Source organism: Bradyrhizobium sp. Bra78, from assembly GCF_024519855.1.
GTDB lineage: Bacteria > Pseudomonadota > Alphaproteobacteria > Rhizobiales > Xanthobacteraceae > Bradyrhizobium > Bradyrhizobium japonicum_G.
The window spans coordinates 216,395-274,065 of the sequence record NZ_JALJRE010000002.1; the positions used below are offsets into that span (position 1 = coordinate 216,395).

Annotated in this window: 48 protein-coding genes and 3 pseudogenes (1 of these 51 cut by a window edge); 24 read left to right on the forward strand and 27 right to left on the reverse strand. The window is 59.8% G+C overall.

Annotated elements, in window-relative coordinates:
- The first annotated feature begins 86 nt into the window (after window positions 1-86).
- The gene (locus OC450_RS34380; RefSeq protein ID WP_410050494.1) at window positions 87-593 is read left to right on the forward strand and encodes a toll/interleukin-1 receptor domain-containing protein; all 507 of its coding nucleotides are present in this window, start codon (window positions 87-89) and stop codon (window positions 591-593) included.
- Between the two features lie 84 nt (window positions 594-677).
- Here the strand turns inward: OC450_RS34380 and OC450_RS05030 are convergent.
- The 3 genes and pseudogenes from OC450_RS05030 to OC450_RS05040 form a co-directional block, all read right to left on the reverse strand.
- Window positions 678-1,067, reverse strand: a pseudogene (locus tag OC450_RS05030) (TIR domain-containing protein); the annotation flags it as partial.
- 21 nt (window positions 1,068-1,088) lie between these two features.
- On the reverse strand, window positions 1,089-1,580 hold the full coding sequence (locus tag OC450_RS05035; RefSeq protein ID WP_262047304.1) for a hypothetical protein: 492 nt from the start codon (window positions 1,578-1,580) through the stop codon (window positions 1,089-1,091).
- Complete coding sequence (locus OC450_RS05040; protein WP_262047305.1) at window positions 1,577-1,861, reverse strand: hypothetical protein; 285 nt, start codon at window positions 1,859-1,861, stop codon at window positions 1,577-1,579. Before OC450_RS05040 ends, OC450_RS05035 begins: the two co-directional genes overlap by 4 nt.
- Window positions 1,862-1,969: 108 nt before the next feature.
- On the opposite strand from OC450_RS05040, the gene OC450_RS05045 reads away from it, so the two are divergent.
- Together OC450_RS05045 and OC450_RS05050 are read left to right on the forward strand one after the other, a co-directional pair.
- On the forward strand, window positions 1,970-2,770 hold the full coding sequence (locus OC450_RS05045; protein WP_262047306.1) for a TIR domain-containing protein: 801 nt from the start codon (window positions 1,970-1,972) through the stop codon (window positions 2,768-2,770).
- A gap of 102 nt (window positions 2,771-2,872) precedes the next feature.
- Window positions 2,873-5,818, forward strand: coding sequence for a toll/interleukin-1 receptor domain-containing protein (locus OC450_RS05050; protein WP_262047307.1), 2,946 nt, complete (start codon window positions 2,873-2,875; stop codon window positions 5,816-5,818).
- Window positions 5,819-6,063: 245 nt separating this feature from the next.
- Here the strand turns inward: OC450_RS05050 and OC450_RS05055 are convergent, their stop codons facing one another.
- From OC450_RS05055 to OC450_RS05145, 20 genes are all read right to left on the reverse strand, one after another.
- Window positions 6,064-6,798 carry a hypothetical protein gene (locus OC450_RS05055; RefSeq protein WP_262047308.1) on the reverse strand — a complete coding sequence of 245 codons (735 nt, stop codon included), beginning with the start codon at window positions 6,796-6,798 and terminating at the stop codon, window positions 6,064-6,066.
- A gap of 43 nt (window positions 6,799-6,841) precedes the next feature.
- Window positions 6,842-8,902 carry a toll/interleukin-1 receptor domain-containing protein gene (locus OC450_RS05060; protein ID WP_262047309.1) on the reverse strand — a complete coding sequence of 687 codons (2,061 nt, stop codon included), beginning with the start codon at window positions 8,900-8,902 and terminating at the stop codon, window positions 6,842-6,844.
- Window positions 8,903-9,368: 466 nt separating this feature from the next.
- Window positions 9,369-10,316, reverse strand: a complete 948-nt coding sequence (locus tag OC450_RS05065; RefSeq protein ID WP_262047310.1) for a hypothetical protein — start codon at window positions 10,314-10,316, stop codon at window positions 9,369-9,371.
- A gap of 4 nt (window positions 10,317-10,320) precedes the next feature.
- Entirely contained in the window at window positions 10,321-12,423 is a 2,103-nt protein-coding gene (locus tag OC450_RS05070) for a hypothetical protein (RefSeq protein ID WP_262047311.1), read from the reverse strand.
- Window positions 12,424-12,548: 125 nt separating this feature from the next.
- A complete protein-coding gene (locus tag OC450_RS34385; RefSeq protein ID WP_410050495.1) occupies window positions 12,549-13,082 on the reverse strand; it encodes a toll/interleukin-1 receptor domain-containing protein in 534 nt (177 codons plus the stop codon).
- 289 nt (window positions 13,083-13,371) lie between these two features.
- Complete coding sequence (locus OC450_RS05075) at window positions 13,372-15,834, reverse strand: patatin-like phospholipase family protein (protein WP_262047312.1); 2,463 nt, start codon at window positions 15,832-15,834, stop codon at window positions 13,372-13,374.
- Between the two features lie 208 nt (window positions 15,835-16,042).
- Window positions 16,043-18,202 (reverse strand): TIR domain-containing protein, encoded by a 2,160-nt coding sequence (locus OC450_RS05080; RefSeq protein WP_262047313.1) that lies wholly within the window; start codon window positions 18,200-18,202, stop codon window positions 16,043-16,045.
- 136 nt (window positions 18,203-18,338) lie between these two features.
- Window positions 18,339-19,874, reverse strand: a complete 1,536-nt coding sequence (locus OC450_RS05085; RefSeq protein WP_262047314.1) for a toll/interleukin-1 receptor domain-containing protein — start codon at window positions 19,872-19,874, stop codon at window positions 18,339-18,341.
- Window positions 19,875-20,270: 396 nt separating this feature from the next.
- Window positions 20,271-21,173 carry a toll/interleukin-1 receptor domain-containing protein gene (locus OC450_RS05090; protein WP_262047315.1) on the reverse strand — a complete coding sequence of 301 codons (903 nt, stop codon included), beginning with the start codon at window positions 21,171-21,173 and terminating at the stop codon, window positions 20,271-20,273.
- A 348-nt stretch (window positions 21,174-21,521) separates the two neighbouring features.
- Window positions 21,522-23,696: a toll/interleukin-1 receptor domain-containing protein gene (locus OC450_RS05095; RefSeq protein WP_262047316.1), complete on the reverse strand. Its 2,175-nt coding sequence runs from the start codon at window positions 23,694-23,696 to the stop codon at window positions 21,522-21,524.
- Between the two features lie 135 nt (window positions 23,697-23,831).
- Complete coding sequence (locus tag OC450_RS05100; RefSeq protein WP_410050496.1) at window positions 23,832-24,131, reverse strand: DMT family transporter; 300 nt, start codon at window positions 24,129-24,131, stop codon at window positions 23,832-23,834.
- A 394-nt stretch (window positions 24,132-24,525) separates the two neighbouring features.
- Entirely contained in the window at window positions 24,526-25,740 is a 1,215-nt protein-coding gene (locus OC450_RS05105) for a toll/interleukin-1 receptor domain-containing protein (RefSeq protein WP_262047317.1), read from the reverse strand.
- A gap of 50 nt (window positions 25,741-25,790) precedes the next feature.
- Entirely contained in the window at window positions 25,791-26,900 is a 1,110-nt protein-coding gene (locus OC450_RS05110) for a nucleotide kinase domain-containing protein (protein ID WP_262047318.1), read from the reverse strand.
- Complete coding sequence (locus OC450_RS05115) at window positions 26,897-27,856, reverse strand: TylF/MycF family methyltransferase (protein WP_262047319.1); 960 nt, start codon at window positions 27,854-27,856, stop codon at window positions 26,897-26,899. Before OC450_RS05115 ends, OC450_RS05110 begins: the two co-directional genes overlap by 4 nt.
- Complete coding sequence (locus tag OC450_RS05120; RefSeq protein ID WP_262047320.1) at window positions 27,853-29,454, reverse strand: thymidylate synthase; 1,602 nt, start codon at window positions 29,452-29,454, stop codon at window positions 27,853-27,855. The genes OC450_RS05115 and OC450_RS05120 overlap by 4 nt, the downstream gene beginning before the upstream one ends.
- A gap of 129 nt (window positions 29,455-29,583) precedes the next feature.
- Entirely contained in the window at window positions 29,584-30,231 is a 648-nt protein-coding gene (locus OC450_RS05125; RefSeq protein WP_262047321.1) for a hypothetical protein, read from the reverse strand.
- 6 nt (window positions 30,232-30,237) lie between these two features.
- Window positions 30,238-30,729 (reverse strand): TIR domain-containing protein, encoded by a 492-nt coding sequence (locus OC450_RS05130; protein WP_262047322.1) that lies wholly within the window; start codon window positions 30,727-30,729, stop codon window positions 30,238-30,240.
- 228 nt (window positions 30,730-30,957) lie between these two features.
- Window positions 30,958-31,683 (reverse strand): SOS response-associated peptidase, encoded by a 726-nt coding sequence (locus OC450_RS05135; RefSeq protein ID WP_262047323.1) that lies wholly within the window; start codon window positions 31,681-31,683, stop codon window positions 30,958-30,960.
- 3 nt (window positions 31,684-31,686) lie between these two features.
- Entirely contained in the window at window positions 31,687-32,136 is a 450-nt protein-coding gene (locus tag OC450_RS05140; RefSeq protein ID WP_262047556.1) for a hypothetical protein, read from the reverse strand.
- Window positions 32,137-32,180: 44 nt separating this feature from the next.
- A complete protein-coding gene (locus OC450_RS05145) occupies window positions 32,181-32,576 on the reverse strand; it encodes a hypothetical protein (protein ID WP_262047324.1) in 396 nt (131 codons plus the stop codon).
- A gap of 145 nt (window positions 32,577-32,721) precedes the next feature.
- Here OC450_RS05145 and OC450_RS05150 point away from each other — a divergent pair, with 145 nt between their 5' ends.
- A complete protein-coding gene (locus OC450_RS05150) occupies window positions 32,722-33,654 on the forward strand; it encodes a Ku protein (protein ID WP_262047325.1) in 933 nt (310 codons plus the stop codon).
- A gap of 169 nt (window positions 33,655-33,823) precedes the next feature.
- Window positions 33,824-34,438, forward strand: coding sequence for a cell envelope biogenesis protein TolA (locus tag OC450_RS05155; RefSeq protein WP_262047326.1), 615 nt, complete (start codon window positions 33,824-33,826; stop codon window positions 34,436-34,438).
- Between the two features lie 27 nt (window positions 34,439-34,465).
- Here OC450_RS05155 and OC450_RS05160 read toward each other — a convergent pair whose 3' ends face one another.
- Together OC450_RS05160 and OC450_RS05165 are read right to left on the reverse strand one after the other, a co-directional pair.
- Window positions 34,466-34,729 (reverse strand): hypothetical protein, encoded by a 264-nt coding sequence (locus OC450_RS05160; protein ID WP_262047557.1) that lies wholly within the window; start codon window positions 34,727-34,729, stop codon window positions 34,466-34,468.
- A gap of 719 nt (window positions 34,730-35,448) precedes the next feature.
- Entirely contained in the window at window positions 35,449-35,601 is a 153-nt protein-coding gene (locus tag OC450_RS05165; protein WP_262047327.1) for a hypothetical protein, read from the reverse strand.
- 226 nt (window positions 35,602-35,827) lie between these two features.
- Here OC450_RS05165 and OC450_RS05170 point away from each other — a divergent pair, with 226 nt between their 5' ends.
- The 6 genes from OC450_RS05170 (at window position 35,828) to OC450_RS05195 (ending at window position 46,594) form a co-directional block, all read left to right on the forward strand.
- Complete coding sequence (locus OC450_RS05170; protein ID WP_262047328.1) at window positions 35,828-36,778, forward strand: ArdC family protein; 951 nt, start codon at window positions 35,828-35,830, stop codon at window positions 36,776-36,778.
- A gap of 134 nt (window positions 36,779-36,912) precedes the next feature.
- A complete protein-coding gene (locus OC450_RS05175; RefSeq protein ID WP_262047329.1) occupies window positions 36,913-39,030 on the forward strand; it encodes a ParB/RepB/Spo0J family partition protein in 2,118 nt (705 codons plus the stop codon).
- Window positions 39,031-39,210: 180 nt separating this feature from the next.
- The gene (locus OC450_RS05180) at window positions 39,211-43,530 is read left to right on the forward strand and encodes a strawberry notch family protein (protein ID WP_262047330.1); all 4,320 of its coding nucleotides are present in this window, start codon (window positions 39,211-39,213) and stop codon (window positions 43,528-43,530) included.
- On the forward strand, window positions 43,530-44,591 hold the full coding sequence (locus OC450_RS05185; protein WP_262047331.1) for a toprim domain-containing protein: 1,062 nt from the start codon (window positions 43,530-43,532) through the stop codon (window positions 44,589-44,591). The genes OC450_RS05180 and OC450_RS05185 overlap by 1 nt, the downstream gene beginning before the upstream one ends.
- Window positions 44,592-44,921: 330 nt before the next feature.
- A complete protein-coding gene (locus OC450_RS05190; protein WP_262047332.1) occupies window positions 44,922-45,851 on the forward strand; it encodes a DUF2493 domain-containing protein in 930 nt (309 codons plus the stop codon).
- Window positions 45,852-46,060: 209 nt separating this feature from the next.
- Window positions 46,061-46,594 carry a hypothetical protein gene (locus OC450_RS05195; protein WP_262047333.1) on the forward strand — a complete coding sequence of 178 codons (534 nt, stop codon included), beginning with the start codon at window positions 46,061-46,063 and terminating at the stop codon, window positions 46,592-46,594.
- A gap of 25 nt (window positions 46,595-46,619) precedes the next feature.
- On the opposite strand, the pseudogene OC450_RS05200 reads toward OC450_RS05195, so the two are convergent.
- Window positions 46,620-46,706: pseudogene (locus tag OC450_RS05200) on the reverse strand (DUF736 family protein); the annotation flags it as partial.
- 433 nt (window positions 46,707-47,139) lie between these two features.
- Here OC450_RS05200 and OC450_RS05205 point away from each other — a divergent pair.
- The gene (locus tag OC450_RS05205; RefSeq protein ID WP_071910666.1) at window positions 47,140-47,463 is read left to right on the forward strand and encodes a DUF736 domain-containing protein; all 324 of its coding nucleotides are present in this window, start codon (window positions 47,140-47,142) and stop codon (window positions 47,461-47,463) included.
- Window positions 47,464-47,577: 114 nt separating this feature from the next.
- Here OC450_RS05205 and OC450_RS05210 read toward each other — a convergent pair whose 3' ends face one another.
- Window positions 47,578-47,829 (reverse strand): helix-turn-helix domain-containing protein, encoded by a 252-nt coding sequence (locus tag OC450_RS05210; protein ID WP_262047334.1) that lies wholly within the window; start codon window positions 47,827-47,829, stop codon window positions 47,578-47,580.
- A 145-nt stretch (window positions 47,830-47,974) separates the two neighbouring features.
- On the opposite strand from OC450_RS05210, the gene OC450_RS05215 reads away from it, so the two are divergent.
- From OC450_RS05215 to OC450_RS05270, 12 genes and pseudogenes are all read left to right on the forward strand, one after another.
- On the forward strand, window positions 47,975-48,253 hold the full coding sequence (locus OC450_RS05215; protein WP_262047558.1) for a DUF2285 domain-containing protein: 279 nt from the start codon (window positions 47,975-47,977) through the stop codon (window positions 48,251-48,253).
- Window positions 48,254-48,415: 162 nt separating this feature from the next.
- Window positions 48,416-48,610, forward strand: a complete 195-nt coding sequence (locus OC450_RS05220; RefSeq protein WP_262047335.1) for a transcriptional regulator domain-containing protein — start codon at window positions 48,416-48,418, stop codon at window positions 48,608-48,610.
- 58 nt (window positions 48,611-48,668) lie between these two features.
- Window positions 48,669-49,190, forward strand: coding sequence for a DUF2285 domain-containing protein (locus OC450_RS05225; protein WP_262047336.1), 522 nt, complete (start codon window positions 48,669-48,671; stop codon window positions 49,188-49,190).
- A gap of 132 nt (window positions 49,191-49,322) precedes the next feature.
- Window positions 49,323-49,607: a helix-turn-helix transcriptional regulator gene (locus tag OC450_RS05230; RefSeq protein ID WP_262047337.1), complete on the forward strand. Its 285-nt coding sequence runs from the start codon at window positions 49,323-49,325 to the stop codon at window positions 49,605-49,607.
- A 21-nt stretch (window positions 49,608-49,628) separates the two neighbouring features.
- Window positions 49,629-50,510: a replication initiator protein A gene (locus tag OC450_RS05235; protein WP_262047559.1), complete on the forward strand. Its 882-nt coding sequence runs from the start codon at window positions 49,629-49,631 to the stop codon at window positions 50,508-50,510.
- Window positions 50,511-50,799: 289 nt separating this feature from the next.
- A complete protein-coding gene (locus tag OC450_RS05240; RefSeq protein ID WP_262047338.1) occupies window positions 50,800-51,264 on the forward strand; it encodes a DUF2840 domain-containing protein in 465 nt (154 codons plus the stop codon).
- Complete coding sequence (locus OC450_RS05245) at window positions 51,261-51,773, forward strand: S26 family signal peptidase (protein ID WP_262047339.1); 513 nt, start codon at window positions 51,261-51,263, stop codon at window positions 51,771-51,773. Before OC450_RS05240 ends, OC450_RS05245 begins: the two co-directional genes overlap by 4 nt.
- Window positions 51,774-51,775: 2 nt before the next feature.
- Entirely contained in the window at window positions 51,776-52,606 is an 831-nt protein-coding gene (locus OC450_RS05250) for a lytic transglycosylase domain-containing protein (protein WP_262047340.1), read from the forward strand.
- A gap of 385 nt (window positions 52,607-52,991) precedes the next feature.
- The gene (locus OC450_RS05255; RefSeq protein ID WP_262047341.1) at window positions 52,992-54,755 is read left to right on the forward strand and encodes a relaxase/mobilization nuclease domain-containing protein; all 1,764 of its coding nucleotides are present in this window, start codon (window positions 52,992-52,994) and stop codon (window positions 54,753-54,755) included.
- A 44-nt stretch (window positions 54,756-54,799) separates the two neighbouring features.
- Window positions 54,800-56,791, forward strand: a complete 1,992-nt coding sequence (locus OC450_RS05260) for a conjugal transfer protein TraG (protein WP_262047342.1) — start codon at window positions 54,800-54,802, stop codon at window positions 56,789-56,791.
- A 4-nt stretch (window positions 56,792-56,795) separates the two neighbouring features.
- Entirely contained in the window at window positions 56,796-57,221 is a 426-nt protein-coding gene (locus OC450_RS05265) for a CopG family transcriptional regulator (protein ID WP_262047343.1), read from the forward strand.
- 202 nt (window positions 57,222-57,423) lie between these two features.
- A pseudogene (locus OC450_RS05270) lies at window positions 57,424-57,671 on the forward strand (ATPase, T2SS/T4P/T4SS family); its annotated part runs 288 nt beyond the window's last position; the annotation flags it as partial.

Consider the following 57,671-nt stretch of genomic DNA (forward strand, 5'->3'; position numbering starts at 1 on the left):
CGCTGCCGCTCCGTATCTTCGCGAGATTACCTTTGTTTTCCTCTATGGAGCATCATAGCTCCATTTAAGTCTTGCAAGGTCGATCGATGCCGATTCCACTACGAACGCTGCGTGCCGCGGCGACGTCACCTTCGACACGTGTCGCAAAGTCTCTCAATGAAGCGCGCGCCCGCAGCCTGCGAACGGCCTTTCTGTGTCACAGCAGCAAAGACAATGCACATGCCAAGGGTTTGGTTACCTTGTTGCAGCGGGCCAACTGGGATGTTTATGTCGACTATGAAGACACGGCTTTGCCCGAAAAGCCAGATAGGACGACTGCCGATAGGATCCAGGAGAAGATCAGATCAACCGACTTTTTCCTGTTTCTCGCGACGGCAAACTCCGTGATCTCGCGATGGTGTCCTTGGGAAATCGGCTTTGCTGATGGTGCCAAGCCCAGGACATCGATTTGGATTGTAAGCACGGAAGAGGATGGGCACGTCTACGGGAACGAATATCTGGATCTGTATCGGCGAGTGGACCCATCGGTCGACGGCGACCTAATCCTTGTGGAGCCGAGGCAAACACAAGGTCGACGCCTCCGGGGTGAATGAGGTGTTAAACGGCCGACATGCCAGCACCGATTTTGCCCTGGATTTCGGTCTGCCCCGTCAACTCTCTGGCGAAGCACCTGAGGCTCAACTGGTTAGTTTATTCAGATCGATCTGATGGCCTGCTGCCTTCAATTCTCGCGCAAGCGCCAGCTTCCAGCCACCATGATCGTCCATTGGCTCCCACACAACGCCAGCAAGCTCGCTCGGAATTTCCATGTTCCCGCGCTTAAGGGCGCAGACCTTGGCACGTCCAAGTTTACCGAGAAAGTATCCGAGCTCGAGAACCACATTCTGGCGGGGACGCGGTTCAGGTGTCTGGCCCCTAAGGCTGCCCATGTCGTCGGGCGTGAGCAACACGACCGCGAAGCCGACATCGCTGTTTGCTTCGACTTTCTCGATGACTGTCAGTCCGCGATTAACCTGCTCATGCAGAACTACCGGCGTCAATCCGATGTCTTGCAGGAATCTGGCGACGGCATCGCGGGGATCCGTTTCCTAGCCATGGACGATGAATACCTTCTCCGATAGCGGCAAGATCAGTTTCGCAGGTGAGGATCCACCGTTTAAGACGTATGTTTTATAGTCACGAACGAACGGAATGATGACCTGGCGGGTCACCTGTTGCACGCCCGCCATAATCGTGCTTCCGGAATGGAAGTAGACGTGCCCGAAGTCTGCCATTTCCTCAGGGGTCGCGGCGAATTTTTCGATTAGTAACAGCGATAGACCGAGCACCTTCAATGAATCGTCGGGCCAAGCGGGCTCTGCGCTTCCGAGCATGCCGCCTTGAGACTCTTCACTTTTGGCCAAAAACGCGTCGAGATCGACATCGAGCTTCAGGGCTTCGTTGGCCTTAGCAAGGTCCGGATGGTTTAACAGGCGGGCCAGGTTCTTGAGCGGTCTTGGGTATGACTGCAGGTGAGCATTCTGCAGGTCGAGTACCGCATTATTGATCTGCTTGAATAGGTCGTTCCCACGATCGATCATATATCGTCGCTTTCCGTGCGCGCCTCCGCGGCCTTGTCAAGGATGCCCTGTCGGTAGCTTTCCTTCATCCCGTCGGTCAGCTGCGCCACAAAGGGATTCGATGCGGCGTCGCCCATCTTTTCATCCACGAGCCGGGAAATCTCCGTGATCGCCGCTTCAATGCTCGCTGGATCGTGGGGGTCAAAGCTTACGGTACCGATTTGGCCGTCTAAGTCTTTCAATGCCGTCGACGCCTCCTCAAGTGTGCGGGAAAGTCCGTCGAAGCCGGTTATCTTGATCATCTCGCAGGTCCTTCCCATTTGCTGGCTGAGGCAATCTCGATCGGGGGCGATTCGCGCGAATCTTGCTGTGGTTGTAGATTATGTGGTTTATTGGAAAGGAAACGCTAGGTGAGTAGCTTGTTTGATGGCCGGAATGCGCTGATTCGAGCGATCATGGGTGGGGCCTTGAGGTCGCAGGATACGCTTGCGGGATCAATCAAACCGCCGAAGCCGTCTGGTCTGCCACTCGGATCCATCCTGGGCATCCCTCAGGCAAAGCGGCGGCGCGTTTTCTTCTCATTCCATCATGCCGATATCATGCGCGTTAATAATGTTCGGCTCTCCGGCGAGTTTGTTAAGTCCGCGTCTGACTCAGGTCGTGAGATCGAAGGCTTCTACGACAACAGCCTATGGGAGAGCAAAAAGCGGTACGGCGATGATGCAATCAAGGACCTGCTCCGCGACGGGGTAAAAAACAGTTCGGCCGTCTGCGTTCTGGTTGGCACCGATACTTGGGCTCGCCGTTGGGTGCGGTACGAGATTGCCCGCGCAATCATCGATGGGCGTGGTCTCCTCGCCGTGCACGTGAATGGCCTGAACCATCATCAACTCCGCATTCCTCATCCCTTCGGCGAAAATCCGTTGAACTGGCTTGGTGTTGGCAAGGTGCAATCGAGTTTGCAGACCAATCCGACCTACTATCTCTTTGAGAAGAAGACACGCTGGGACGGCCTGCAATATGTCTTCGATTGGCTCCGATACGGCGAGTATACACTACCGGTGAGCCGCCCGAGATGGCTTGCGGATCCTGCCCCCGGCTGGGTCATGCCGCTTTCGGCGAATGCGTCGGTTTACGACTACATTGGCGGTTCGGGAGCAAAGAATATTGGCGCCTGGATTGACGGGGCGGCTGTCGCGGCGGGACATTGATGGGTGTGTAGACGCCGGCAGTGGACAGATCCGCCTTGCGGGAATCTCTAGGGTGGTCGGAGATTGCCTATCTCCGCTTAGAGGGGGCAACTACTTGGCGTCATGACTCAGGAAGCACTCCAGATCCGCGCCAAGCGGCAGGGATCCAGCGATCCCGGCGATTTGGTGTTTCTGTGTCACAACAACGCCGACAAGGCCTTTATCCGACGGCTTGCCGACGTACTGGAGCTTGAGTTCGGAACGAGTTTTTTTCTCGATGTCTTTGCAATTCCGACCGGCGAAGCCTTCATCCCCTGGATCGAGAAAGCGATGGAGCGCTGCACGGTCTGCGCAATTTTCCTTGGTGGCAATGGTTGGGGGCCGACCCATCTCTGGGAGGCGGAGCTTGCGATGGCGCGCTACCGTCGCGATCCATCATTCAGGATCATCCCGGTTGCCCTTCCGGACCTATCGTTGATCGAGTCCGCGAAGCTCGGTTCGGGGAGGCTCTTTCAGGAGATCAACTGGGCCGACTTTACCAAGGGCGCTGACGATAAGGACAGCCTTGAGAAGTTGGAAGCGGCGCTCACGGGACGCAAGACGCTAGGATACCGCGGTCCAGCGAGATTGACGCCCTATCAAGTCCGGCGAGACGCCGAACGTTGGCAACGATCAGGGCGATCGGACTCGAGCATTCTGTATTCCGGAGCGCAGCTTGCGGAAGCTGAGGCGATGGTTCGGGAAAATCCCGACGCCATGGACGTAGCTGGCGTGAGCGAATTTCTCAGCTCCTCGCGTGAAGGGCAGAGCGTTTACTGGCGCCGACTGGCTATGGCGGCGGTCGGAACCGCAGCGGTCTTGCTTGCCGCCGCAACCATCGCTATCTCAAACTATCTTGTGGCTGAGCAGCGACGCCAGGCGTCGGTTTCGCGGCAACTGGCGATGATCGCGAGGGATGCAGCGGGGGCCGACCGAGCCTTGTCGATCGGCGCTCGCGCGCTGCTGGTTGCCGACACTCCAGAGGCCCGTGGAGCACTGATCGAGCAACTCCAGGAATTCCGCTTCCTCAAGCGCATCGTTAATTCTGGTAGCTATATCGAGTCGGTAGCCCTCAGTTCGTCGGGCGATTATGTTTTGGCTACAGACGAGGGATTGCGCGTTCTCTCTCCGGGAAAGAATTCGGCGGACGCCGTTGAGGCGGTCTCTCGTGAGACCGTCACTTCCGTCGCGACGAGTGAGGAGGGGACTTGGCTAGGGCGCGAAGATGGGCGGGTCGATCGGCTTCGCAGCGGAGTCGTCAACCCGGTGCTCAAGGCAGACCCCAAGGTACCGACCGTGCGGGAAAGACGGGTTCGCGTCCTTGCCTACGACCCGTCGAAGCGATTGGTGGCCGTGGGAACAGGGGCTGGTCGTCTCGCGATCCTCGACGCCCGGTATGGGACGTTGTTACACGAAATAGACGAGGGCGATGGCATAAGGATCGAAGCTATCTCGTTCGACCCGACGCGCCGACGCCTCGCGTTTGGCACGAGCGCAGGGATCGTTTTGACCGTAGACACAGACACATTGTCCGTCGTCGATCGTTACCCGCACGTCGAGGGCGGCATACTTGCACTAGGATATCTAAAAGATGGTTCGCTCATAGTGCTTAGTCGCTATGGACACTTACTCTATTTCAACGCGTCGGATGGAAGTCTGGTGAAGCCATCAGGTGGCGATACGGTGCCGTTGGCTACCGCGGCTGCCATCGAGCCGTCGACGGGAAAGATTGCCATCGGAGATTCGGCAGGAGTCATAAGACTATTTGAGGCGGTCACGCAGCACGCAACGGACGATGCCCCCCTGCGCGGGCATTCCGATTCCGTCACAGCAATCTCGTTCGGCAAGAGCGGCAAGCAACTGCTCTCCGCATCCTCAAACGGCACGGCCGCGCTTTGGGATCTGGTTGGCCGGGAGGGACCATATGAAGAGATGCCCCAACTGAACCCTGCACCGAGTGCGATCCGGGTGAACTCGAATGGTGCTGTGATAGCTATCTCTCTGGACCAGAGCCAAGCGCAACTTCGTCGCTTGGAGGGGAGCGCTTGGACAACGTTGTTGGATCTCGTCTCCGAAAGTGAAATTGCGGGCCGCTCCGGCAAGGTATTTAAGCGCGCAGAAACAGATGCCACCGGGTTCGAGGAAATTATTTCGTCGATCCCATCGGTCGCGTTAGACGATAACGGCTCGCGGATCGCTTGGACAACTTCCGGCGGAGCGATCCTTACGACGAGTGTGGCCAGTGCAAATGCCGCGACGACGGTGCTTCGGCCTGGCGGCGGTACAGCTCCGGATGAACTCGGGATCAGCGGTGATGGCCGAACTGTGGCTGCTATCCGGGAGGATGGAACAGTGGTCTCTATCTATCGTGTCGGCACGCCGGAGGATGCGGAGGCGGAAATCCGTCCGCCAGCGGCGGCACGTTCAATCGCTCTGGATCGAGATGGTCAGCGGATCGCGATCGGAATGAAAGATGGCATGCTCAGCCAGTATAGCCGGACGAACGAAGTCTGGACGACAGTAGGCAGGCCACACCATGCCCACACGTCAGAAGTCGCCGGCATTGCCTACTCTCAAGACGGCAACACAATCGTGTCGTTCGGGTCAGGCGGCGGAGGTGCTGACCGCACGGTCGTACTTACCGGGGCTGGAAATCCTGCCGATCAGCGAGTTCTGCAAGCAAGGCAAGCTGCAGGTAGCGTTTCTGCTATGTCCCTGGGCGCTGATTTGCTCGCGGTCGGAGATCACGACGGTCGCGTCTTGACCTGGTCCAGGCGAGACTCCCGCTTTGCTGGCATACTGAGCGCCGGCTCGAGTGAGGTCAGTGCGTTGTATGTCGATGAAAAGCGTCGCCGCGTAATCACCTCTAGCGGCGACGGGTCTGTCAAATCCTGGACGCTCGATCTGGCTCGATGGATAGGGCTCGCGTGCTCAAAAGCAAACCGTGATCTTGGCAGGGACGAGTGGCATGAGCTGATGCCTGACGACCGGTTTGTTCCACGCTGTTCTCAAAGACGCCCCTATCGGTAATCGAAGCCCAATGCCAATCGAGAGGGGAGACCCTCTGAGTGGGAGACGGTGGGAGCGCATCAAGCGATCAATCATCGGCTTCCCAATAGCTCGCCCATATTGGCCGCCGATAGCATCGATTGTCGAGGATGAGAGTCTCTTCCTCTCCAACGTCCTCCTTTGCTGGTGCTTCAGCGCCCGAAGCCTAAACCTACGCAAGCGCCCGTCATCGCAGTGCTGCAGGTTTGCTCTAACTCTGCCGCGCTTCAGCGACTGACGTTCCAGGGTAATCCGACGTCGACCTTCTTTCGGTAGGTGCTTAGATCGACCTCCTCCGACTCGGGGTCATCGCCTTCTGGGCCATGCAGCGCATATCCGTAGCCGTGTTGCAACGCAGGCGATGCCAGCAGCCATTCGTAACGGCTGTCAAAGATCCCCTGTCCGAGCGCCTGGATCTGGAAGACTCCCGAAAACTGCCTGCTTTCGATAAACTTGCGTACCAATGCGTCGAGCTTGATCGCGGACTGTCGATCGATTTCGTCAGGCTTTAGTCGATAGAATTCCCAAGTGTCATATTTGACGTTGCATTCTAGATACGGCACCGCGTTTCGGAAGCAATCAGGCAGGTTCAGCGGAATGTTCGCGCTCCGGCTGCGGGCGAGCTCAGGTAGGTGCACCAGCGGCAGTTGCCTGCCGGTTTCCGGATCGAAATGAATATGCGAACTGATGCCGAGGCAGAGGCTTTCCAGTGAAAAGCCACGTGCCTTGAAATGCGCAAGGAATTCGTTCGAAACCGAAAGCCTAGGATTGCCGGCGACTTGACAGGAGTTGGGGAAGGGCGGCGTGCGCAGCTCTCGCACTGAGATCCCATGGGCAGCGAGTTCGGCGGGCGCCATGCGGATCAGCGCCAGTTTGGATTCCTGTGCCGCGACCTCGTACGAGGGTAATGGAATTGCAACGAGTCCAATCGCCGCGCAGAGCACAGCCTGATGCACCTTCATCGCTTCCTCCTTCGCCTGACTTCGTTCGTCGATCGTCCTGGCCTCACATTCCCCATCCAGCCTGGATTTCCGCCATCATGGCGTCACCATATCCCCGCCGCTTCAGAGCGTCGAAATCCCGGACAACCTGCTCCTTCAAACTCTTCGCCTCCTCAACCGATGCCTTGTCGATCTGGTGATAGATGTCCCTCGCAGCGTCGTGCGCGCCGGAGAGCATCAGGGCATGCGCATAGTTGAGACTCACCCAGTCGAGTCGCGGCGAGAGATCGACCGCCCATTTGCCGACCCGTACCGCGCGATCGAGATTCCTGCGATCGCCCGCTCCATTGGTCGCTGACCAGCACACCGTACCCAGCGCGCGACGCATCCGCGTTGCCTTGTCCTTGTCGGCGTCCGCATTGATGCTGGCCGCGAGCAGATACTGCTCGGCCATTTCGAGCGCCTCAGCGACTCTGTCGATATGCAGCATGAGCTCGCTGGAACGTCGGTAAGCTTCCGTCACTTCTGCGAGCCAGCTTGGATCTTCCACTGAGATCGCCATTCCCTCGCGAATGGCAAGCGCCCGCCAGAAGGAATCTATTGCCCGGTCTGGTTCGCCCAGTTTCCCGAGCAGCTTTCCCATGCGCTCGTGTATCGCCGCGGCATCCCGTTTCCACTCGGGTTGAACCGTGTCCGCGGCGATTGCCGATTCCAGCAATTTCGTTCCCGTTTCAAAGAGATCGAGGGCGTCTTTGTCCCTGCCGAGTAGCACCAGCGCTTGCGCGCGGCGGTCATAGCTCGACGCCACGTCGCGCTGCTTGCCAGGATCGGCATAGGCGACGAAGGAAAGATCACCGTAGGTGGCCAGATCCCTGTCTGCCCAAACCAATGCATCCTCGGCCTTACCGGCTTTCAGCAGGGCGTCCGCGATCTGCTGGTATTCGACCGCCCGTGCGCCGCGCAGATCGCGACGCGTCGGCGCGGCTGAGGCGAGCCGATCGAACAGGGCGGCTCCTTCCTGGGCAAGCACAAGTGCGGCGTCGGAACCGCCGTTTGAGAGTTCGAAATCACCGAGTTGCATCAGCGCTGTTCCAAGCTGTTCCTCGGCCTGCGGCTGCTGCGCGGGTTCGGCTGCAAGCGCTCGCCACAGCAGGATTGATTGCTGGAAATGTTGCTGCTTTGCGGAGGCCGGGGAGAGCTCACCAATCCGCTGATGCAGAATGGCGAGACCCTGCTGCCAATCTGAAGCGGCAGGCTCCGCGGTGGCATGCGCCTGCACGACCACGAGACAATTCGTCAGAGCGCCGAGGGCCGCGTCCGAATCCCCGACCTTCAGTGCGGCTGCGGCGATATCATCGTAAGCCTTAAAATGCGCGGGATCGCATGGCGGTACATCGGGCGCTGCGGCCGAAGTCTCTCGAGTCTTTCTGGTCCGCAGCGCCATCGCCTGGACGCTGCGATTGGCTGTTCCGACAACCTGTTGCAGGGCGCGCTCGGCGCGTGCCTTTTCGGATTCGGCCCGGTCCTTCGCCTGCTCGGCCTCGTCCTTTGCTCGATATGCCTCGTCCCGTGCCTGATAGGCCGCCACGGCCTGCCAACTCGCGACACCGGCAGTAATCAACAGAACCAACGCAGCCGCGCCGAAAACGCGCTGACGCCTGGTTTCCTGGCGGGTGTGATTGAAGCTGCGCACCAACTCTAGGACGATCCGATCGGACGGCTCGCCGTCGGGGTCGTCAAGTGTCTCGACCAGCCGCAACCAGTCGTGCTTCCGCACGATCACTGCGAGCGGCGCGTCCGCGGGCGCGGCCTCGAGCGCGCCGTTGAGGTTGAGTACCACCGGAATGACTTCGCTGTTCTCGGCAACATCAATCTCGCGCCTGACCCATTCTGAGCGGAATGCGCCGGGGCGACCTATGACGACAATCTTCCGGCTCTTCAGCACCTGTCGCCGCGTCTCGCGCCGCAGGTCAGCGCCGGCGACATATTCGGTTTGATCGAGAAACACGCGGAAGCCGGCCTGCTCGAGCCGCTCCTTGAGCCGTTGTGGAAGGTGCATGCCGTCGGCTCGGCTATAGGAGAGAAAGAAATCGTAGCCGAACACACGATCGACCAGCCGCGTCATCAGACGTTCAGCCTTGGCGGGTTCACTGGAGGAGGTGGTTAGCACCATTGCAATCGCAACCCGAGGTCGAGTTTGTCGATAGCAGAGCACCGGATTGCAGCGCGGGCAAGGATCTAGATCACACTTTTAGCCCATGCGGCATTGTGTTGTCGGATCGACCGGCCCAGTGGGGGCGGCTCGTTTAATGAGTTTCCAAGCACCAAAAACGAATGTAACGTAAAATGTAAGAGATGTGCGCAAACCCTAAAGTTGATAGTCGATCCCCGAGGGAACGTCTTGCATAGCCCTTGATATCTTTCTCAGCTACGAGATTTCGGATTGCCCCGTGCTGAAACCAGTCGCTATCGCTTGCACCGGATCCGAGTGAAGGCCGCCCTACAGGCAATCTAGGCCGAGTGCCAATCGAGCTTGTTGGCAGTGACATCAGTTAGTCGCCCTTGCTACTCCTGTCGGCCTTCCGAAGCGATCATGGTCGCTTTTGACCTGTTCCGATGTTCTTGTCGATGAAGGCAAGGTTGAATTCGTAGATTGTTATGCCATGCGCGTCATTCGATGAACGACAAGCGTCCAGTGCTTTCGCCGTAAACGCGCGGGCGCCGAGCGTATCGCGAGATTTGAACAAGTTGAACCCCATCAACCCCCAAATCTTGCCGAGGAAGCGGGTGTGGTCGGGATCTTCCGTCGCTTCATGAAGGAGCTCTTGTAGCCGTTCGTTGCTCACAGCGAACTGTCCGGAGTCACTTAGTCGTTGCGCCTCGATAAGACGTCTCGCAAACTCAGGATCATGGCCGGCGACAAGTCGTTTGCTGTCGATGAATTCGAGGTTCTTTCGGTAGACCTCAGTTCCTTCAGCGTCACCAGAACCGACGCATTCGTCTAGCGCGCGCTGCATCGATCTGTAGGCGTCGTCCAATTCGCCGAGCTTGAGATGTGCTGTGGCAATGGAGGCAAACAGCTTTGCGCGAGTTCGTCCGTTCCAGGAGCCGCTTGCGCCAGAAAAGGACGCCACAAGCTCCGTAAGAACCGAGAGCTCTTCGCGAAATTGGCCTGTCGTATGAAGCGCGTCTGCTCGCGAGATCCCCCGCTCGAGTACCTTCCATCCCTCTTGATGGTCGTCGTCGCCGATTAGCATTTGCATGGCTTCGGAATGGCCTTGCCCTTCGAGTGTCTCGGCAACGGCCAGAAGGCATCGACCCCAGTTCTGCATTGCGACTTCACTGTCGCGCAGCTCGACGGGCACTGACTGCCAAGCCGAGAAGTTTGCTATGATCTCACGAGAGTATGCTGCCGACAGGCGCTCCAAGTGGTCGACGTTCTTGGTGAGGACCGCCCCGAACAATGCTGTACGAAGCTGCGTGGGATCAAGTGTGTTCTTCCTCAATAGGCTCGAGAGCCATTTGAAAAGCTTGACCATGACCCTAACTCGCAACACTTTCGACGACGCTGCGTAGCTCCGCGCTGAACACTCCGCCGGCAAAAGCCGGCAGTTCGCGGGGTTGTCCCTTACGGGGCTTCGCGACTTGCGATGGAATTCGTCTTAGATTTTCCCGCTGCCGGTCGATCATGAGCAAGTATATCTCGTGACCGGTTGCGAGCGCCGCGCGTACGATGCGATTTGTTATGTCGCATTGTTCGAAGCGAGTAGACAAAGACGCCACGATCCAAAGATCAGCAGATACGGGTGCGAACGAAAGACAAGCGTCTGCAAGTGTCCCCACTGGCGCAATATCAGTCGCTAGCCATGAGACGGACGTGACGAGCATTCCGGTCGTTGCCTCAATTTCAGTCCTTCGTCGAGAAAATTCAGCAGCCCAAAGTATCGCTTCGCCTTCGCAACTCCCGACGATCGCCAAATGGCAGCCTCGATCGACCGGAGGACGGTCAGATGACTCGAAAGATGGATAGTCGCGCCAGGATGACCGCAGGGCGTTGCCCCAAGATCGAATGGTCATCGCTTCGGTAAGGTCGAGATCGTAAGCTTGAGAGTCGGCTATCCAATGGTGCATATCCATCGACTTACCCCAAGCCTTAGACAGAGACGTAACCCCGAAAAGTGCGGGATACGGCATCGTGCCGGTGAGCAGCTCGGAGCGATCCACGTGTATCTTACTTGGAGCCGGAAGAAGGGAAAGTCGATCGAAGAGTTTGACCAGGTCGGTCGGCTTCGTGACGGCGAGACCGAGGCGCCGCATGCACTCCGCGGCGTCCTGACTTCTAAAGACGACGGTGTCGAGGAGGCCGCGCCATATCAGATGCACCCGATCCTCCATCAGCATTTCGAAATGGTGTTCGTTCAACCCCCTGCTGGCGGTAGCTCGGTGAGAGCCGGTCAGCAGATGATAATTGCTGCCAAATGCGTCAGCATTCCCAATTTCGAGAGTGCACCAAGCGCGCGAGAGATAGTCGAAAGGATCGTCGAGCATGACGACTGTACAGCCGAGAAGCTGGAGACCGGCAAGACTTTCGAGAGCGGAATCGATGACGTCAGGCTGCTCTAAGGCCTCCTGCGGAATGCAGCTGTAATCGTACCAAACATGGATGCGTTCGATTAACCCCTTCAGCGCTGGCCGTGTCGAGAGCAAATGAGCGATTTCGGAGAGCGCGGCGTCTGATTTCGCCGCCGCTGTGCCGCCGAGAAGTGCGAACTCAGCAAGATCAGCGCATTCTGTCGCCAATTGATCTAGCTGCGACGCTTCCGTATTCGGCCGAAGCAAGTTCACGATCATGCGCTCGGCTAACTCTGATCCTTGCGGACCTATCGGGCGTCCAAGGAGCGTAGAAAAACGCCTCGGTTCTTTGAGCCCACGAAGATTCGCGACCCCGATTGCCTCGATGAGAGTTGCGAATAGCTGGCAGCACAAGAGGCGCGCCTGCATACCGTCAGGATCGGGATGATGCGGGTTCCGCCATCGGTGGGAGACAAAGACATAGAATCCATCATTAAGGACCCTTGAGCTCTTATCAAAGAGCGCGGGACCGCCTCGAACAAATCCGGCGCCTGCAAGGATTTCGGGCAGCCTTATCCATGCGACCTTGGGCAAATCGGCGGAAATACTTGAGCTTAGATTCCGGCTAGCGTCGCGTGCTTCAGAGTCTTTCGCTAGCGATTCTGGTGGGGCCGACAACGAGTAAATCCAATCCGCTCCAGCTGGATCGTCTGGAAGGTAGACGCGAAGAAGATTGTCGCCGGCTAAGAATTCATATCGAAAATGCCCGTCGGGAAGATCGAGCGCTCGGTGCGCTAGCAGGCGACGTTGGTCGGGACCAGCTGAGTTGCCATCGTGGTCCAGTGCAATAGCATGCGCTAATTTCGCGCTAGGGACGGTGGCAAAGGGCACCGGGCCCCCTTGGCAATGGGCGGATCCGAAAACGAACGCAATGTCGTCGTATTCGTACGCACGGGCCCGAGAATACTTCAGGCATCGCGCGGCGTCGCGAAGTATCGGTATATCGCCAGTGATCTCAAGCCCGTCCAGACCGACGTCGGCCATCCAGTCGGGAAGGGAAGAGATGTGCGCCATCCGCTCCTCCTGGCAAAACGCCAAGGATGTTATACGCAGCGAAGGCAACTGTCGATGGAAAGTGAGGTAGAGTGAGTTGGCAACACGCGAAGGGCCTGTCCGCCTTCTTTCATCAGAGCAGTCCGTCAGCCGAGCGGTGTTATAGGCCCTTGACCAAACGTCCTTCGGTCTTGTGGGGTTCCCAGACGGCTAGGGCGCCGGCTTTGGAAATGTCCAAGTTTCGATATAGGTCCAGATATTCGCTTCCGTATACCGTTCCGTTCTCGATGGTTTGCGCAACCCAGATTTCGCTTTCGTTCTTGCAACCGTTCGTTCTTGCAACCGTCTGCGAAACCAATCTCCCACGGACACCATCGTGATCTGACTGAATTCGGGGTCGCAAGGAATATGAAGTAGTTTGACGCATGAATTGCATCCCGGAGCTTTCGAGCTGTCTCGCGGTCTGGTCTCTCCGGGAGAGCCGCATCTTCATAGTCAACGTACACTTGCCATTCGGAATCTTGCAAAAGGTTCACAAGACCTCGCGCGAGATCGTTGTCCTTGGTGCTGTGACATAAGAAGGCAGTGCGCTCTTTCTGCGCTCTGGCTCCTCGTAGGGACTTTCTCACTGGCGCCGATGCGAGAGCCGCTTGCCGAAGTGTTCTCAATGGAATGGGCATGTTGATGACCAGGTCAAATAAGCTGCGACTACGTAAGTATCAAAGAGGGGCGCATTCCTTCCGCTCGATGAGGGTAAATGCGCTCTCGTATGGTAGCGTTTAGTCAATTGCTGCGACTTTCGCGTGCCGTCTGAAGCATGAAGTGCAATTCGTTCAGTTCTAGATGGACCGACGACGTACAGTGTGATGTCGCATTTCTTAGGTCGTCCTGCGTATTGCAGGGCGACCAAACGTTTTGATGGGCAAGCGCACGGAAAGATCGACCAGGGCGTCGATCTCGATGCCCTGTTTAGCGTCTTGATGGTTCCAGCATGTTGGCTGCTAGGTGTTGAAACCACTCCCGGACGTCGGGTGGCGTCGGTTTGGGGGGCACCAGCGCCGGCGCGAACGTGCCTTCTGCCACATGAACGCCGAGTTGCCGGTAAGCCTCGAACTGTTCCTCATCGTAGAACTGATCGATTGTCGATTGATGCGGAAAGTCTGGATGAACCAAACGATAACGCTTCAGTAGCTCGGCTTCATCTCCCGTCAGGGAGAGCTTCAAGTAAAGCAACAAGCCCATGCCCGCCGGCATATCCTTGCTGCGCTCGGGGTACTTTATCCGGAAGAGTTGTGCGTGCGTCTTGCTGTATCTGGATTTCGGATCGGGGCGCATTTCGTCGAGGTGGGGTTCGATTCGAACACCTAGGTCGATCTGTGCGTGTCTTACGAGGGTCAACTGCCCGTGAAATGTGCTATCGGGATCAGCCTCACCGTCGACGCAAATGATGAATTTGCAACGGCGACGCAGGAGCTCGTACAAGCCCATATTTTCGATGTGGCCGCCGTCAGAAACATTGAGCCAGGCTTGTTTCTCCGACATGCTCCATCCGGTCATTTCCTTCAAGATGCAGGAAAATCCCGGCGGCGTTATCGGGGAAAATTTTTGGGGATTTGCGATCCAGAAGCCGAGGCGGATGTTTAGAAGGGTCATTAGCGCCGAAAGTGAAGGTGCAGACCCCAGGCCCATCTGTGGCGATGCGGCAGCACCGGAGATGGCCATTGCGGTGGCCAGATCCATTGGACTACGCGTTGCCTGCCAACATGACGAACGCTTGTATTTGACCGCTGTCGATCCTGCCCAGTGCTTCGAAAACAGGAAAAAATCACCCTTTCTATCGCGAAGCACGAGCTCTTGGCTCGACGGCAGATTTACGGTTGCATTGATTAGGTGGTAAGGGGCGCGCTGGTTCGGATTCATGTCCGAGAGTGCCAGCTCTGTCGTTCCCGAGGGCCAAATGAAGGTCTGTGCGAGCTGGTCTCGGTAAAGCTTGTGCGGCCCCGTGAGATTTACGTCGAGGACAAATACCGAAAACAAGCCGGCGACGGCAGTAACAGTTAAAAGTACAAGAAACCCATCAGTATAATGTAGCAAGGTCCACCATGGCGCATGAGCGTCCGTAGGTTGACCAGCTAGATGTCGCAGGGCGTAGAAGCTCAAGAGCGCAAGGACTGGCACGATAATGCCCGCGGCATACAGGGTGGCTCCAAAGAGTACGCGGCGATAGGCTTCCGTTCGGAAGATTGGCAGAAAGCGGATTGCGACCGGCGTCGCGACTACAGAGAAAGTTGCGGTAAGAGCGATCGGTATTGCGTAGGGCATCGATTCGAATTGAGCGAATCCAAGTTCGGAAATCGCAATTGCAACGAGACACAGCGCGATTGCGCTGACCAGGGCGATCGCCATCCTAGGCCATTTGGCCAGACCGAACTTGAGCGAGATTCCGTAAATTATGACGGCAAGAATGGTAAGGCCGCCAAACGCCAGACTTGCGTTCGCCCAAAATGCGACCTGGAGGGATAAGAGGGAAGTAAATATCGCCAGGCCAGAGAGTAAAGCGAGAGGGGCCGACCAGTTTAAGATTAGGCCGGCAATCGTACCGACGACCATGGTCCATCGGCTCTTCAAATCAACAATGCTCAAATACTTCGCGTTTTGCCTTACGTGCCGCACTGGATCGGTATCGGGCCCGTACGGATTTGCGAGCTGGTCGAAGTCCTGACCGCTTCCGATCAATGATGTCACAAACGCGCCTGTGTAACCGCCTCCTGACACCGTCGAGAGATAGTCGACGTACTTCATCAGTCCTCGTTGGGCGAGCACCTGAATTACACCCAGACAAAACGTCGCCGAGCGAATGCCTCCTCCAGAAAGTGCGAGACCCACTGCATCCGCGCCCGTATTCGCGGGTAGATCGCGGTTATGCCGGCGTGCTGCGATTTCCTTGGCCTCATCGTCAAAGATCGACTGCGCAACGGTAGAGTTTGCTTCTACGCCGAACTTTAGAGGCTCAAAGCATTCCTCGATCTCTTTCTCGGATAGAGCATCCGGTGTTTCAGCGTCGGGCGTCACCGCGCCATATGCCATGACTTGTAGTTCTTCTGCGAAAATCACCAGGCGCTCTCTGACCCGATCGAGCTCATACCTAAACTCGTTGGCTCCATCGCGCGAGTCCAGCAGCCCTGCTGCTTGTGCGCGATGCCATTTCGCGGTGAATGGCCGAAGATCGACGTTCAGCATGTTTGTCGCGACTTGCGCGAACCTTGAACACCCGGGATGATCTTTCATCGCTTTTCGGGCGTGGTCGAATATATCCCGCAAGCTTTTGAGAGCACTGGCCTCCAGTCCATGCTGGTAGGGCAGGCGTTGGGTCGCAATGCGGGTACGCAATTCAGAAAGTAAATCGTGTGCGGCGAGTTGGTCTGGCGTCACAAAATCCCCCTGGTGCTAAAAATAGGCTCTACGGCCGACCGTCACAGTGTCAAGGATAGACGATTCTTCGTGTGCCTCGATCGATCAGGTGACGTCATGACAAGACACTACCTAAGCGGGTTCGCCGAGGACAAGGGGCAATACGTTTAACCGATGGATACTGTCAGAATTTTCGCCTCGACATCCCAATGGACCTAAGCGCAGCCTTCTACGGGGCAAGCTTGTTGCGCAAGCCACTGAGAATTAGCGCTACAATCCGTTGTGGATCGTCCGAGCTGACAAGCTCGGAATTCTCGTCCTCTGTAAGACCATTGTTGAGGACTGCCGACAGGCCAGCTGTCCCTCTTTGCTTCAATTCGATCGCCAGATCCTCGGGCGTTTGAACCTTGTGGTTACGACGTCCGTATTCGTGGCGTAGCTCATCCGAGCCGGGGAGAGCAGACAACCAAGCGCTAGTGAGCTCCTCGCGCGGTTCTCCGCGCAGCGCGTCGATCAGCAACCGTGCGGCGCCCCCAAAGAGGCCCAGCAAGTAGAGAGGCTGGCCAGCCTGAAGTGCGATGACGCCTTCTTCCAAAACACCCGGCCAAAGGCCCTGATAGCCCTTGAGCCGGCCGCCCATTGCAATCCGCGCCGAGGTTCCTCCCTGCATGCAGGTTCGCATGTAGGTCAATGATCGTGCCCAAGCGTAGCGTCGAGCCGGCGTATCGGGCGGCACAAAACCGTTTGAGTTCGCGTTCAGCTCTTGCGCCGTGACGTCGAGGCCCGGCGGCGCCGGTAGGTCCTTGAGCGTGGCTTCCTGGCCGTAGTTACGAAATTCGGCATCGTCAAACTTGCAATGGATCGGCCAGGCGACCCAATTCTCAATTGGAACGGGCGGCTTTCCAGCGACGCCGCTGAGCAGAAGCGAATGACTGCGAACCATCGCCAGCAGCCGTTCCACATAGTTGATATCGTCGCCCACAATCGCGCCTTGTTGCAAGCCGTCGTGGCCCAGTACGCCGCCGTATGCGACGCGAAGCCCGGCAATCAGCAGATAGAGCACCAAATCGTCGGCAAACGTTGCCAAGTGCTCGGGACTCCCGCCATAGAGGTCCGTATCCGGCGCGGTCGACAATGAGACGGCAACTGTTTGAATTCCTGCGGGGCGCTTCCAGCGGGCAAGTTCGCTGAGCGGTGTAGTCAGGTCGATTTTGGTTGCGCTGGTCGGCTGCAGGCGGTCCAATTCTTCGCGGCCGAGCGGCGGGTCGGGATACCATACTCGTGTCGTACCCGCGGGAAGATGGGCCAACGTCAGCGCCTCGGGTGGTGTACCAAGTGCGACTTCGTTTGGGGCAATCGAGCGAAGCAAGCGACGATGTTCATGCTGATAACGCAGTGCTTCCAGCAGCGCCGCTTCGATCACGAATGCGGCATCGTCCGCTTCCCAGCTCTTCTTCCGTTCAATCCACGCGGCGTCCATGGGTTCGGAGGCTGCAATCGCAGCGCGCCACCGCAGCGTCACCGCGTTGCCGAGGTAGGGAAACAACCGAATGACCCGCGCCTCGATCGCATCCACGAGCACCAGCGGTCGAGCGGCAAGCTTTGCCTCGAGCAGCTCGCGTCGGCACCATTCTCGACTTGACCAACTGTCCGTCAGAACAGCGACCAGCGCGCTCGAATTAAGGACGCCCTTCTGGATCTCATCCGGGAAGCGGCCGCCGGGCGGAATGTCCGCGCTATCGTACCAGCCCTGGACTGGCAACTGGGTCAACGTGGCTAGGATCGCTCTGACGGGCCCCTCGGCTATCGCCGCTGGATCCGCAGGCAAATCCTTCTTAGCGTGACTTATGAATAGCCGGATTGGGATATCGGGTAGCTCATCGGCAGGTCTTCCGCCAGCTTGAGGCAGATCCTGCAGAGCCCGCAAGGCACGAACTGCGATATGCAAAACAAGGTGCCGTTCTCTCTCGTCTCCCTGACGTACGTCGAGCCGCACGAAACTTACATAGTCCAACGTCGGTGCGAGCTGCAGTGCGCCGCTGTCGAGCGCTACAGGCAAAACTCGGTGGGGGCTTGCGCCTGCCGGCGAGTGCTGCCCAAGAAGGTTGGTGACGATCTGAGCCCATTTGTCGGCGACAACCCGGTCGCTCTCGCGTGCGCGACGGGCCATTCTCTCGTCGACGAGTATCACGATGATCTCGCGCTCCGCAGCGAGGTCAATCGTCGGAGGCGGACCCCCGTCTACTTGCCGCGGGCCGTATCGCACGGGGATGCGTGGCCCATCGCCCATCGGACGGGCTGAAAACGTCCGATAGAGCTGGCCTGCGAGCTGCCGCGCCTGATCTGACTCCCAATGGAACAACAATTGAATGCGAAGCGTCGCGATCATTTCAGCCTCGCGCAGTTGAAATCTCAATTGGATGCGGTGACACCCACGCGCCGTTATCATATCACATGGGAGCGGCAGCCAACAGCCCCGGCGTTGCGGCGCTCAGATGGACACTAGATGAAGCTGGCCACCTGAACTAGTGAGCGAAAAATTCCGTCAATCTAGCCAACGCGAGACCGCCAACATCCGCGTTGATCTTCCCAGCGACGGCCGTAAATTTTTCCAACACCGTCATCCAGTTCTTTATTGCCTCCGCGAAAGCAGCCTCTTCGGGATTAGCGGCAAGCACTCTGTTTGCTGAGGCGAATAATTCCGAGCGGACCTGCTGCCATTGCAACTTGGCCTTTTTTGCCGCCTCGGGATCTGCCTGGGCGCCCCATAGGACGCTCTTCGCCGCGAAACTATCTAGCTTCAGCTGCTCGGCTTCATCCTCAATCAAGACGATTTCGCGCTGGGTCTGGATGACCATATCCTGCAATTTGCTGTTCTCGCTCTCGTTTTTGAAGGCTCTCACGGAAAGCTCGCTCTTCGGCTCCAGGAAAATCGACCGATAGCGGGCCGCCACGTTCAAGTACGCGAGTGCGATGGTTGTATCCTCTGATCCGTACTCCTTGCGCTTGAGCTTTTCGATGAAGTACATGTGCACGATCTTGCGACCGTTGTAATAGTCGAAATGTGTGGTTACCAGCACTCGGTATAGTTCGCCATCGCCAGGCGCTCTGATGAGTTGGTCATTGTCGATGGCCTTGACGTTGTCGATCGCAGAGTCGAAGACGCGTTCCATCGCCCGCATGATGACAGGGGCGTCTTCCTTGGCGGCCTCAGTTAACTCGATCGCAAATTGCTGCCACTCGATTTCGCTTTCGCGATTCGGAAGCTTGAAAAGTGAAAACGCTTTTCCATGCTCAACAAGGCGAGCTTCGGGTGGGATGCCTCCCTTAGTCAGAACTCCGCCTTCGATCTGGAATTCGATGAGCCTCTGCTCGATTGATCGCTTGGCGATGCGCGCGCCCAAACTGTCGTACATCGCTGATAGGATCAGTGGGACTATTGTCTTGTCGATCGTCTCGTCCCGATGTTTTTTCTTCTTCTCGGCGTCCTTCTCATTCATCGCTCGCTGCCTTGAGCGGCTTTCGGCGCGCCTGGCTACTTCCCGCAGGAACTCTGAGAGAGGATCGTCCTCGTCTTCTTGCCTCGTAGCAAGGCCTTCGACGTACTCGTCTTTGGGGCGACTGAGATCGTTAGAGCTAATCCGGAGCGAGATGCCCTTTACGTCCGTCAGTGTTGGGGGCAGCTCGTCAAAGTAGATAGGGACAATGCGACGAGTCGTCTTTCCGGTTCGCTTTCGCTCGTCATCCATCAGCGCCTGGAAAAAGCCAACCTCGACGCCGTTCCAAGATACGTTCTTTCTGGTGATGCCCGTGAAGAAAACGACCAGATAGTCGGAAAGCCTGAGGTCGTCCTTGATTTGCTCGCTTATGTATCCGCCTGGTGGAATCGATGAGCGGTCACGGAAGACGCGGAGGTTGCCGTCAACCTCGCGTTCCAGAAAGTCAAAAGCGCGCTGAAACACAGTTACGATCTCGTCGTCCTCGTGAGCATAACTGAGGAATATTCGAATCGGCGAGTCTTCTATCCCGTCATGAGCGACTGAAGCCTCAACTAAGGACATCTTGCCCTCGCAAATTTCTACAGCCGAGTGGTCGCCGGCGGCTAATGATTTAGGCAGTAACGTTTTCGGCTAAAACCTTGATCGTCGATCCTAGATGAAGGGGGCGCCGATGTACAGGCGAAGGTTGTGGTCGGCGTGGGGCGGGGCTGTGGTCACTTTTTCCGCGCGAAAGCAGCAATCCACGTCGGACATAGGGCGATGGGTGGTTGCTGCAGCGCAGCTTGGAACGGGATCTCTCGTGGAGCGGCGGTCAGTTCCGCTGCCGCCGATGAGATATGCCGTCGGGCGGTGATGCGAACAGGATAGACGGCGACAGCGCGCATTCCAGCTTTTCCACGACTGACGGTAACAGCGTTGTCTATCGCTTACTCGGTGCCACGATGAATGCTCACATAACTAATTGTCCAGCACGTCTTTGGATGACTCCCAGACGTCGGACCAGTACTGCGTAAACAACGCCGCCAGTAGTTCTGACTCAGCATAAAGGTATTGAACATGACGGGGGTTGTCTGAAGCGGGATAAGAAAACAAAACCCGATTATTATCTGCGATCATAATGTCGACCATAGGGAATGTCGAAATATCAGCAGATAACGTGCGGCATAAATAATTTGGGTGAGCTTCTCGTTTTTTCCGGGCTTCCTGAATGTGCTCTTCTCTGCCCACTCCACTTGCCAATATTTCTCGATAGTCCTTGCCCTCTTGTACAAACTCATCGATCGCTTCGCGATAGAGAGCGCGCGCAGCTGTTTCATTTTTTGCGGTCAGGCGCGCTCTTTTTCCCCACGTGGTGTCGCGTATCGTAGTTGCCGACTTTAGTAGTCCTCTGCACGCCTTGTACACATCCTGTCGAAACTCGATCTTCTTGCAGACCGAGCCAAACACCGTGAGTTCAAGCGTTTTGATTGCGTCGATCAATTGTGCCGGCCTGGTCGCTTTAAAGGCGCCTCTAAATTGTGGATGGATGGCTGAATCTTCGAGGTCTGAGTCAGCCAAAAAAATCAAAACTGGCTTGCCGGCCCCCCAAAATGCTCCGAGTTCCGCCGAACACCATTGAGACCCGATCGATTTAGTGGTCGCAAGGAATACGCACAATCGACATTCGTATATCGCATTGCGCAACTCTTCGGCCAAAGACCGACCTGGCGAAATTTCGGAGGTGTCCCACACATTAAATCCAGCGTGCTCAAGCGCCATGCGTAAAGTAAGATAGTACGCTTCGTCCTTGTCGCTGTGACTGATGAAAATCTTAGTTTCAATAATCGACCGCACTGATTTTGATAAATCGTTGTCCAGCATTGGCCACCTGAAAATGATTCTGTTATGCGAGCCCGAGGTGCACGTCTAGTAGGACGTTCTCCGGCCGAGACCGTCCCGCGGCCTGGATAGTAAAAACCCAGCCAGGGCGAGAGCAACAAGAAACACACGCGAAATCGCTCGCGAGGCTCAGAAAATCTGTGATTCTCCTTGTGTCCTGGTTGGGTGCCGCCAGTGAGCCCCTCAATTTGCGCTACGAATGGGCGCCCGTCGGCCCATCGCGGCATCCTGCATTTGCCGCGCTGTCGAGCAAAAGCGAAATGCCGCGTTGCGGCGCGCCAGGTAGCGGTTGCGATGGCGCGGGTTCTGTGTGGCCAATCTTGGGGACCGCTATTTTGTCAGCAGCGAGAGCTGAGATTGATCGGGTGACCAGATCTTCTGGGAGCGGAGATAGTCACCGATCTGGCTGCCATTGAGAACAAAGGTGCGCGAATGGTCGTCACTGCTCCAAACTGCAAAATCGAGGTTCTCGCGCATCCTCGTAACGACGGCTGGACTGAACTCATCGGTGCTTAGGCCTGTCGGCAGAAGCTCATCGCGGCCGTGAGTTCGAACGCACAGGCTTAGTAGCCCAGCATCGTCGATGACCATGTTTTGAGACTTGGAGCAGGGCTCGATGCCACTGTGCTCGTGCCCGACGGCGCCGAATGTCTTCTTGACTGCTTCGGAGGGTTGTTCGATGGGGGAGTTCAGGCCAGCGAGTAGAGCGGGCTCCGGCCGGCGCCACAGCCGTACGCCACTTCGCGCGCTGGTCAATAGAAGACTGCCGGTTGAGCTGAAACGGACCGCGTCGAAATTCTCGTTCAACGCATCAGATGATGCGGTGCTTATCAAGCGAGCAATTGGGAAGGCGGTCTTGTCATAAACTGTTACGGTTCCGGAGCGACGGGCCACGGCGAAGGTTTCTGTCGCGCGATCGACTGCAATTTGATCCACTGCGCGGTGTTTGTCTGGCAGCGCTTTGACGACTCTGGTCCCTATGTCCACGATTCGGATCCATCCATGCGTCGATGCCGCGATGACGCGATTGGCGTCCAGGAAACGAATGAACCCGCTAGCCTCGCCCGGGGTTTCTTCAAGGGGTATGACGACGGACCATTGTTCAGTCGAAAGGTCAAAAATTCCCACGGCATCGGCCCTGCCTCGCAGAAACGCGGCGAGACGCTGACCATCGTCACTGATCTGAATATCTTCAATCCGGCCGGACGCTGCAATTTCGTGGACCGCTCCGTCACGAATGATAACCAGCCCGACATCACTGGCAGATGCGACGAGCCTTCCATCGGGGGTGCAGCCGAGCGGGGAAAAGATCGCGGAACTCATCCCCGAGGAATCTGCCGTGATGATTTGGTCGGATTTCGACCGAACATCCATCACATGGATTTTAACCGCACTATCGTCGATTTCTCTCGCAGCGAGGATATTTGGGCCGCAGACTGTGACGCGCCCGAACGCTCCATTGAAGGCGTGGAGCATTGCGCCATCGCCGCCCCAAAGCGTTACACTGCCTGGACCATTGCCGTCGCGGTACCGCCAGGTCACAAGACCATTGCCTGAAATGAAAGCAATGTTTCCGGTTCCGGCTATTTGAAAGTCGCTTTGGGATATGGTCCAACTCTTCTCGTTCCCTGAGCCAAGGTCGCGAACATGTAGGCGTGAGCCAGCATCCACCCACGCCATCTTGCTGCCGTCCTCTGACAGCGCCGCATCATAGCCGTCATCCAGACGTTCGCTATATATCCACGATCCCGAGTTGAAAGCACGGAGCGTGGCGACCTGAGCCGTGGCAGTCGATCCATATCCCGCAGCGAGTTGTCCCAGCCGAAGAGAAAGCGTTGGATCGCTTGCCGAGTATGAATACGCGGCATTGCCGTATGCCGCCGCGGTTGCTTGCCTGCGCTGCTGGTCCGCCATGAGGCCCAAACCAACGGCCGCGATGAGGAGCATTGCCAGGATGGCGGCGGCGCCTTGAAAGAACATCAAGCGCGTTCGATCGCGCCGGCGCCCCATCAGGTTGCGTCGTATCGCAGCAAGGACGACTTCCGAAGGCGGAGCAGTGAACGACTGCGCGTCCTGCGCAATATATAGAAACGGGGCGAGTTGCCTGAGGATAGGATGCGACGCTGCTGCAGCCCCACCTTCTTGGTCGAGCGCATCCGTGATGATTTTGCCAAAGTCGATCAGCATGACTTTGGGGTTTTGCCGGTGGGTGCGAAAATAGGTTCTAATCTCTTCCTCGACCCAGTCCACCGGTCGTCGCAGTTTGAGAAGCTCTGGTGAACCAACGAGCAGAAACAAAGACGATTTGGCGACATGCTGGCGGGTCGCCAGCAACAACGAGTCGCCCGGTCCGTAGACTACCCGATCGATGAAACACGAGATCCCTTCTGCGCGTAGTTTGTCGTACAGATCCTGTGCGTACTGCGCGGCGTCGGCCCGCCGGTGCGCAATAAACACGTCGTAGCCCCACCATCCATCGACCCACCGGGAGACCGACACGCGCACGAGTGCTAGCCGAGCGATTAAACGCCTTAGCCAATAGCGCAACCGTTTCACAAGGACCCTCCCTTCGTGGCAGTGCTAGCCTCGACGGCCAGAAGCAGATCACTGTGCCAAGGGTCTCGCCCAATTGTGGGCCGGTTACTCGGCAGCTCCGGTTCTGTAAAATCTATTCACGACAATGACGCCTCCAACGATCGTGCCAATTCTAATCATCGCGGCCAAGTCCAGTGCGGGACGAAAGTCGAAGACGTTGATGAGAGCGGTGAGCACAATGCTAAGCCCTCTCCAGATTGCGTAAGCGAACCCAAGTGGTACTGTCTTGAGCGTTTGCGAAAGGAAAAGAATGAGCCCGCGTAGAAGGCAGCCATGAGCAATGTGGGTATTGGCCTCGTGAACTGTTCGGATATATGAAGAAGAGATGTTTCGATGACCTCTCAAACAATTGCAAGCGCTACACAGGCAGACAAACTAGAGGTCATCCTCAAAGCCTTTAAGCTATCGCGCAATAGTTGTATGCTCTATTGCAATTAACCGCAAGGAACATGGTCGAGTTGTGCGGTCGCTAGGTTGACGTTCGGCCGCGAAGGCCACAGGGCAAGTTGCCTGCCGCCGCTTCGAGAGTGAGCCAAACAGAACGTTCGTGCGAAGTCCCATCGTTTGAAGAGCGGACATGTGAGTTTCTGCCGCCAACTCCCAGTCCTAGATCGTGTGGGTATTGCGGATCTCACCATCGGTCCGGTCAAGCAAGAGTGTGGTGTGCGCACTATATGTGTGTCGCAGTTCAATTCACGCCCGAGCGTTCGGGATATCGAATGCGCGATCGAGGCTTCCGCTAAGGGCGAAGCCAGCGGATGTCGTGGTCTTTGGGCAGTCGAAGTTTAGCGGACGGTTCGAGTTTGGGGTGGCAAGCAATCTCTATCCGCGTGACGGGAATGTTCCAGGCCTCCGCGAGATTCTGCTTCAATGACGCGAGGGTAAAAGTGATGTGGGAAAGCTTCCAAACCCGATCACTGGGATCGTGCGTGTCGTCGGCCTTTACCACCAGTTCGCGGCGGCCCAGCTTCAGGCTCTTGACCGTTGGCGGGTCCGTTTCTCTTACACCGAGCTTAAATCTGATGAGCTCCGGCGTTAGGCTCGGTAGAAATGGAAGCTGATCTTGGTAAGGTTCCAAAGCTCGACGAATGAACGAAATAGACGATGCAAACTTCTTGACCTCTTGGAGCGCAAGGAGCCGTTCGAGATACCGTCCTTTTGGGCGCGGTCTAAATTCGCCTTCAGAGTTAAAATACACCTCGAAGAACATGCCGTTGAGCAGGTGCGTCGCGGCTTCTTCCGGCAACCTCGCCAATTCCCGTCTCAGATTGGCCAAAAGTTCTTTCGCGCTCCGTTCTTCACCGTCGGCGCACTGATAGATGTTGCGACCCAGGACGAAGATTTGATCCGGTGTGAGTGCCGACCAATCGAGCTCGAATATGGTGCCGATCGCTGGCTCTTGGGTGTACCAATCATGTGATTTCAAGTCGGTGAGGAGGTTCGTGAACGCCTTGCCTTTTGGCATTGGGAAGTCGATATCGGCCTTCGCGTTGTCGGAGTATGACAGCGTTCTGGGCAGCTCCACGCCGGCGGCAACCAGCTTCTTGACGATTAGATTGGCGACCTGCTCAGGCGTCTTCTTGGGGAGCGAAATGCTGCCGGTCCCCTTCGCCAAGCCGGGAAGCGTGATTGTCGTGTCGAAGTAAGCGGGAAGGATATACTCCTTGCCAACGTCCGCGAGCGCCCGTTGTTGAGCGGCTTTGCGTTCATGGTTGGTCCAAAGCTTGTCCCTGTAATGCTCGGATATGAACATGACCGTGAAGAGGGCCTGGTTCTGGTACACGTCCTTTAAACGGTCGTACAGGTTCTTGCCCCAGAGATCGGCTTCTTCGTACGCGTCATAAAAGACCTCGACGCCATCTGACCGAAGCTGCGCCGCGACCTTTTCTACGAAATCTCGATCTTCGTCCGCAAATGAGAGCGCGACGTGGTACGTAGGCTCGATGGTGGCCATTGAAGATGCTGGTTCGGGCGAGGCGGGGCCGGCTCTCGGAGTAAACGTTCTCAGCCAAACAGATCTGCGACAGCAAGTTGCGCGCGATCCGATTTGCGAGGACGCCCTCTTTCTCTGCGGCTGGTCGCGCTGGCGGGCTCTTTGAGTTGCAGGCCCGGCGTCTTCACAACACCACCATTGGGCAAGCTCCACTTGGGCGGGAAGAAAAGCTCGATAGGGCCTTGAGTGGCGACATATTTGGCCTTGATCCTGCTGCGGGCGCTGGTGAGCTCAGGAACAGCCTCGCGGCAATATTTATCGAGCTCGCAGAACAGACCTTGGCAATCAATGCCATGCAGCTTGCGGCCGAACAGTCCGCCGAAAGGCAAACCCAGGCGTGCGAATTCTTGGTCCTGCCGCTCGACCATCCACAGGATGGTCTCCGCCGGGGTGTAGTCCCCCAAGGTGGTGAACGCTTTCTTCAAGCCTCGCAAGGCGCCGGGACCAGCCTGCGTGTAGTCGTTCTCGCTGAAATCGATGAGATCAGAATAGTTGAGGTCGATAGCGGTCTGGTACGCCATGAAAGGGCCCAGGAGGGGAAAGCTCTGCAAGAGCGCTACAACGTCCTCGAGCGAGGGCGCCTGGAGTATCCGTTCAGCGCAAGCCTTTTCTAGGAACATATGCTTGAAGAGACCGACGTGATTGCGATGCTTTTCGTCGAAACCGAATGCCTTGTTGGCGCAGAGGATGAAAGCTCCGGTGTAAAGGCCTCCGGTCGTCGCCTTGACACGGTCGAGAGCTCGTTCGAATGCGCCGGTGCGCAGATGCTCAATGCGTGGCGCGCCGCCTAACACGTCCGTCACGCCAAGCCAGGTCTCGATCTTGCTGAACGTGCGGAATGCAACGATCTGAAAGGCACGATCCCTTGCCGTGCTTTCTGTATCCTGTCCGTACGCCACATCCCGGATCATAAACTGAGATACGCGATCGGCGGCGCGAAACACGTTGCAGAATTTGAAGGTCTGAAGGATCTGGTCGTCGGTCCACGGCCACGTCTTGCCGGTCAACCGGGCCTCGAACGCCGCCTGGCGGCGCGAAGCAAAGGTCCAGTAGAGTTCATAGACGCCACGTCGTGGTTCTGGGGGCGCACGGCGGACGCGGACGGCTGCAGATTTCGTCATCGTTGCCTCAAGAACACTCCAGTGCCATGGAGGTTGAAGTAGCGCTCGTCGGTAGCAAGTCGTTTGGCGGCTATTCTTTCACCAATCGTGTCAAGATGGCGGTCATGGCCAGTCCAGTGATCAAAGACGACCGCGCCGCCGACCACCGTACGATCCGCTATGACACGAATAATGGCGCTTGCGGACGAAAAATTGTCAGTATCCACGAAAGATAGCACCAGATCCTGATCCTGGAGCCGCGAGGCGGTCTGAACCACGTCCCCTTCGATCACCTCGACGTTACGTCCCGCGAACACCGCTTTGACCAGATCGGCGTCGAGAAAGACGCAATCGGGATGGGCGTACATGTCGAGCGCGTTCCGCTTGGGCGGAAACCCATCAAAAGTATCGAACCCGTAGACCTTCCAGTCAGCCCCGAGCTCCTCAATGAACCTGGACATGAGCATCGTCGTTCCGCCCTTGAACATACCAAATTCGGCAACGACTCCCTTCAGTCCTTGTCGGTGTGCGTTCTGCAGGCACTGGTAGATGTGCACGAGGGAGTTTTGGTAGCCGTTGGCGAATGATGGAATGAAGAGTTCCTGTCGGACCCGGTCAAAGATTTCGTCTCGAAACGCAAAATGCGAGAACCCCCCGATCAAAAGCTTGGTCTCAGCGGAAAGGAGGGCCGCCACAGCTTCCAGCAGCGGTTCTTTTCCGACGTCGTCTGCGATGACAACGATGTCGGGCTGTTCAGGAGCAATTGCATCCAGGGGTTTGATGGACGTCGGTCCCACAGGTGTGACAGGGGCGAAGATCCCGGAGAGCAGGGCCGCTCCGGTCGAGAAGACCGGATCGGAAGCAAGCTCTACTGCCGCCGGCGTCCATCCGACGATCGCGACTTTTGCCCCAGGAGGCCGGGCAACGACCGCCTCGCGGAGCTTCAGTTTCAGCTTGGCGAGATCGTCAGCATTCATGAGGTGAGCTCCGATTGAATAAACCGCGCCACGGACGCCTTATCGTCTGCCACGAGCCTGACAACCAACCGGCCAGCAGACTCGGCCAAGAGTCCAGCAAAGTGCAGCCCCTCGGAACGCGAGACGCCTGCCTCAGCCTGGCGCCAACACGTTTCGAAGCGTGCGACGATCTCGCGGATCAGTTCGTCGCTACCCTGGGGGCCGACGCTCAGATCGAGACGATCAACCAGCGCGTCAAAGTTCGCATCATGATTGCTCAGCGGCTTCGGAGACCCGGGTTCGAGCAGGGCTCCCTCGTCCAGCTCTTCAGCGAGGAAGAGCCGGTATTTGTCGACGTAGACAAGCAGGTCGACCGCGGTGTCCAGCATCGTTTCCCCGCTCATCGTCGCACCCGTCGTGATGATGGTCTCCAGCCGGTCAACCTTCCGCGCAATGTTCGGAAGGATACTTACCAGCTCGCCGCGGCGTTTCCAGGCGCTCCCGTAGGCTCGATCCTTGTGTGCATGGAGGCGTTTGACCGCCGACTTGAACGCATTGGGCAGGTTGGAGGTCCGGGTGCGGCAAGCGTCGAAGAAGTGGGCGATCGCCGGCTGCGCGACGTTCTGTAGAAGGTCGGGATAACGTCGGGCGAGCTGCTCATACATCGCGACGACGTAGTCGTCGGCGGGCAGCGCCGCCAGCTCCGTCACCAGGCGGTCAGGGCCCCACTGCTCGTGCGCCCAGTACACCTGGACCAACGCGAGACCGCTGTCGAGCAGTGGGTCCTCGGTGCGGCCATGAACAAAGAGCGGGCCGTCCGGTTTCGCGCGAATCTGCTCCTCGAGCGTAAACCATAGATCAAGCTTCGCCTGGAAGTCGCTCCAAGGGGTTTGAAACGCGGCGCGGCCAATGCCGAAGTCGTAAGGCGTCAGGCCGTGAAACTCTTCGTCGATCTGCCGGGCTCTGTTGAAATGCTGATCATAGAGATGGAAGGAGTGAGCGAAGTATCTCACTCTGCCAACGCCCAGGCCCAGCCAGTAAGCCATCACCTCCTGGAGAATGCTCCATTCAAATGCATTGGCGCCCGAAAAGCCCCACATGGCGTCATTGCTGCGAATGGCGACGCTCAGATGAAGTCGACCCTCCCGCGCGATCCAGCTGAGCCAGTTGTTGCAGGGGATGTCGTTGGAAACGGCAAAATCCCGTTCCGGATCAAACAGGGCCATGACGGCTCGCCGGCTTGTGGGGTCTTCGCTCAGCAGCCGTCGCACGCTGTCGAGTTGATCGACATGACCCGCCCAACGACGCAAGCGTGGACCATACGCGCCATGCCATGTCTGCCCGTCATCAGAAAAATCGGGGGCTCTCGGCAGATATCGCGCCAGCCAAGCGATGTCATCGCGCCCCGCCAGCACCCACATGGCCTCGGCAAACTGCGCGAAGGCATCGTTGTGGCGCTTCGGCAAGAAGAGGTACCGCTCGAGCGGCTGATCGAGCGTTGTCGTTCTGCCGACCAGCTCGCGTGTCGCCTTGCCTCGGACGACAACGTCGGAGCCATGGTCCAATACGTCGATCACGCTGCCGGCGGTAGCAAAGCTTATGTTGCGGTAAATTGGCATGGCGCAAAACCCGCGTTGCTTGTTCAGCCGTTCGCATGACGCGAACTGAAACGATGTCGCTTCTGCAGTGGCGACGACAGTATTCGACTTGAGAAACCCGGAAGAAAACGTCCGGTCGCTGGCGTGCGGTTAGATCAGCTTGTTCTGAGTTCGAGAGTATCGCTTGTCGCTCATGCGGAATTGGAAAGGATCGCCGAGGACGCGATTGGTCCGTCCCCCTGCGGCTCGCGCGATCCAATTCAGCAGCTTTTGGCACTGCTCCTGCTGGTAGACCCGATGGCCTCGCCAGTTGCGATAGCCGATCTGCTCGAGCAGCTTGGGCGGTACCTCAGGTGCGCTCGCGCCGAAATAGTAAAACTCTTCTGAAATCAAAATCCGGTCGGTCCTGGTGTCGTGCAGGGTATTTGGCTGGTCCTGCTCGCCGCTTGGTTGGCTGTGAACGCAATTCTCCTGGAGCCACGCTCCCGTCTTGGGATCGGTGTGATAGACGTTGTCACCGACCATTTTTTTGGGGCTGCCATTTCGGACGGGACGCTTCCCTCTAAACTGATCCGATCGCCAGTATTCGTTGAACGTCATCTCGCCGGTGACGCGCATGGCATAGATGCATCGGCCGGTGGCCTTGAGGTCGCCCCCGCCCATACCGATCAGCCAATCGCCTCGACTGGCGGTCCGCCGGATGACCGGCATGCAGCAGGCAAAGGTACAAACTCCGCCAAAAGGGTTGGGGGCAAAACCGAAGTCGTATCTGACGACATAGATGTAGATCTTGGACACGATGTCCTAGCAACTCGAAACCGGAGGCTCGTAGATCGGCTGCCGTGGTTCGCCGCTGCCGGGGTTCTCGAACGGAGAATCCGTTCCTTCGATCGCGTCGATGATGCTTTCTGAGTTCCAGTTCACCCTAGCGTCTTCATAGTCATTCAGCGCGTCAGGAACGTCGGCCTCGGTTCCGCCGCGGGTGTAGACGCCGACAATACGCTTTCCGAGTTCGTGAGCTTGCCGGATTTCCCAATCAACCCAGGGTCGGCTGTGTGTCTCTTTGCCGATCAGCACGATGACCGTCGACGCCCATGAGATCTTCATTCGCAATAGGCGCTTCAGTGTCTTTTCCGGAATTTCATCGCGGTCCAAACGCGCCTGGTTGGTCGGCTTCGCCCGGATCGAGCTGTTCCGAAGCTCGTACCCATTCCGGCTGAGCATGTCCGTAAGCCTGGCGACGTGATCGTCGTCGGCGTGATGATGGCTAATAAAAGCGTGCTTGCGTTTGGACATAAGGAACCTGCAGGAAATCCCAGCTATGCTGCGCCGCAACGAATCCCGTAACGGGGAATATTACCACATATGGGAGGTGGTTCCTCGAATCCAAGCCACAGGGCTGGTCGCCCGGAATATTTGAGTCCTAGAAAGATTTCGGGCTGCTCGATCGATGCTTACAACGTATCGATGTCTACGTGGATAATCTTGCGCTGGGGGCCCGTCACTGATCATCATCTTCGTCCGTCACGGGGGCGACCCTGCCGGATCGTCCTTGACGCCGCGGGCGACGATCCGGAGCGCACCATCGGCAAGTGGCCGCTGCAGCTTCAGGGCATCGTCCGGAGGGGCCGTCATCCAGGCTTCGACTTCGTCCGGTGTAGTCAGGATCGCGGGCATCGCCTTTGGGTGGATGGTGCCCACCTCGGCGTTCGGCTCCGTTGTGAGGAATGCGTAGAGGTCGTTAGTCGTCTCGCCTTCCTTGACCTTCCGGACAGACGTCCAGTTGGTCCAGATGCCGGCGAAGCAGGCGAGGGGCCGGGTCTCATCGAGCGCGAACCAGATATCGCCGCCCTCGGCCTTATTGAACTCGCTGAAGGAGTTGAACGGCACCACGCAGCGATGCTCGGTGCCCAGCCAACGGGCCCAGTGTTTGCTCTTCACATTGCGGATGTTGGTCGTCCCGCCGTCCGGCTCCATCCGCAGCAATTCCTTGAAATCGACGGTCTTGCCCTTGGCCTGAAGCTTTTCGGCTCGTTTCTTGGTGGCGTCCATCAGCGCTTTTGACGACGACGGCATTCCCCAGCGCGCCGTAGCGAGTTCGCGGCCCCCGGCCCCGTTGCGCACGATCGGTGCCTTGTAGTCGGGGAAAACCCCGGGCATCGGCGCCAGATTGCCGACGTATCGGTTCACGACGCGGAACAACGCGCTGATCGCGGCTTGGTTGGTCGTGATCGAGTAGAGATTGCACATCGGTCAGGTTTCGGTGCGAGGGTGGCGCGGCTGCAACGCCAATTGTAGCAGAGTCGCGGAAGGACGCCGGCCCGCCTTGGCGCATTTGCGGCAGCGCAGCCGGCTGGCGAGGTCGTGCACGAAGGTGGTCGGCGGATGCTTCATCGCCGCGAGGTCGACGTCGCTCGGCGTCTTGCAGCGCGCGCACTGGATCTCCAGCCAAGGGAAGCCTCCATTCACCGCTTGGTCGATCGTCGGGGACGGATCAATCGGTTCTCCGTCTGACCACATGCGTTCGTTCCAACTCTCGCAAAGAAGCTTGTCTGCCTGCTGGATAAGCGCTTCCCCTTTCGCCCGCGTCTCCGCCGATCGGGTAGCCAGGATGTTGGCCATTGCCCGCGCCTTGCCGAGCTCTTTCGCCAGAGCCTTGCGATCGCCGCCCGATAGCGGCGTGGGGTGATACTTCGGGGCCATCCGGACATCCAGGCGCAAAGAGATCGGATCGGCAATCCAGCGGGCTACGGCTTCTCGAACGCCGGCCAGCACCCGTCTTCCTCATGCCTGCCGGTGCGCTGTTGGCAGGTGTTGTCGAGCAGCCGCTGCGCGACGTCCTTCCAGATCGCGTTGCCGCCATACAACCGGACTGCATCGGCGGTCTGGATTTCCACGGTTCGCTCGCAGCGGCGGCAGGAGACGCGCAGGACGTGGCGTTGAATTTCCGAAAGATGCCGTTGCCGCATCTGGGCCCCGGTCGCCTCGGCGCGCGGGTCTTTGAGGACCGATTCCCAGTATTCGGCCGGGAGTGGCGCATCTGGAGCCGCGGCGGAGGTAGCCGGCCTGCGCGCGGCGTCAGCGGCCAGTTTTTCCATCTGCTTCGGGGTCGGCATGCGCCAGCTCGCGGGTCGGTCGGTCATTACGGATTAGAACATAAAGTGAACAAAAGTCGAGTCCGCTTAAGCCCGCGCCGGGGAAAAATCATCCTTTTGGTAGGGGCGCGGTGTCGGAACCAAGCCGGGCCGTTCGTCTTGAATCCGGCATCAGTATCGGAGTTCCCCCGCCATGGCCCCCCGCGCTAACTGGAAAGGCTTTCTGCGTCTTTCTCTCGTCACCTGTCCGGTCGCGCTCTATCCGGCCACCTCCGAATCCGAAAAGGTCTCGTTTAACCAGCTCAACCGGAAGACCGGCCATCGCATCAAGTACGCCAAGGTCGATGCCGACACCGGCGAGGAGGTCGCCAATGAGGACATCGTCAAGGGGTATAAGGTCGACACCGACACCTTCATCGAGGTGACCAAGGAGGAGCTCGAGAACGTCGCGCTGGAATCGACGCGGACCATCGAGATCGACGAGTTCGTCGACCGCAGCGAAATTGATCCGAGATATCTGATCCGTCCCTACTACCTGGTGCCGGACGGGAAGGTCGGTCACGACGCCTTCGCCGTCGTCCGTGAAACGATCCGTGAGATGAACAAGGTCGCGATCGGACGGGTGGTGCTGACCAACCGTGAGCACATCATCGCCCTCGAGCCCATGGACAAGGGACTGATGGGGACGCTGCTGCGCTATCCTTACGAGGTGCGTGCTGCAGATGAGTATTTCGACGAGATCCAGGATGTCAAAGTCACCAAGGACATGCTCGATCTCGCCAAGCACATCGTCAACCAGAAGGCGGGCCACTTCGAGCCGGACAAGTTCGAAGACCAATACGAAACCGCCCTCATCGATCTCATCAACCAGAAGCGCGCCGGCAAACCCATCACGGCGAAAGCGCGTCCCCGCGGCGAGAACGTGGTGGATCTGATGGACGCGCTGCGCAAGAGCATCGGAAGAGAAGCGGCGACGGCGACCGAGGCGCCGAAGAAGCCAGCCAAGAAGCCGCGCAAGGCGGCCGCCGGGCAGAAGGAAATGCTGATGCCGATTGCCGGCAAGAAACCGGCCAAGGAGGCTGCGGCGAAGAAGCTGGCGGCCAAACCGCAGCGGAAGTCGGCTTAAGGTATCCTTGCGGTGGGTTCACGGAAAGCTCGCTCCGACACGCCGGATGCATCGAGATATTGCCCGGGCCCGCCGCTCTGTTTGCCGCTTTGGAAGTTCTCTGCTCGCGAGGTAAACAACACCGCTGATCGCATGGCAGCGGTCAGTGGGCGGTGCGGGGAAGCGTCTCATGGCGAGAAAACTGAAGACCTACCAGACCTCGCTCGGCTTCTTCGATCTGGCGATTGCCGCTCCCTCCATGAAAGCGGCTCTGGAAGCGTGGGGCGCAGACAGCAATCTCTTCCACCAGGGCGCGGCGAAGGAAAGCGACGATCCGGACGTTATCGCAGCGGCCATGGCAAAGCCCGGCGTCGTTCTAAGGCGCCCGGTCGGAACCGACCGACCTTTCAGCGAGCATGCCGAGCTGCCCACCGATCTTGGCGACGGCGGACCAACGAAAGTCGCCCGCAAGTTGAAAGGCCCAAAGGCAAAGAACCTTTCCTCTCGCCCCGTCGACAAGGCTGCCGAACGAAAGGCCGCTCTCGCCTTCGAAAAGGAGCAGAAGCGGCGCCAGCTTGAACAGGCAAAGGAAGAGGCTGCCAGGCAGAAGGACCGTGAACGCCGTCAGCAGGCTGTCGACAAGGCGCAGGCTGCGCTGGACAAGGCTGAGCAAGAGCATGCGAAGCGGGCCGCCGCCATCCAGGCCGAGCTTGAGGCTCTCGAGAAGAGATCGCAGGTCGAAAAAGCCCGCTGGCATAAGGAGAAGGAGCAATTGGAAGCTACGCTGCGGCGCGCCCGGGGTTAGTTTCGGTCGTGCTCGGCGCCCGTCCTTCTAATCAGGAGGGCATTCTGGGCAGGTATCACCAATCGAGTTCAGCACGTCGTGAACTTCGGCCGCCGCTGCATCGGGGGAGACGCCTGCTGGCGGGTCTCCACGGGCGATATCGAAGGCCCGCTCCCTTGCATGCGGATCGGCGCGGTCCTGCATCCAGCCGTGTTCCTCGCACTCGCGGATGGCGCCCGCTTCCTGGAGAACGTGGATCGCCCACCCGCGCATCGTCCGTATCGCCGGTCTTCGTTCATTTGTCATCAGCATGGAAAGGGCTCCGGTACGGCGAATCGTTTTGTCCGTCATTCGTTCCAGCCGATAACACATGGCTGGGATTCGCAACGGCGGGAGCTCGTCCCTGAACTTAGTCTTCCTGGCTTTTCGTTTGGGCGCGTGCGGCAAGCGCCGCACCGGGCTCTCGTGAACCGAGCCGCAAGGCGTCTCGGCCATCCGGCTTCGATCCCTCGCGCGATCATGAGTCGCTCGCCGGAGGCACTCGCGTTAGGGGCCGCCGTCATTTCATGCCGGCGCCGCTATCACTGCCCCGAACGCGGGTGCCTTGTTAACCGGTCTCGCGACTGCACTCGGTCGCGGGTCCCGCCGTCATTTCATGCCGGCGTCGCTATCACTGCCCCGCGCCGGGTGCCTTTGCCTTCCCTTCGTTCCGCGCTCTTCGGGCTTCCATCACTTTTGCGAAAGGAGGCTGCGCTGCCGCGAAAACCCATTCTCTCAGAGAACTTACGGCGTCACCGTCACTGGAAGTGGTGGTATTGATCCTTCGCGCAAGAGCAGATCATGCCCCTCGCCGGGCAGAAACGAAAAACCGGACCTTTATGCAGTAGCTAGCTGCACAAAGGGCCGGCCTTATGTTGTCTTGCCGCGCTAGAGAAACGGCTGCAAAGGACATTTCAGATCCTTTGGACAGGTTCGCTTTGCGTCCGGGTTGCGGCGACCCGCAAGCGGCAATCTCTCAGTCGCGGATACGACTACTTCTTTTTCTTTGAAGTCTTCTTTGCCACCTTCTTGGTGGCTGCCTTGGCGGTCTTCTTTGCCTTCTTCGCTTTCTTGGCCATGTCGTCCTCTGTAAAAAAACCTGGCTCAGTGAACATGCGCACGCCGTGAATCGACATGCGCAACATTGAGACGATATCACAAATGCAAAATTGATACCAATGAGTGGTGAGATCGCTCTTGAGTCGCTTGCCGGGCGTTCATCCCTAACGCCAAGACGCGGCGCGACCGCGAATCCGCTTGTCAAAGAGCGCGTCGCGTCACCGTCACTTAGAGTGAGAGTGCGGGCCGGATCTGCCGCGACGGGTTGAAGATCGGAGGAGAGGCTTCCGGTGCCCGTCGCGGAGAACCTTGATGCCTGGACATACCGCCCGAGTTCGCGCCGGCAAAGACCGCGCGAGCCTTTACACCGAAATCACCGACAAGATCATCGCCGAGCTGGAGGCCGGCCGTATCCCGTGGGTGCAGCCATGGGGGACGGCGGCGATCAAGGCGCCGCTCGCCATGCCGCGCAACGCGTCGACGCAGCGCGGTTATTCCGGGATCAATGTGCTGATCCTGTGGGGTGCCGTTATCGAGCACGGCTTTTCCGGACAGAGCTGGCTCACTTTTCGCCAGGCGCTTGGGCTTGGCGGTTACGTCAGGAAGGGCGAACGGGGAACGACCGTCGTTTATGCCGACCGCTTCACCCCGGACGACGAACGTCGGCGCGCCGCGGAGGCCGGTGAAGAGCCGGGCGCCATCGCGTTTCTCAAGCGTTTTACCGTCTTCAACACGGACCAGTGCAATGGCTTGCCCGAGAGGGTCGCTGCCTCGGTCGTCCCGGCGCCACCAGATCAGATTGAGCCCCGAGCCGAGGCGTTGATCGCCGCCACCGGCGCGGATTTTCGAACCGGCGGTGCGCGCGCCTACTACAACACGGTGGGCGATTTCGTGCAGGTCCCACCGCCAGCTGTCTATTTCGAGCCGATCAATTGGCACCGGACCGCATTTCATGAGCTTGGTCATTGGACCGGCCAAGCGTCCCGCCTCGACCGCGACCACTCCGGTTCGTTCGGCTCAAAATCGTACGCGCGCGAAGAGCTGGTCGCGGAAATGGCGGGTGCCTTCGTTTGTGCCTCGCTCGGTATCGTGCCGACCGTGCGCCACGCCGACTACATCGGTTCCTGGCTCGAGGTGCTGCGCGAGGATAATCGCGCTGTCGTGCGCGCCGCGAGCGCGGCATCGAAGGCCGCTGATTTCCTGCTCGCCTTTCTGCCGCCCGCGATCGATTCCATCGTTGAGGGCAATGAGGAGGCCGCGTGATGCATCCGCACGTCGTCTCAGTGTCCGCCTACAGTTGGTGCTGCGTGTCAGAGAGTGAGAGGAGCGCCGGTTTGCCTGTGACGGGTAGGAGGTCGAGAGAGAGTCTTTCGGCCGCCCGTCGTGGAGAAACCGACATGGCAAGCGCCGTTCAGAAAATTAAACTCAGTCCCTCCCGCGATATTCCCTTCAACAAGCTAGTCTTGAGTCAGTCCAACGTCCGCCGCGTGAAGGCTGGCGTCTCGATCGAGCAATTGGCGGAGAGCATCGCTCAGCGCACGCTGTTACAAAGCCTGAGCGTCCGTGCGGTCGCCGATGCCGACGGCCAGGAGACTGGCATGTTCGAGGTGCCGGCTGGTGGACGCCGCTACCGCGCGCTTGAACTGCTGGTCAAGCAGAAGCGTATGGCGAGGACGCAACCTGTCCCCTGCGTTATCAGGAATGGCGGCATCGCCGAGGACGATTCCCTCGCGGAGAATGACGAGCGGGTCGGCCTGCACCCGCTGGATCAGTTCCGCGCGTTCAAGGTGTTGCATGACGGTGGCATGAGTGAAGAGGATATCGCCGCGCGGCACTTCGTCCCGCCAGCGATCGTCAAGCAGCGCCTGCGTCTGGCATCGGTGTCGCCGAAGTTGCACGATGTCTATGCCGAAGATGGCATGACGCTCGAGCAGTTGATGGCCTTTTCCGTCACGGCCGACCAGGCGCGTCAGGAGCAGGTCTGGGATAATGCCAGCAGATCCGGCAACGACGAGCCATATCAGATCCGGCGGATGCTGACGGAGAATACCGTGCGCGCTTCCGACCGGCGCGCCCAGTTCGTCGGACTTGACGCTTACGAGCAGGCCGGCGGCACCGTTTTGCGGGACCTTTTCGAGCACGATGACGGCGGCTGGCTTCAAGATGTCCCTTTGCTCGACCGCCTCGTGACAGAAAGGCTCAAGGCCGAAGCCGAGACCATTGCCGCCGAGGGTTGGAAGTGGATTTCCGTGGCCGTCGATTTCCCCTACGGCCATGCGACAGGCCTGCGCGAACTGGAGGGCAAACCTCTCGACCTCTCCCCTCAGGAGCAGGTCACCATTGACGCGCTGAACGCCGAACTGGCCAAGCTTGAATCCGAATACCAGGATGCCGACGAATTGCCCGACGACGTCGATCAGCGTCTCGGCGAGATCGAAGCTGCACTGACGGCGCTCGAGGACAGGCCCGTGCTCTACGATCCGACCGAGATCGTCCGAGCTGGCGTCTTCGTCAGCATCGATTCCGAGGGACGCCTTTCCGTGGACCGGGGTTACGTCCGGGCAGAGGACGACAAGCCGGCAACCAATCCTGATGTCGGGCAGGCCACCGATCCGTTGTCGACCGAAGGGCAAGAGGCAAGCACTTCCGTCCAGCGCACGGTGATCGCAGTCGCCGGTCACCCGGTCGATGCCGAAGAAGATGAAGACGATGCGGCCAAACCTCTGCCGGATCGGCTCATCACCGAGCTGACGGCGCATCGCACGCTGGCATTGCGGGATGCACTGGCGGAAAATCCCCCCATCGCGTTCCAGGCCGTATTGCACAACTTCGTACTGACCGCTTTTTATCGGTTCGCGTCTTCTGGAAGCTCTCTTGAGATCGGACTTCGTACGCCGACCTTTCCCGCTCAAGCCGCCGGCCTGCGGGAGAGCGCGTCTGCGAAGGCCGTCGAGGCGCGGCATGAGTCCTGGAAAGCACGATTGCCGAAGGGCGAAAGCGATCTTTGGGATGCGCTCAAAGCTCTCGACGGTGCCGCTCAGGCGTCCCTGTTCGCTCACTGTGCCTCATTTGCGGTCAACGCTCTCTACGAGCCAGCCAACCGCTACAATCAGGGCCGTGTCTCCGCGCACTTCGTCCGTACGCGTCTCGACCAGGCCAATGTGCTGGCGCGCGCGGTCGGGCTCGACATGGTGCTAGCCGGCTGGCGGCCGACCGCCGACAACTATCTCGGCCGGGTCACCAAGCCCCGCATTCTGGAGGCGGTTCGGGAAGCCAAGGGCGAGTTGTCGGCGCAACTGATCGACCACCTGAAGAAGGCTGACATGGCCAAGGAGGCTGAGCGGCTTCTCGATGGCTCGGGCTGGTTGCCAGAGCCGCTGCGTTCCGTCGACTCCAGCACGTCGTCGGTGGAGCAGGAGGGTGAGACGGGCCCGCTGCCCGAATTCCTCGCCGACGACGAGGATCAGGAGAACGCAAGCGACGATGACCCGCAACAGCTCGACGCGGCTGAGTGACACAGAGCGAGATGGCTCCGGCCGTCTCGCAGTTGCTTGGGGACCGGTGTGCAGCACCGGTCCCCATTCTTATGGACGAGCGCTGAGAGGGAGAGTCGGGCCGGCAAGGGTTTGAGCCGTCGGGTCTAGAGAGAGCGCCTGATGGTTCGACCCGTTCCTGCTCTCTCGAGAAATCCTGTCATGACCGAATCTCTTGCCGGCAGCGCTGCCGCCGCGCCGCTCTCGATGCGTGCCACTGCTACTCTCACCTCCGCGGCCCTCAGGGCCGCCCGACAGCTGTTGACTGATCTCGAACGCGGCCGTCGCATCGATGCCGCTGTCCTGCGTGGCGCCATGGAGGCTGCCTTCGGCGCCTCGGACGCGACCGGCGCCTGGAACTGGAAGACCGCCTATGACGTCTGCGAGGCGGCAACCGTTCTATTTCTTCGCAAGTTCGGTCCGGCCATGCGCGCCAAGGCTGGCTCGGCGGCCTCGATGCTGCCAATGCTCGCTAAAATCGCGAACTGTCTGCCGACCCATACGCGGCGTTCCGAAGACAGTCAGGCGTTCCAGCAATTCTCAACGCCGATCCCGCTTGGGCTGACCGCATGCACCGCAGCCGGTATTACGCCAGCAGACCGGGTTCTGGAGCCATCCGCGGGGACCGGCTTGCTCGCCATCCTTGCCGAGCTCGCCGGCGGCTCTCTGATGTTGAACGAGTTGGCTGAAGGCCGCGCGGCGCTGCTGGATCATTTGTTCGCCAACGTTGAGGTCACGCGGTTCGACGCCGCGCAGATCGATGATCATCTCGGCGCGAGGGTCGTACCGAGCGTGGTTCTAATGAACGCGCCGTTCTCCGCGGTAGCGAATGTCGATCGACGGATGGCGGACACCGCTTTCCGCCACATCGCTTCGGCGCTCGCGCGTCTTTGCGATGGTGGACGCCTCGTCGCCATCGCTGGCGCGGGCCTTGCGCCGGATAACCCGGCGTGGACCGATGCCTTTGCTCGCCTCCAGGAGCGCGGACGGGTCGTGTTTTCTGCCGCCATCGACGGTGCCGTCTACGCCAAGCACGGCACTCAGACGGACACGCGGCTGCTCGTCATCGATAAGTTACCCGCCGACGATCCGAAGGTTTTTCCCGCCTCGCAAGGCATGGCCGGCGATGTCGCCACCTTGCTCAATTGGGTAACCCTGCATGTGCCGCCGAGGCTGCCCGTCGCCGCGCCGGTCGTGGCCGACGCCACTAGGCGCCCTGCAATGTCCCGATCGGCTGGCGCCGCTGCACCACGGGCATCGTTCATTTCAGGAGGCGCAGCGCCAGAAGGCATCGAACTCACGTACGAGACGGTCGAATGGTCGCCGCCGGAGGGCGCCCGCCTCACCGATGCGTTGTATGAAGAATACGGATTGCAGTCGATCCATATTCCCGGATCGTACGCTCATCCGACCAAGCTCGTGCAGTCGGCGGCGATGGCCTCCGTTGCACCACCGAAACCGTCCTACCGTCCGCATGTGCCCTCAAGTCTGGTGGCAGATGGAGTTCTGTCAGACGCCCAGATCGAGAGCATCATCTATGCTGGCGAGGCGCATTCCGAATTTCTCGCGGGCTCCTGGAACGTCGATGCGACCTTTGATTTTGTGGCCGCCGCGCGCGACGACGCAGAGAATGCCGTCCGCTTTCGGCGCGGCTGGTTTTTGGGCGATGGCACTGGCGCGGGCAAGGGACGGCAGGTCGCCGGGATCCTGCTCGACAATTGGCTTAAGGGTCGCCGCCGTGCGGTCTGGATCAGCAAATCCGACAAGCTGATCGAAGATGCGCAGCGCGACTGGTCCGCGCTCGGCATGGAGCGACTGCTCGTTACGCCTCTATCCCGGTTTCGCCAGGGCACGCCGGTCCGGCTTTCGGAAGGCGTCCTATTTACCACCTACGCCACGCTACGCACCGACGAGCGTGGCGAAAAGCTTTCGCGTGTCAGGCAGATCGTTGAATGGTTGGGCTCCGACTTCGACGGAGTGATCGTCTTCGACGAGAGCCATGCCATGCAGAACGCGGTCGGCGGCAAGGGCGAACGCGGTGACCAGGCGGCCTCCCAGCAGGGGCGCGCAGGCCTGAGGCTCCAGCACGCCTTGCCGAACGCTCGCGTGGTTTACGTGTCGGCGACGGGCGCCACCACCGTCCACAACCTCGCTTATGCGCAACGCCTCGGTCTTTGGGGCGGCGCCGATTTCCCGTTCGGCACACGTGCCGAGTTCGTCGAGGCAATCGAGGAGGGTGGAGTCGCGGCGATGGAGGTGCTGGCGCGTGACCTCAAAGCGTTCGGTCTCTACGCTGCCCGTTCATTGTCCTATGAGGGCGTCGAGTACGAGCTCGTTGAACACCAGCTTACGCCGGAGCAGGTTCGCATCTACGACGCCTATGCAAATGCGTTCAGCATCATCCATAATAACCTCGACGCGGCGATGCGGGCCGCCAACATCACCGGCGAAACCGGAACGCTGAACGGCCAGGCAAAGTCCGCGGCCCGATCCGCCTTCGAGAGCGCCAAACAGCGCTTCTTCGGTCATCTGCCGACCTCGATGAAGACGCCGTCGCTCGTCCGGTCGATCGACCGCGATCTCGACGCCGGCCATGCCGCTGTCATCCAGATTGTCTCAACGGGCGAAGCGCTGATGGAGCGCCGGCTCGCCGAGATCCCGACCGAAGACTGGGGCGACGTCCAGGTCGACATCACCCCGCGCGAGTATGTGCTCGACTATCTCGCCCATTCCTTCCCGGTCCAACTCTACGAACCGTTCACGGACTCGGAGGGGAACCTCTGCTCTCGGCCCGTTTATCGCGATGGCCAGCCGGTTGAGAGCCGGGAGGCCGTCTCACGGCGCGGCCGCCTCATAGAGAAACTCGCCTCGCTGCCTCCGGTACCCGGCGCGCTGGATCAAATCGTGCAGCGCTTCGGCACCGACATGGTCGCCGAAGTGACTGGCCGCTCGCGCCGTATCATTCGCAAGGGCGACCGGCTGATCGTCGAAAACCGCGCCGGGTCGGCAAACCTCGCCGAGACGTCGGCCTTTATGGACGATGTCAAGCGCATCCTCGTGTTCTCCGACGCGGGCGGCACGGGGCGGAGCTACCATGCTGAACTGTCGGCTCGGAATCGGCGTTTGCGGGTTCATTACCTGCTCGAGCCCGGTTGGAAGGCGGATGCCGCGATCCAGGGGCTCGGCCGGACAAACCGGACCAACCAGGCGCAGGCGCCGCTGTTTCGGCCCATCACGACCGATGTGAAGGCCGAAAAGCGCTTCCTCAGCACCATCGCGCGTCGGCTCGACACATTGGGGGCCATTACGCGCGGCCAGCGCCAGACCGGAGGGCAGGGCCTGTTTCGGCCCGAGGACAATCTCGAAAGCCAGTATGGACGCGACGCGTTGCGTCAACTCTACACGTTGCTCGTCCGAGGCAAGGTCGACGGATGCTCGCTCGAACGGTTCGAGGATGCCACCGGCCTGAAGCTGACAGATGCCAATGGGCTCAGGGATGATCTGCCGCCAATCACGACATTCCTGAACAGGTTGTTGGCGCTCACCATCGACCTGCAGAATGTCCTCTTCACCGCCTTCGAGCAGCTCTTGACCGCTCGGATCGAGGGCGCGGTCGCATCCGGCACCTACGACGTCGGGCTGGAAACGCTCCGCGCCCAGAGCTTTATAGTCGCCGACCGGAGGACAATCCATGTCCATCCGCGCACGGGCGCCGAGACACAGCTGCTCAGCATCACGCAGCGCCAGCGCAACCATCCTGTCGGTTTGGATGACGCCCTTGCTCGTCTTTCCAATCATGCAGTCCTGCTGATCAACGAACGCTCGGGACGGGCCGCCGTGCAGGTTCCGGCCCCGAGCATCATGCTCGACGACGGCGAGATTGAGCGTCGCGTCCGCCTGATCCGGCCTATGAAGCAGCACCAGGTTCCCTTGGACTTGATGGTGGAGAACCATTGGCTTGAAGCGGATCGCGAACGTTTTGCCGCGGCTTGGGTGGCGGAGCTTGCCGAGGTCCCTGAGTTCACGGAAAGCACGATCCACGTCGTGGCCGGCTTGCTGTTACCCATTTGGAAACGATTGCCGAATGAATCGACCCGCGTCTATCGGCTCCAGACCGATACGGGCGAGCGCATCATCGGCCGCAAGGTTTCTGCCGCGTGGGTCGCAAACGTCCTTGCGGCGGCCGCGCCTCGTCTGACGCCGGACGCTGCCTTTGCCGCGCTGATGGAGGGACGGACCGTCATCGACCTCGCGGAGGGGCTCCAGCTTCGCCGCGTCCGGGTGATGGGCGCATGTCGCATCGAACTGTCGGGATTCAACGACACGATGCGCGATCGCCTCCGCGCTTACGGCCTCTTTGGAGAGATCATATCCTGGAAGCTGCGGATGTTCGTGCCCACGGACGCAAGCGGCGTCGGGATTCTGACAAAGGTGCTCGACACCTATCCGGTTGCGCGCGTCAGTGAGCGGGAGGCCGCGTGATGGCCCCCGACGCCTCCGAACTGGCACGCCGCCTCGCGCGCGAGGCCGAGGCAGTGTGCCGATATTATCTCTCCAATGGCAAGCGGGCGGGGCGGTACTGGGTGGTCGGCGACGTCCACAACACGCCGGGCCGCTCGATGTTCGTGCGGCTCCAGGAATCGCCTAAGGGCCCCGCCGGCAAGTGGACTGACGCTGCGACCGGCGAGCATGGCGACCTCCTCGACATCATCCGCGAATGCCGGGGTTTGCGCGCCTTCAGCGAGGTCACCGAGGAAGCGAGGCGGTTTCTGAAGCTGCCTCGTCCTGAGCCGCAGCGGATATCGAAACCCGTTCGTACGGTGGCGCCGGTCGGATCGCAGGAAGCCGCCCGTCGGCTCTTTGCGATATCCAGCCCGATCGAGGGGACGGTGGTCGAAACGTATTTGCAGCGTCGCGGAATAGCCCGCATCCATCATGGTGGCAGCCTGCGTTTCCACCCTCGTTGCTACTACCGACCGGACGAGCATTTGCCGACCGAAACCTGGCCGGCGATGATAGCTAGCGTCACGGACCTCGATGGGCGGATCTCCGGCGTGCACCGCACTTGGCTCGACCCAGACGGCTTTGATCGCGTGCGGCTCGGGAAGGCTCCGATTGATACTCCACGACGGGCTATGGGCGACTTGCTCGGCAATGCCGTTCGGTTCGGCGCGGTGGACGACGTGCTCGCTGCCGGCGAGGGTCTCGAGACTATGCTGTCGCTGCGTTACGTGCTGCCGACGTTGCCGATGGCAGCCGCGCTTTCGGCCAATCACCTTGCAGCCATGATGCTGCCGTCTGGCCTGCGTCGGCTCTATATCGCCCGTGACGCTGATGCCGCCGGAAATGCCGTGCAGGCTACTCTTACTCAGCGTGCAGAAGCCGTCGGCGTTGAAGCGATCGCGTTGTCGCCCCGGCTGGGCGATTTCAACGAAGACCTGCACATCTTCGGTCACGAGACCCTCAGAACAGCGTTGCGGCTTCAACTCGTCCCAGAGGACGTCGTCCGCTTCATGCATTCGTCAACGGTAGCCGCAGAATAGGCCGATGCTTCGATCGCCGTTGATAGGTCGGTCATAACGAGGCCATTGCCGAAAGGAAACGCGACCTCGGCCTTCTAGAGGGCGATCGGACGGCAAGCAGACCGGGCCGGCAATGGCTACGCCCGGCTATTTTCCGCCGCGCGCCGGCGATGAGAAGACACATCATCTATCTGGCCGGCGCGCTTTGCATCGCGAACCAAAATAGCCGGCCTCCGCCATCCTCCGCTGCCGCTTCGGCCCTCCCGGGTTCTGGCCCATTCCGCCCGCCGTCTGAGTGATCGCCACGAAGGCCGCGATGGGCGCGGCCGATCCGGCAAAGGAACTCCTCAAATGACCGACCACGACGACATCGAACCGCCGCACGCCTCTTCTCCGACTGATCACGTCCTTACCGAACTACAACTGTTCGGCTACCGCCCCTTCGACAACCAGCCTGATCCACGGCCGCTTCCCGAGGGCAACATCATTACCGGCGCCGTCGCCGACATCTTCGATGCCCTGGTCGCGACGTTGAGCGACACGCGGCTCGAGCCAGATCTTGACGATCTGCTCTGGTCGACCGTCAATCTGTTCTATCGTGCCGTCGACCGCATCGAACGCCACCTCGACGATAACGAACAGGCGCAGCAGAAGAGCCAGCGCGAGCAGAACGGCTCCGAAGTTCGATCGGTCGAACTCGAGCGCCTGACGGCCGAAGGCATCACACTGATCGAGCGCCGCAACTGCCTCGAGGTCTTCCGAGACCAGGCCATCGAGCGCTTTGAGATCCACACCGGCTCAACCTGGCGCCCCCGATCGGGATCGCTGGTAAACCACCGCACCCTAACCGCTGCGATGATCGACTCTCGCGACTTCATCGCAGCCAAGCGTCGCGCCGAGACTGAAGTCATGTTGCCACCGGGACCAAAGATCGCACTCACGGGTGGGCTCGACTTCAACGACCATCACCTCATCTGGGACCGCCTCGACAAGGTTCACTCCAAGCATCCAGACATGGTGCTGCTCCACGGCGGCTCCCCGAAAGGGGCCGAACTGATCGCCTCCAAATGGGCGACCAACCGCAAAGTGCCTCAGATCGCCTTCAAGCCTGACTGGACGAAGCACGCCAAGGCGGCGCCGTTCAAGCGCAATGACGTCATGCTCGAACTCCTTCCGATCGGAGTCATGCACTTCCCGGGTACGGGAATTCAGGACAACCTCGCCGACAAGGCGAAGCGGCTCGGCATCCGCGTCTGGAAATTCGGCAATGGTGGCGCGTAAGCGCCGCCTCGCTACGTAATGCCGCCTTACGAAGAGGGCGGAAGCTGTCTCGAAGGCCGGCAACGGCGACCCGTCGGCCGCACCGTTCATTGTCGCCTTCTATCTCAATAGCGACCGGACTGCTCTCCTGCGTTGCTTGTTCATGCCTGAAACCTGACCGTAAAGGGATTCCAAATACCGGCGGGATCGGTTATTCCTCGGACCGCGCCGTGGTGGTGGTGGAAGGCGCAACCCTCGCAACATTTGTCACGGGGACCATCACCATGCTCATCATTGGCGTTCTTCTCAGTATCGTCGGGCTCGGCATCTTCTGCTGGGCACTATTCGCGCTCGCGACCTACGCATTGCCACTCTTTGTCGGCATGACCGTGGGGATCTATTCATTGCAAGCGGGAGCAGGCCTGTTCGGCGCCGCCGTTACAGGCGTCGTTGCGGCCGGTTTCACATTCGCGATCGGGCGGTACGCCTTCTCCGTCGCGCGCTCTCCGATCGTGCGCCTGGTCATTGGGCTACTATTCGCGGTTCCGGCGGCACGCGCCGGCTATAGTGTGACGCTTGCCTTTGCACACCTCGGCATTCCCTCAGAAGGGTGGCGGGAGTTGTTCGCCGCGCTTGGTGCCATCGCAGTTGGGGGCGTCGCTTGGGCGAACGTGTCGATGCAGATCGACCCCGCTCCTAGCCCGGGCGCTGCACTCAACCCTATCCAGCCACCGAATGGTGTGCCGACGACCAGGGGCGGGTGACTGCGGGCGCCTGTAGTTTCTCTCGGTTGGCGTAGATCGGAGCGTTGAAGCTCGGATCATCCAGCTTGACCGAGAGATAATCGCGGCCCTCATTGGAGCGCTTCGATTGAGCCGGGTGATCTCGTCGGCAGACTTCTCCCGCGGTTGCCGGCGGGTACGCTGGCTTCTGTCGGCTCGGAGACAATTAGCCGCCTTTCTGCACGCCAGGTTTCCTTTTCCTTCGCCGGGAATGCGGCGCTTCTTGTGTGAGCCGCTCGCTCGCTGGCACCTCTGCTGAATGCAGTTCAGCGCACGCGAGCACCTGGCCTCTCATTGGCTTGATCTGGCCGAAGGCCGGCTGCGCCTCGATCGCCTAAACCGCAACGCCGGCGGTGAGACTTTCTTCCCCTGGGCTTCGCCCATTCCTCGCGAGGCAAGAAAGTCTCACCGCCGCCATCCTCCGCTACGCTGCGGCCCAAGCGGGTGCGGCGTCGATCGCATTCGGCTTTCAGATCGCCATCGAGGCCGCGGTGGTCGCGGGCTCGGAAACAGCAAGGAGAAGTGACATGGCTAACATCGGCTCATTCAAGAAGTCCGGTCAGGAGTTCCAGGGCGAGATCGTCACGTTGAGCCTCCAAACCAAGGGCGTCCGCATCGTTCCCGAGACCGACCGGACTAACGACAACGCCCCGAGCCACCGGGTCTACGTCGGTCGCGCCGAGATCGGGGCCGCCTGGCCGAAGCGCTCCAATGAGGGCCGCGATTATCTCTCGGTCAAGCTGGACGATCCGAGCTTCAACGCTCCGATCTACGCCAACCTCTTCGACGACGAAGACGCCGAGACCTACACCCTGATCTGGTCCCGCAGCCGCAAGCCGAACGGCGACTGAGGTTTGCTCACCACAAAGCCCCGTCCGCTCCGGCGGGCGGGGCTTCCCACGAACGAAGCGCATCTGAGTGAGGACGCCTAACCGCCAGATCGGGCCGCTCGGCCTTCGGATCAGCTATTCAGCCTGCCCACGGTTCCTTCGCTTGCCGCTAGATGCGGGCGGGCGTGTTAAAAGGTCGGCTGCTTCGACTCCCAAACTGCGCGCCAATCGATCGACCACGTCGATGCCCGCCGCATAGACGCTTCGTTCGAGCGCGCTGATATAGGTTCGGTCGATTTCCGCTCGGTGGGCTAATTCCTCCTGTGACAAGCCGCGGGCTTGTCTCAGCTTTCGCAAATTGATTGCAAGTATCTCGCGTATGTCCATACGCGAGAGGGCAAGCTCTTGAAGAGTATTTCACCACGGAGTATTCTCGACAAAACACGTTCAAAGAAACCCTGTGACGAAATTATTTACGCTTCCCCTTCCGGCCGGCGTGTTAGAAATTGTCAAATCTAAGGCCTGGAATTTCATGACGAAGCCGCCGCTTGATCCCGATGTTGCTGATGCCGCGCCCGCCGGTCCGGCGCTGACAGGCTATGACGAGCAGCACGTTGTGACGTACATGCGCCTTCTCGCTGCCGAGTCGGAGGGGGCCGACTGGAGAGAAGTTACGCGGGTCGTGTTGCATCTTAATCCTGACCGCGAACCAGTTCGGGCACGCAATGCGTTTGATAGCCATCTGGCCCGCGCCAAATGGATGACGGAGCATGGCTATCGCCATTTGTTACGCGGCGGCGCGATCAAATAGAAAAATCAGTCACGCGAACTTTCATTTGAGAAAAGGAATTTTCTTCGGTGCTGTGATCACTTTGAAGCATCGCACGCGATGCTCAATTTGGGACTTCCTGCAACCTCCTGGATGAGAATTTATTGCTCCGCAATCTTCGATATGTTGTGTGGGATCAGAGCAATGCCTGAATTCGACTGGCGATCACCGGAGTCGTATAAACGCGTACAAGATGCCGAAATCACTGCCATCGCCTGGGAATACCTTCGTCGCAATCCGGACTATCGGCGTGACTACGAGGAAATGACCAGGGCCGGACGCATCCACGATGTGACAGCCGGATTCAGGAGGAGATGGGGCCTCTGCTTTCGCCCATGATCCGCAAAGGTCCTTCCACGAACAGACGATCTTCTGGGCACCTGAGGCCCTGCCGACGGTGGTGCAGGTCGGTCGGCCCCCATCGTCTTCGAATGTTGACGGCATAGGCCAGTCGCTTGTCGATCTGACAGCGGGCGATCTGCGCCGGGCGTCCGACGGTTGGCATGCGGTTCTGCGCATTCGTGGAGCTGAGCATCGCCTGTGGCTGATGGAGCCGCCGGCGATGAGCGTGTCGTATGCGGCGGTGCTGCCGCTGGACTCCGACTTCGAAGTTCGCACGCATGCTGCCCGTCGGCTGTGGCGGGCCATCAATGGGCGTGCACTCGGTCCAACATTTCACGAACTATCTCCCCAACGCCGTGAACGTTTGATTTTGGCGGTCCGTGCGCTCGATGGGCGCATGGACGGCGGTACTTATCGTGCGGTCGCCGAAGCGCTGTTCAGCAAAAGACGCATCCCCGAGCGTGCCTGGAAAACGCACGACCTGCGCAACCGGACCATCCGTCTCGTGCAGAGCGGCTTGGCGCTGATGCGCGGCGGCTATCGCGAGTTGCTGCGCTACAGGCGCAAACAGAAGTAACGCTGATTTCGCGGGGTATCGCAAACGGCCCCCCTGATCATCGGCATCCCCCTTCGCGGCCTTGCTCCGCCATCCTGACCACCGACGCGCAACGGTTCTCTCTGACGCGCGGTGGTATCACGGAGGCTTCAAATGCCCGATCTTATGGCCGGCCTGCCGCCGCGCTTTCTACGCACCCCTGAGGCCGCGCGATTCTTGGGTCTCTCCGGCCGAACGCTGGAAAAACACCGCACCTACGGCACTGGTCCAACCTACCGGAAGATCGGTGGTCGCGTCGTGTATGCGCTCGACGATCTGCAGGCCTGGGCCGATCGCGGCGCCAAAACGTCAACGTCCGATCCGGGGAAGGGCACCGTGCTGCCCGCCAAGAAACACGAGGCGGTGCTGCGTCCGTATGCCGGTCAAGAACGACGCTGATTGTCACGGGAGCGCGTCGTGATGAGGCATCGGCATAAATCGGAGCGCGAACAGCTCGATCTCTTTCGCGCGTTGCCTGGCGATCTCGCACCGCGCGATGCGCAGGATCTGATGGCCTATCCGTTCTTTTCGCTCGCAAAATCCAGGCGTGTCGTACCGATCGATTTTCGCGCGGGAACCATCACTATTCGTGTCGAGGCCGTGCCGGAACACGGCATGGCGACTATCTGGGATGCGGACGTCCTGATCTGGGCCGCGTCACAGATCGTCGAAGCACGTGACGCCGGCTTGAAGACGTCGCGCCTGATGGCTGCAACTCCTTACGAGATTTTGACTTTCGTGGGCCGCGGCACCGGTGCACGTGACTATGACCGCCTGAAGGCTGGTCTTGACAGACTTCAGTCAACGACCGTGCAGACGTCGATCCGTCAGCCGGCAGAACGGCGGCGGCATCGCTTCTCCTGGATCAACGAGTGGAAGGAGACCGCCGATGCAAACGGTCGTCCGTTTGGGATCGAGCTGATCCTGCCGGATTGGTTCTACGCTGGCGTCATCGATGAAGCGCTCGTGCTGACGATCGATCGCGCCTATTTCGATCTGACGGGCGGGCTTGAGCGGTGGCTTTATCGTCTTGTGCGCAAGCACGGCGGTCGGCAGGACGGCGGCTGGAGCTTTGACCTTGTGCACCTCCATGCCAAGTCCGGCATCCTCTCTCCGCTCAAGCATTTTGCGTACGACGTTCGTCAGATCGTCCAACGCCAAACATTGCCCGGCTATCAGCTCGTGCTCACGCGCGACCCGAACGGCACGGAGCGGCTGAACTTCGCGCCTACGGCTGTTGATCCCTTAACGGCACGCTTGCGCCGCCGCGGTCTCGTTCCAAATTCGGAGGACACCCTGTGAATCAGCTCGTGCTATCGGGGACCGCAACCCTCGTGCTATCGAGGACCCAATCCTCGTGCTATCGGGGACCGAAATCGAGCTTAAGAGCTTGTTTCTGCGCGCTTTCCGGCCGCTCTAACTTTACTAACCAGAAATCCTTCGGATTTCTTCTAACGGACCAGACCACAAGCCGCGTCGGACGCAACTGGCAGCGGCGGGCCGTCAATCCTGCGTGTCCGCAGAAGCCGTACAGGTGCTTCTCCATCCGCAAAGCTTACGGCGCCCCCTTTCAGTCTCGGGGAGCGGCGGCATGAGCGATCTCACCGAAGTGGAAGTGCTGTGGCTCGAGAAGCGCATCGAAAACCGGATTCGGTTCGGTCGTATCGTCAAGGAACGGAAGCTTGATCGCCATCGGCGCGTCCTGTCATTCGCTCCAGGCAGCATCTTTTCCTTCGTCCGATGGACCTCCAACGACTTTGGCACGATCATTTCGCGGATCGACATCTTGCGCGCAGTCGCTCCGGGACAGCGCTGCTCGACCGTCCCTTATGTGACACCCGGCGGAGAGATTTTGCTGCGTCTGTCCGGCTGGCCGAAGGTCGAGCGAGTGCTGCAAATGACCGATGCGGTTGAGGCACTCGGCATCGATCCAGTTGATGTCGCGCCTGATCATTGGCATCACGTTCATAACCGCCTGTCCGTCAACGAAAACCCGCGCCCGTATACGAAAGCGCGCCATCAGGCCTGGCTTCATCGTCAAAAGGTGATGCGATGACGGGCCGCCTAACGATGCTGGCCGTGACGATTGGGGTCGCTGCTGCGCTCATCGCGACGATCGTCCTGGAGCCGCTTCCGCTTTACATCTGGAACGCATCCGCAAGCGTGCCGATCGGTCTCTACCGCCTCCGACAGGCGGACAAATTCCAAGTCACTGAATTGGTCGCCGTGCAGCCGCCGGAGCCGCTCGCGACCTTCCTTGACCTTAACGGCTATTTGCCCATTGGCGTCCCGATGCTGAAGCGCGTGCTCGCCCTTCCGGGGCGGTGTGTTTGCAGAACCGGCCTCACGATTTCGGTCGACGACGTCGCGGTGGGCGAGGCGAAGGATCACGACAGACGAGGCAGGCCGCTGCCGAAATGGCAGGGTTGCCGCGTCGTCGGCGACGGCGACCTGTTTTTGATGAACTGGCAGTCGGACGACTCTCTTGATGGTCGGTATTTTGGATTTCTTCCGGCATCTAGCGTGATCGGCCGTGCGATGCCGGTGTGGACGTGGGAGGAGTGATCGTGCGTATTCGACGTGTTCTCCTCGCCATTCCCTTGTTCGATCGATTGCGGGATCATTCCTCCGTCTCGATCGATGTCTGCAAGGCTGGCGCGAGCCCGACCGCGTGCTTGGGTCGGTTGGGCAGGCGCGTTTGTGCTGTCGCGCCCCTGATGCTTCTTCTGACCGCGTTCGGCAGTGCTGCTTTGGCCCAGAGCGGATCAGCCGCCCAGCCGGCGATCAGTCAGACCGCTCACTCATTTGCCGGCTTCATCAATGAAGCCTCGCAACGCTTTGGAATTGCGCCGAACTGGATCGGATCAGTCCAAAGCATCGAGAGTGCTGGTGACGTGCACGCCAGATCGCCAAAAGGCGCAATGGGCCTGATGCAGATCATGCCGAGGACTTGGGCGGAACTTCGCGAGCGCTACAATCTCGGGAACGACCCCTACGACCCGCACGACAACATTCTGGCCGGCACGGCTTACTTACGCGAACTGCTCGATCGGTATGGCTCGCCTGGCGTGTTTGCCGCGTACAACGCGGGACCATCTCGCTATGAAGAGCATCTCGCAGGCGGCTCTTTGCCAGATGAGACGCGAGCATACGTCGCAAAGCTTGCAGATCTGCTTGCCATCCAACTGCCACCGAGTTGGACGTCCAGCAGTCAGTCATCAGCGGCTGCGACGCTATTCGTCACGCGACCCGATCTCATGAAAACGCGCCATCGGTTGCTGGCGCTCATGCCGTCGAGCGGTGTCACGACCTCAATTTCGGCGCCCGACGTCTCGCTCATGGTCCCCCGGCCTATTGGCGTGTTCGTCCCTCGATTGGATTCGGGAGCATCGCAATGATCAAGTGCGCGGCTTCGCAAGCTGATGGCGTATGGGCGATGCCTTCGGCCCGCGCTCTACTCGTCGCTTCGCTCCTCACCGAGCCACCCTTCGGGTGTCTCGGCCCTTCGGGTAACGATCGCTATCGCAAGCGCTCGGAAGCAGTGGGGGCTTCGCGAGTTGGCTGCCAGGTCGCGGCGGCTCATTCGGGAACCGGCGACCGGGAGACCACGACGGCAGGACGGCGAGATAAAAGGGGCTCGCCGGCCGGACCGCAAGCCATTGGAATGGCTTGGGTTCGGCCGTGCCGGTCGGTCGGGGCGCGTGCCGCGCCTTGCGTTTTGACCAATGCAATCAAGGACATTTTCGGCACTGCAGGTGCCCTTGCGCCCGCTGAGGGCCGGCCATGACAGCGGGCGACAGCGATCTGCGTATTCGACCCGGGCGCATCCGCGGTGCGCGAGCGCCAAAGCCCAAGAGCTTCATCAACCAGGTGCTGCGTGCGGCGAAGAAGGCAGGACACACCTCGGGGCACGCTGCGGCTGGCAGGCGTTCGGCGGCCTATGGACGCTCGACGTTTGGCCGAGGCCGGCTAGCCTTTAGTCGCGCCAGATTGTTCAGCCCGACGCGGCGCGTTGTGGTGAAGGCGCGCGTGGTTCGTCACAAAGGGCGAGCCTTCCGTTCAGCACCACTGACCGCCCACCTCTCATACCTGAAGCGCGATGGCGTGACCCGGAGTGGTGAGCGGGCCGAGATGTTCGATGCCGGCGGCGACCGCGCCGATAGCACGGCTTTCGCAGAACGGTGCAAGGACGACCGGCATCATTTCCGCTTCATCGTCTCGCCGGAGGACGCCGCTGAGATGACCGATCTCAGAGCTTTCACGCGCGATCTCGCCAGGCAAATGGAAATCGATCTCGGTACTCGGCTCGATTGGGTCGCCGTCGATCACTGGAATACGGACAATCCGCATGTCCATCTGCTCGTGCGGGGTGTCGATCATACCGGCGCCGACCTCGTGATCTCACGAGATTATATCAGCCGGGGCCTCCGCTCACGCGCCGAGGAGTTGGCGTCTATCGAGCTTGGTCCGAAGCCCGAGCCCGAGATCCTCAACGCCCTGGAAAAGGAGATCGCGGCAGAACGTTGGACGCGGCTCGATGTCGAGATTCGCATGGCCGCCGATGAGACCGGCGCCATCGATCTGCGCCCCGAAAATCCCGGCGCGGCCGACCCCGAAATCCGCCGCCTGATGATCGGACGGCTCCAGCACTTGGAGAAGATGAGCCTCGCCGCGCCGGCCGGCCCCGGCGAATGGATGGTCGGGCTGGAGGCCGAGCGCAATCTCCGCGACCTCGGCATGCGCGGCGACATCATCAAGACCATGCACCGCGCCTTCACCGACCGCGGCGAGGCCCGTGGCGTTGCTGACTATGTGATCAATGGTGAGAAGCCGGGATCGCCGATCATCGGACGGCTGGTCGACAGGGGACTCCATGACGAACTGACCGGCGAGGCCTATGCCGTGATCGATGGCACGGACGGACGCGCCCACCACGTTCGCCTCCGAGGCATCGAAGCATTCGAGCACGCCCCACCGATCGGAGGGATCGTCGAGGTCCGCCGCTTTGGGGGGCCAGACGACCGGCGGCCGACGTTGGTGCTCGCCAACCGCAGCGATTTCGACCTCAACCAGCAGACCACCGCGTCAGGCGCGACCTGGATCGATCACCGCCTCGTTGAGAGCGATCCCATGCCGCTCGCCATGGGCGGGTTTGGTCGCGAAACGCGCGACGCCATGCAGGCCCGTGCCGAACATCTCGCAAGCGAGGGGCTCGCCAGGCGGCAGGGTCAGCGCGTCATCATGCAGCGCGATCTCTTGAACACCTTGCGTCGACGCGAACTGGACGCTGTGGGTGCAGAGCTCTCAGCCAAGACGGGATTGCCGCACATGAAGGCCGCGCCCGGCGAGCATGTGAGCGGCACTTATCGTCAACGCCTGACGCTCGCCTCCGGTCGCTTCGCCATGATCGACAACGACCTCGGCTTCCAGCTCGTGCCCTGGTCGCGCGAAATCGAGAAAAAGCTCGGCCAGCACGTCGCCGGCGTCACCAAGGGCGGTGGCGGCATCGAGTGGGCCATTGGTCGCAAACGAGACCTGGGCTTGTAGCTTGGTCGTTTGCACAACGCCTAATCACGAGAAGGACGTCGGCCATGTACGCGACCAAGATCCTCTGGGGCCAGATCACCGTCGTCTTCCTGATCGTATTGCTCACGATCTGGGGCGCCACGCAATGGACGGCGTGGCGGCTTGGTTTCCAGCCTGAACTCGGCCAGCCCTGGTTCGAACTCGCCGGGATGCCGGTCTACTATCCGCCGGTCTTCTTCTGGTGGTGGTACATCTACGACGCTTATGCGCCACAGGTCTTCGTCGAGGGCGCCTGTATAGCCGCGTCCGGCAGCTTCATCTCGATCGCGGCGGCGATCGGCATGTCGGTCTGGCGGGCGCGGGAGGCGAAGAACGTCGCGACCTATGGATCGGCGCGCTGGGCCGAACCGCGCGAGGTGAAGACAGCCGGGCTGCTTGGCGCAGATGGCGTCGTGCTCGGCCGGCTCGGTCATGACTACCTGCGTCACGACGGCCCGGAGCATGTGCTGTGCTTTGCGCCGACCCGTTCCGGCAAAGGCGTCGGCCTGGTCGTGCCGTCTCTCTTGACTTGGCCAGGCTCGGCGATCGTCCACGACATCAAGGGCGAGAACTGGCAGATTACCGCCGGCTACCGCTCGCAGCACGGTCGGGTGCTGCTGTTCGATCCGACCAACGCCAAGTCGTCGGCGTACAATCCGCTGCTGGAAGTCCGCCGCGGCGAATGGGAGGTGCGTGACGTCCAGAACGTCGCCGACGTGCTGGTCGACCCGGAGGGATCGCTCGACAAACGGAACCATTGGGAGAAGACCAGCCATTCACTGCTCGTCGGCGCGATCCTGCATGTCCTCTATGCCGAGGTCGACAAGACACTGGCCGGCGTCGCCGCGTTCCTCTCGGATCCGAAGCGGCCGATCGAGACGACGCTGCAAGCGATGATGACCACGCCGCACCTCGGCGAGAAAGGTCCGCATCCCGTCGTTGCCTCGACCGCACGCGAGCTGCTGAACAAGTCCGACAACGAACGCTCAGGCGTGCTTTCTACCGCCATGTCGTTTCTCGGCCTCTACCGCGATCCCGTCGTCGCCGAGGTGACCTGCCGCTGTGATTGGCGGATTGCCGACCTGATCGCCGATCCGCGGCCAGCGACCCTCTACCTCGTGGTGCCGCCGTCCGATATCTCGCGGACCAAGCCTCTGATCCGCCTGGTGCTGAATCAGATTGGCCGCAGGCTCACCGAGGATCTGCACGCGAAGGATCGCCGTCACCGCATCCTGATGATGCTCGACGAGTTCCCGGCACTCGGCCGCCTCGACTTCTTCGAATCCGCGCTGGCCTTCATGGCAGGTTACGGCATCAAGAGCTTCCTGATCGCGCAGTCGCTGAACCAAATCGAGAAAGCCTATGGCGCCAACAACTCGATCCTCGACAACTGCCATGTCCGCGTCAGCTTTGCCACCAACGACGAGCGCACCGCCAAGCGTGTCTCCGATGCGCTTGGGACGGCGACCGAGATGCGTGCCATGAAGAACTATGCTGGTCACAGGTTGAATCCGTGGCTTGGTCACCTCATGGTCTCGCGGCAGGAGACGGCAAGGCCGCTGCTCACGCCGGGCGAGGTGATGCAGCTCCCGCCCACTGACGAGATCGTCATGGTTGCCGGTACGCCCCCGATCCGGGCAAAGAAAGCTCGTTATTACGAGGATCATCGTTTTACTGAACGGGTGCTGACGCCACCCGATCCGGCAAAGTCCGGCCGGTCGTCACGGACGGATGGGTGGTCAGTTCTAACACCGCAGACACCGAACGCCGTGCTGCTTGGTGAGATTCAGAAGGCGGAACAGGATGCCGCCAATAGCGGCTTGCGCCGCGAACCCGAGCTTCCCGATCACGTCGCAATCGCCAAGGAGACGACCGACCCGCGGCCGGCGGAAGAGTTTGCCATTGTACTCGATGACGAGTCGGACGATGCCGCCAGTCAGGCCCGCATTCTGCGCCAGCAGATGCGTGGCATCGCCCGCCAGGTCTCGCTCGACCCGAATGACGGCATGGACTTGTAAGAGCATGCGGGACCGAATGAATGTGTATTTCCCGCCGGAGCTTCTCAAGCAGATCGCCGATCTTGCCGACCGCAAGAAGCTTTCTCGATCGGCGATTGTGGAAGCGGCGGTCGCCTCGTTTCTGTCTCCGGATGGGGAGGATCGGCGCGAGGCGGCGTTCGCGCGCCGTCTCGACCGGCTGTCGCGCCAAGTCCAACGTCTCGAACGCGATGTTGGCCTGACCGCCGAAACACTGGCCTTGTTCGTCCGCTTCTGGCTGACGATCACGCCGCCCTTGCCGAGCGATGCGCAGGCTGCCGCCCAGATCAAGGGCCGCGAGCGGTTTGAAGGTTTTGTCGAGACCCTTGGCCGCCGCTTACAGAAGGGCCAGAGTTTCCTGCGCGAGATCCCGGACGACATCGTGAATGAAAAACCGGATGACCGGAACTGAATGGAATTCCCAAAAGCCAGAATCTTCGTGACCAAGACGTTGTTAGCAGAGTCGTCGATATCACTCATCTCGCCTAGTCTTTCTCTTTCTACGCCATTCTACGATCGCCTTGGGAGCGTTGTTGCGCTCGGCCAATTCATGCCTTTTCTATTCATCCCCATGTGAGGGCGCTTCTTAAGCGGCCTTTTTGTTGGGGGCGGCGGTGGCAATTCATTCGGCTCAAGCAGAGGCGATCTCGCGCGGTGTGCGCAGTGCTCCGCAGCGCGCTTGGCCCCGCTATTGCGCGATATCTGGAGGGTCTCGATCGTCGAGGTGATGCTCAACCCCGATGGCCGGCTGAGGATCGACCGGATGTCTATCGTCATCATGACTGCGGATCAGGCTGAGGCCTTGCGAGGTACCGTCGCCGCTCGCAGAAACATTCTGGTCGCCGGCGGTACCTCCACCGGC

Excerpts from the sequence above, each read along its gene's own strand:
- OC450_RS34380 (WP_410050494.1), top strand. The coding sequence starts at position 87 with ATGCCGATTCCACTACGAACGCTGCGTGCCGCGGCGACGTCACCTTCG.
- OC450_RS05035 (WP_262047304.1), bottom strand. The coding sequence starts at position 1,580 with ATGATCGATCGTGGGAACGACCTATTCAAGCAGATCAATAATGCGGTA.
- OC450_RS05040 (WP_262047305.1), bottom strand. The coding sequence starts at position 1,861 with ATGATCAAGATAACCGGCTTCGACGGACTTTCCCGCACACTTGAGGAG.
- OC450_RS05050 (WP_262047307.1), top strand. The coding sequence starts at position 2,873 with ATGACTCAGGAAGCACTCCAGATCCGCGCCAAGCGGCAGGGATCCAGC.
- OC450_RS05055 (WP_262047308.1), bottom strand. The coding sequence starts at position 6,798 with ATGAAGGTGCATCAGGCTGTGCTCTGCGCGGCGATTGGACTCGTTGCA.
- OC450_RS05060 (WP_262047309.1), bottom strand. The coding sequence starts at position 8,902 with ATGACGCGGCTGGTCGATCGTGTGTTCGGCTACGATTTCTTTCTCTCC.
- OC450_RS05065 (WP_262047310.1), bottom strand. The coding sequence starts at position 10,316 with ATGGTCAAGCTTTTCAAATGGCTCTCGAGCCTATTGAGGAAGAACACA.
- OC450_RS05070 (WP_262047311.1), bottom strand. The coding sequence starts at position 12,423 with ATGGCGCACATCTCTTCCCTTCCCGACTGGATGGCCGACGTCGGTCTG.
- OC450_RS34385 (WP_410050495.1), bottom strand. The coding sequence starts at position 13,082 with ATGCCCATTCCATTGAGAACACTTCGGCAAGCGGCTCTCGCATCGGCG.
- OC450_RS05080 (WP_262047313.1), bottom strand. The coding sequence starts at position 18,202 with ATGATCGCGACGCTTCGCATTCAATTGTTGTTCCATTGGGAGTCAGAT.
- OC450_RS05085 (WP_262047314.1), bottom strand. The coding sequence starts at position 19,874 with ATGTCCTTAGTTGAGGCTTCAGTCGCTCATGACGGGATAGAAGACTCG.
- OC450_RS05090 (WP_262047315.1), bottom strand. The coding sequence starts at position 21,173 with ATGCTGGACAACGATTTATCAAAATCAGTGCGGTCGATTATTGAAACT.
- OC450_RS05105 (WP_262047317.1), bottom strand. The coding sequence starts at position 25,740 with ATGGCCACCATCGAGCCTACGTACCACGTCGCGCTCTCATTTGCGGAC.
- OC450_RS05110 (WP_262047318.1), bottom strand. The coding sequence starts at position 26,900 with ATGACGAAATCTGCAGCCGTCCGCGTCCGCCGTGCGCCCCCAGAACCA.
- OC450_RS05115 (WP_262047319.1), bottom strand. The coding sequence starts at position 27,856 with ATGAATGCTGACGATCTCGCCAAGCTGAAACTGAAGCTCCGCGAGGCG.
- OC450_RS05120 (WP_262047320.1), bottom strand. The coding sequence starts at position 29,454 with ATGCCAATTTACCGCAACATAAGCTTTGCTACCGCCGGCAGCGTGATC.
- OC450_RS05130 (WP_262047322.1), bottom strand. The coding sequence starts at position 30,729 with ATGTCCAAACGCAAGCACGCTTTTATTAGCCATCATCACGCCGACGAC.
- OC450_RS05135 (WP_262047323.1), bottom strand. The coding sequence starts at position 31,683 with ATGTGCAATCTCTACTCGATCACGACCAACCAAGCCGCGATCAGCGCG.
- OC450_RS05140 (WP_262047556.1), bottom strand. The coding sequence starts at position 32,136 with ATGGCCCCGAAGTATCACCCCACGCCGCTATCGGGCGGCGATCGCAAG.
- OC450_RS05145 (WP_262047324.1), bottom strand. The coding sequence starts at position 32,576 with ATGACCGACCGACCCGCGAGCTGGCGCATGCCGACCCCGAAGCAGATG.
- OC450_RS05150 (WP_262047325.1), top strand. The coding sequence starts at position 32,722 with ATGGCCCCCCGCGCTAACTGGAAAGGCTTTCTGCGTCTTTCTCTCGTC.
- OC450_RS05155 (WP_262047326.1), top strand. The coding sequence starts at position 33,824 with ATGGCGAGAAAACTGAAGACCTACCAGACCTCGCTCGGCTTCTTCGAT.
- OC450_RS05160 (WP_262047557.1), bottom strand. The coding sequence starts at position 34,729 with ATGCTGATGACAAATGAACGAAGACCGGCGATACGGACGATGCGCGGG.
- OC450_RS05165 (WP_262047327.1), bottom strand. The coding sequence starts at position 35,601 with ATGTTGCGCATGTCGATTCACGGCGTGCGCATGTTCACTGAGCCAGGT.
- OC450_RS05170 (WP_262047328.1), top strand. The coding sequence starts at position 35,828 with ATGCCTGGACATACCGCCCGAGTTCGCGCCGGCAAAGACCGCGCGAGC.
- OC450_RS05175 (WP_262047329.1), top strand. The coding sequence starts at position 36,913 with ATGGCAAGCGCCGTTCAGAAAATTAAACTCAGTCCCTCCCGCGATATT.
- OC450_RS05180 (WP_262047330.1), top strand. The coding sequence starts at position 39,211 with ATGACCGAATCTCTTGCCGGCAGCGCTGCCGCCGCGCCGCTCTCGATG.
- OC450_RS05185 (WP_262047331.1), top strand. The coding sequence starts at position 43,530 with ATGGCCCCCGACGCCTCCGAACTGGCACGCCGCCTCGCGCGCGAGGCC.
- OC450_RS05190 (WP_262047332.1), top strand. The coding sequence starts at position 44,922 with ATGACCGACCACGACGACATCGAACCGCCGCACGCCTCTTCTCCGACT.
- OC450_RS05205 (WP_071910666.1), top strand. The coding sequence starts at position 47,140 with ATGGCTAACATCGGCTCATTCAAGAAGTCCGGTCAGGAGTTCCAGGGC.
- OC450_RS05210 (WP_262047334.1), bottom strand. The coding sequence starts at position 47,829 with ATGGACATACGCGAGATACTTGCAATCAATTTGCGAAAGCTGAGACAA.
- OC450_RS05215 (WP_262047558.1), top strand. The coding sequence starts at position 47,975 with ATGACGAAGCCGCCGCTTGATCCCGATGTTGCTGATGCCGCGCCCGCC.
- OC450_RS05220 (WP_262047335.1), top strand. The coding sequence starts at position 48,416 with ATGCCTGAATTCGACTGGCGATCACCGGAGTCGTATAAACGCGTACAA.
- OC450_RS05230 (WP_262047337.1), top strand. The coding sequence starts at position 49,323 with ATGCCCGATCTTATGGCCGGCCTGCCGCCGCGCTTTCTACGCACCCCT.
- OC450_RS05235 (WP_262047559.1), top strand. The coding sequence starts at position 49,629 with ATGAGGCATCGGCATAAATCGGAGCGCGAACAGCTCGATCTCTTTCGC.
- OC450_RS05240 (WP_262047338.1), top strand. The coding sequence starts at position 50,800 with ATGAGCGATCTCACCGAAGTGGAAGTGCTGTGGCTCGAGAAGCGCATC.
- OC450_RS05245 (WP_262047339.1), top strand. The coding sequence starts at position 51,261 with ATGACGGGCCGCCTAACGATGCTGGCCGTGACGATTGGGGTCGCTGCT.
- OC450_RS05255 (WP_262047341.1), top strand. The coding sequence starts at position 52,992 with ATGACAGCGGGCGACAGCGATCTGCGTATTCGACCCGGGCGCATCCGC.
- OC450_RS05260 (WP_262047342.1), top strand. The coding sequence starts at position 54,800 with ATGTACGCGACCAAGATCCTCTGGGGCCAGATCACCGTCGTCTTCCTG.
- OC450_RS05265 (WP_262047343.1), top strand. The coding sequence starts at position 56,796 with ATGCGGGACCGAATGAATGTGTATTTCCCGCCGGAGCTTCTCAAGCAG.